Source organism: Micromonospora sp. NPDC005299, from assembly GCF_042872345.1.
Classification (GTDB): Bacteria; Actinomycetota; Actinomycetes; order Mycobacteriales; family Micromonosporaceae; genus Micromonospora.
On sequence record NZ_JBIAKG010000004.1, the window covers coordinates 534,806 to 590,803 of the forward strand.

The following is a 55,998-nucleotide window of genomic DNA, read 5'->3' on the forward strand; positions in this document are numbered from 1 at the left end:
GGAGTGGCTCCGCTTCGGACTGGTGGGCTGCGCGATCGTCGCGGAGTACGGCGGGGCGCTCCTGCTCGGGGCGAACCTGTGGCGGATCGGCTCGATCCCGTACTGGGCGGAGGGGCACGCGCTGATCATCCTGATCGGGTTCGGGGAGACGATCATCTCGGTGGGGCTGAGCCAGGGGGTGGCGGCGACCCAGCCGCTGACCCTGGAGGTGCTGGTCGGGGCGCTGCTCGGGGTGACGCTGGCCGGCGCGCTGTGGTGGACGTACTTCGACGTGGCCCGGTTCGCGGCCGAGCAGGCGATGGAGCGGGCCGCCGGCAAACGGCGCGCGCTGCTCGGCCGGGACGCGTACAGCTTCCTGCACCTGCCGATGATGGCCGGGCTGATCCTGGTGGCGCTCGGCCTGAAGAAGGTGCTCGGCGAGCTGCGCGCGGACAGCCACGAGGCGACCCCGATCCTCACGCTGCTGGTGCTCCACGGCGGGGTGGTGCTCTACCTGCTGGGGCTGGTGCTGTTCGAGGTGCGGACGCTGCGCATCCTGGGCCGGTCCCCGGTGCTCGGCATCCTGCTGGTGGCCGGGCTGGCGCCCGTCGCCCCGCACCTGCCGGCGCTGGCCGAGCTGGCCCTGCTGGCCGCGGCGGTGGGCGCGACCGCGCTGGCCGACGTGACCGTGTTCCGGCGCCGGCACCGCCGGCTGCACGCGATGATCGGCCCGACCCAGGAGCACGCCGGGGTCACCCCGAAGGAGCTCTTCTTCGATCTGGTCTTCGTCTACGCCTTCCTCCAGGTGGCCGCGCTGATGGCCGACGACCCGACGTGGTCCGGCCTGGCGCGCGGGCTGCTGGTGCTCGCCGTGCTCTGGCAGGCCTGGTGCGCGTACGCCTGGCTGTCGGCCGAGGTCCGCTCGGAGAGCCCGGTGGTCCGCCTCGTCATGGTGCTCGTGGTGGCGCTCACCGCGCTGATCACGCTGGCCAGCCCGCAGGCGATCGACGACTCGCGGGGTGGCCTGCCCGGGCCGCTGGTCTTCGTCGCCTGCTACGCGGCCATCCGGCTGCTGCACCTGGCCTCGTTCGGGCTGGTGGCGCGGCAGGACCCGGCGTGGCCGACGCCGTCGCTGCGGGCCGCCGCGCCGACCCTCGTCTCGCTCGGGCTCATGCTGGTCGCCGCGCTGCTGCCGCTGCCGGTCGGCGACGTCCGCCAGTTCTCCCCGCCGCGGGTCGGGCTGTGGCTGCTCGCCATCGCGGTCGACCTGGCCGGGAACGCCCGGGTGGGCCTGCGCCACCTCAGCGTGCGCTCGGCGGAGCACTGGGCCGACCGGCACAGCCTGATCATCATCATCGGGCTCGGTGAGGCGGTGATCTCGATGGGCAGCGCCGTGGTGTACACGCCGGTCTCGGCCCGGATCGTGGTGGCGGTGTTCCTCGGCACCGCCCTGCTGGCCGCCCTGTGGTGGGCCTACTTCGGCTGGGACAGCACCGAGGGGGAACGGGCGCTGGCCGCCGCCGACCTGCGCACCCGGACCCGGCTGGCCCGCGACGCGTACACGTGGCTGCACCTGCCGATGGTGGCGGGGATCGTGCTGGTCTCGCTGGGCCTGCGCAAGACCATGTCGGTGCTGGGCAGCCGGGGGTTCTTCGAGCTCGGTCCGCCGCCGTATCCACTGGCGCACGCCGCGCTCTTCGGCGGGGTGCTGCTCTACCTGTCGGGCGTCCAGGCGTTCCGGTGGCGGACGACCGGGCGCTGGCGTCCGGCCCGGCTGGTGCAGGCCCTGGTGGTGGCGGCGCTGCTGCCGCTGACGGCCGGGCTGTCGGCGCTGCTCGCGCTGGCCCTGCTGGCCGCGGTCTGCCTGGCCCTCACCGCGTTCGAGGTGCTCGGCGACCACGAGCGGGCCGCCACCGGGCCGGTGCGGTCGCGCTGACCCGCGGGTCCGTCAGTCGCCGTCCACCCGGCGGTCGCGCTTGCGCTGGGACTGCCGCTTCTTGTCGGCGAGCCGGCGCTCCTTGGCCCCCCGCGAGGGGCGGGTGGGGCGGCGCGGCTTCGGCGGCGGCGCCACCGCCTCGCGCAGCAGGGCGGCCATCCGTTCGCGGGCCGCCTCCCGGTTGGCCAGCTGCGCCCGGTGCTCGCTGGCCGCCACCGTCAGCACCCCGTCGACCAGCCGGCCGGCGAGCCGGTCCAGGGCGCGGGCGCGCAGCGACTCGGGCACGCTCGGCGAGCCGGCCAGGTCGAAGCTCAGCTCCACCCGCGAGTCGGTCGTGTTGACGCCCTGACCACCCGGGCCGGACGAGCGGGAGAAGCGTTCCCGCAGCTCGGCGTCGGGCACCACGAGCCGGTCGGTCACCCGCAGTCCGTCGTCCACGCCCCGAGGTTAGCGCCCGGCGCGGTGGCCCGGGGTGGCGGTCACGGTCGGGGTCGGCGCCGGGCCGGCCCGTTCGTGGTCCGACCCGGCCGCCGCGTACGCCGCCGCCCCGACCAGCAGCAGCGCGATCACGCCGATCTTGGTGATCACCGCACGGGTCGCCATCCACGCGGTGCGCCGGGCGCCCGGAACGGTGGTCCGGATGGTCTTGTAGTCCTTCCAACCCCGCTGCGCACGGGCGTACGACGCGCCGACACCGGCGCCGATGACCAGGCCCACCAGGAGGAGGGCCGCGATGACAGCTTGCTCCACCCACGCCAGTATCCATACTCAGCGTAATATTTCCATGGCCCGATGGTCCCACGCCGGATATCCGACAGTTCCCGGTCCGGCACGACGGCGCAGGTCAGGGGCCGCCGGGCCGGTCAGCCGCCGCGGCCGATGATGGTGTCGGCGGTCTGCTGGACCTGATCGATCGGGATGGCGAACCCGATGCCGATCGAGCCGTTGCCGTCGATGGTGGCGATCGCCGTGTTCACCCCGACCACCTCGCCGCGCGCGTTGACCAGCGGCCCACCGGAGTTGCCCGGGTTGATGGAGGCGTCGGTCTGCACGGCGGTGTGCCGGCCGTTGCCGATGCGGACCTGCCGGTTGAGCGCGCTGACGATACCGGCGGTGACGGTGCCGGCCAGGCCCAGCGGGGAGCCCACGGCGAGCACCGGCTCCCCCACCCGGGTGGAGTTCGGCTTGGCCAGCGGCAGCGCCGGCAGCCGGGCCGACGCCGGGACCCTCAGCACCGCCAGGTCGCTGCCCGGCTCCCGTCCGACCACCTCCGCGGTGAACCGGCGCCCGTCGGAGGTCTCCACCGTCACCGGCCCGGACCCGCCCCGGGACAGGATGTGGTCGTTGGTCACGATGTGCTGCTCGTTGTCGATGGCGAAGCCGGAGCCGCTGGCCGACGCGCCGGACGACCCGCCGACCATCACCGAGACCACCCCGGGGACCGTCTTCTCCGCGGCGGTCACCAGCTCCGCCGGCACCGGCGCGGCCGAGGCCGCCGACGGGCCGGGCGCGTCCCGGTCGGCGGCCCAGGTGCCGGCCGCCGCCCCGGAGACGGTGGAGAGGGCCACCACCGCCGCCGCGCTCAGCAACCGGCGACGCCAGCCGCGCCGCGCGGCCTCCCGCTCGGAACCGGGTACGTCCCAGCGCCCGCGGCCGTCCGGGTCCAGCTCCGGCGAGACGAACCACGGGCCCCGCGGTTCGCCGAGTCCGGTCTGCACTGCCATACCTGGGCTCCTCACGTGTGTGCGTCGTCCGGTCCGTGCGCGGTCAGGGCAGTCGGGAGAACCACCGCAGCGATCCGGCGGCGGCCCCCATGGCGAAGACCAGCCCGAGGCCGATGAAGCGGGCCGAGATGTCCTGCCGTTCGTTGCGGTAACCCACCGACGTGCCGATGTCCTCGTAGACGGCGCGCAGCTCGGCGCTGGTGGACGCCTCGTGGAAACCGCCCCCGGTCTCCTCGGCGACCGCCTTGAGGGTCTGCCCGTCGACCGGCACCTGGATCGCCCGCCCACCCCGGTCGACCGAGCCGGTCGGCGTGCCGAACGAGATGGTGTGCACCGGCACCTTGGCCGCCACGGCCTGCCCGGCCGCCTCCAGCGGATCCATGCCGGACGTGTTCGCCCCGTCGGAGAGGATGATGATCCGCGCCGGCGGCGGGTCCTTGGCGGCCTTGGCGTCCAGGCTCTTGACCGCGCCCAGCGAGGTGCTGATGGCCTCACCGATGGCGGTGCCCTGCACCCCGGTGATCCCCTCGGCGAGCCGCTCGACCCCCTCGTCCAGGGCGTCCCGGTCGGTGCTCGGCGGCACCACCACCGCCGCGCTGCCGGCGAACGCGACGAGTCCCACGTTGAACTCGTCCGGCAGCCCGTCGACGAACCGGCGGGCGGCCTCCTTGGCGGCGGTCAGCCGGTCCGGATCGACGTCGCCGGCCAGCATCGAGGTGGAGACGTCCACCGCCACCATCACGGTGGCCCGTTCCCGGGGCACCCGCACCTCGGCGTTGGGCCGGGCGAAGCCGACCACCAGCAGCGCGAGCATGGCGAGGAAGAGCCCCGCCGGGACGTGCCGGCGCCAGGCCGGCCGCTGCGGGGCGACCCGGTCCAGCAGCCGCAGGTTGGTGAACCGCACCGCGTACCGGCTCTGCCGGCGCTGCATGGCCAGGTAGCCGACGACCAGCGCGGCGACGCCCAGCAGGAGCCAGAGGCGGGCGGGCGACTGCCAGGTCACGCCACACCTCCCCGGGGCGCGGCCGGCCTGGCCGCGAGCCGGCGCTGGGCGTGTACGTGCCGGACGATGTCCGCGCTCCAGTCCCGGTCGGTGCGCAACGCCAGGTGCGTCGCGCCGGACCGGCGCAGCGCGTCCCGCACCTGGTCGCGCTGGGCGGCGGCGGCCCGGGCGTACCGCTCGCGCAGGCCCCGGTCACCGGTCCACACCTCGCGGCGGCGGCCGGTCTCCGGGTCGACCAGGGTGACCAGCCCGACGTCGGGCAGCTCCAGCTCGCGCGGGTCGGTCACCTCGACCGCCAGCACCTGGTGCCGGACGGCCAGCCGGCGCAGCACGGCCTCCCAGGCCGGGGCGGCGTCCGGGTCGTCGGGCAGCCCGTCGAGGAAGTCGGAGACGACCACCACGAGGCCGCGCCGGGTGGCCATCCGCTGGAGCCCGTCCAGCCCGTCGTGCAGGCCCGGCGTCTCCGGATGCCCGTCCGTGCGTGGCGCGCCGAGCAGGGCGCGGAGCAGCCCGAGCAGATGGGTACGCCCGCCGCGGGCCGGGAACCGGCGGATGCCGTCCGGCGCGAGCACCTGGCCGCCGAGGCGGTTGCCGACGCCGGCGGTGAGGAAGCCGACCGCGGCCACGGCGGCCACCGCCAGCTCCCGCTTGTCCAGTGTGGCCGTGCCGTACTCCATGCTGGGGCTGGCGTCGACCAGCAGCCAGGTGGTCAGCTCGCGGTCGGCGTCGACCACGCGTACGTGCGGGACGGTGGTCCGCGCGGTCACCGCCCAGTCCATCCGGCGGACCTCGTCCTCGCCGGGGCGGTACTCCCGGCTGCCGGCCGCCTCGCTGCCGGGCCCGGGCAGCAGGCCGCGGTACTGGCCGTGCAGCAGCCCGTCGAGCCGCCGGGTGACGGTCAGTTCCAGCCGGCGCAGCCGCTGGTCGGGAGCCAGGTCGGCCAGTCCGGGGTCGGGCATGGTGGGTGCGTCCCGGCGTCTCATGCCGCCGCCAGATCGGCCGCCGCCTCCGGGTGCCCGGTGACCACCCGGGGTGGCGGCACCGCCTCGACCAGCCGGCGGACCAGCGACTCGGCGGACACCCCGTCGGCCACCGCGTCGAAGGAGAGCACCAGCCGGTGGGACAGCACGTCCACCGCGAGGTCCCGGACGTCCTCCGGGAGCACGTGGTCGCGGCCGTGGATCAGCGCCTGCGCCCTCGCCGCGGCAACCAGGCCGAGGGTGGCCCGCGGGCTCGCCCCGTACGCCAGCAGCGGCGCGATCTCGGGCAGCCCGAACCGCCCCGGGTCGCGGGTGGCGAGGATGAGCCGGACCACGTACTCGGCGAGGGCGTGGTGGACGAAGATGTCGGCGGCCCGGCGCTGGAGTGCGCGCAGCCGGACGGGGTCGAGGACCGGGCGGGCGGTCGGCCGCTCGGTGCTCATCCGGTAGAGGATGGCCAGCTCGTCGGCGTCGCTCGGGTAGTCGACGACGACCTTCATGAGGAAGCGGTCGCGCTGTGCCTCGGGGAGCTGGTAGACCCCCTCCGACTCGATCGGGTTCTGGGTGGCCAGCACCAGGAACGGGTCGGGGACCGGCCAGCTCCGGCCGCCGATGGAGACCTGCCGCTCGGCCATGGCCTCGAGCAGCGCCGACTGCACCTTGGCCGGGGCGCGGTTGATTTCGTCGGCGAGCACCAGGTTCCCCATGATCGGGCCCAGCTCCACGTCGAACGACTCGGTGGAGGCCCGGTAGATGCGGGTGCCGACGATGTCGGAGGGGACCAGGTCGGGGGTGAACTGGATGCGGGAGAAGGTGCCGCCGACCACGGTGGCGAGGGTCTGCGCCGCGAGGGTCTTGGCCACCCCCGGCACGCCCTCCAGCAGGCAGTGACCGTCGGCGATCAGGGCGGTGAGCAGTCGATCGACGAGCCGATCCTGCCCGACGATCACGCGTTTGACCTCGAAGAGGGTCTGTTCCAGCTCGACGCCGCTCGCGTCGGCATCGACCGGGCTGGGCACGCTGGCCAGGGTGTCCGAGATGTCCGTCACGGTGCTTGCTTCCCGTGCCGGCGTGCGGACAAACGTCGGATTATCGGCCCCTGGACGGCCCTTCCGGGCCCGGACCGGGACGACTCCCCCGGGCGGTCGGCAACGGCGCGAGCGGGGGTGGGAAGGGGCAGACGGGTCAGGCGGCCACGACAGGCGGCCCCCGCCCGGGGGCGAGGGCCGGCTGCCGGCGGGGTCAGTTGGCGATGAGCAGGTGGAACGGCCGATCCGCGTACCCGCCGCTGGAGCTGCGGGTCTGGACGAAGACCGCGTTCGCGATCAGGTAGCGGGGCGCCACCGAGACCTCGCCCGCGGGCGGGACGTTCGCCGCGTCGTTGGTGCCGATCGTGGCGTGCAGCCCCTTGAGGTTGACGGCGTAGTCGAGCGTCACCTGGTACTGGCCGGCGAACTGTCCCGGCAGCGACGGGGCGAACCTGCTGGCGCTCACGACGTTGGCCGAGTGCTGGAGCAGCGTCCCGTTGCTGCTGACGACCGCCCAGGCGACCAGCCCGGGTGCCGGCGCGGCGAGGGTGGCCCGCATCGCGGCCTTCGCGGACCGGGTCTCGGCGGCGGTCACCGGCGGCTGCTGGCCGGCCTGGCGCGCGCCGGGCTGCCCGACCTCGGCCGGAGCCTTCGCCGCCGGGTGGGCGGCGGCCGCGATACCGCCGCCGGCCAGGGTGAGGGACAGCGCGGCGAGGGCCACCACCGTCGCCTTGCGCTTGAGGAATGTGGCCATGACAGATCTCCCTTTTGTGACCGTGGTGATACGGCCGGCCCGCACGCTGTGCGGGACGGATGGATGCGGCACAAAAGCCAGGCGCAGAACAATTGCGAACCATCGAGGGTCCACGTTGAGGCGCACCGTGTGTCGAGCTACACCTGGCCTTGAACTGGGCTAACTACGGAGAGTCGCGACGTCTCGACCAGGTGGAAACTAGCATCGGAAAATGCAGCCGGTCAATAGCTCACATTTACTCGGTCGCGCCTGAGAAATGCTTTCAATAATTGCGAGAAGTGAGCGTCGGCCCATTCATGAAAACGCGACGCCCCGCCGGACGGTAGCGTGACGGCCATGATCGCGAAGGGACGGCTCGCCACGATCGCCTGCTGGCTGGCGGTCGCGCCCGTGGTTGCCTGGGCGGCGCTCCGGCTGGCCGGGCTGGAACGGGGGCCGCTGGTGCAGGCCGTCGCCTTCACGCCGTACGTCGCCGCCGCCGCGCTCGCCCCGGTGGTGCTGGCGCTCGCCCTGCGGCGCCGCGTGCCCGCGGTGGTGGCGGCCCTCGCCGCGCTGGCGCTGGTCGCCGCGGTGGCGCCGCGGGTCGTCCGCGACGACCGGCCCGCGGCGGACGGTCCGGTGCTCCGGCTGCTGACCGCCAACCTGCTCAAGGGGGGCGCCGACCCGGCGCGGCTGGTCGAGCTGGTCCGGGCGCACCGGGTGGACGTGCTGACCGTGCAGGAGTTCACCCCGGAGGCGGCCGCCGAGCTGGACCGGCTCGGGCTGGCCACCCTGCTGCCCTACCGGGTGCTGAACCCGGAGGTCGGCACCACCGGATCCGGGCTGTACGCGCGCCACCCGCTCAGCGGGACGGGCTGGCGGCGCAACGAGGGCTTCCACTTCACCCAGGCGTACGGGACGGTGGCCGTGCCGGGTGCGCCACCGCTGCGGGTGGAGTCGGCGCACCCGGCCGCCCCGTACGCCGTCGACGTGGTGCCGGACTGGTGGACCGACCTGCGGGCCCAACCGCGAGCCACCCCGCGGGGCGGGTTGAGCATCCTGGCCGGCGACTTCAACGCCACCCTCGACCACGCGCCGCTGCGCGACCTGATCGACACGGGCTACGTGGACGCCGCCGACGCGGCCGGCGCCGGACTCTCCGGCACCTGGGGCCCCTACGACGGTGACCCGATCCCGCCGGTCACCATCGACCACGTGCTGGTCGACCGGCGCATCGAGGTACGCGCGGTCAGCGTGCACGGCGTGCCGGGCAGCGACCACCGGGCCGTGCTGGCCGAGCTGCGGCTGCCTGCCGGGTGAGCGTCAGACCCGGGCCCGGTCCAGGCCGTAGGTGAGGGCGTCGACCAGGGCGTGCCAGCTCGCCTCGACCACGTTGGGGTGCACGCCGACCGTGGTCCAGTCGCGGCCGGCCCCGGCGGTCTCCACGAGCACCCGGGTCACCGCGCCGGTGCCGTGGCTGCCCTCCAGGATGCGGACCTTGTAGTCGGCCAGCTCGAACTCGCGCAGCTCCGGGTAGTGCCGGGCGAGCGCCACCCGCAGCGCCTCGTCCAGGGCGTTGACCGGGCCGTTCCCCTCGGCGGTGGCGATGACGCGCTCGCCGCGTACCCGGATCTTGACGGTGGCCTCGGAGACCACCGCGCCGTCCTCGCGGTGCTCGACCAGCACCCGGTAGGACTCCAGGGCGAAGGGCCGGGCCGGCGCGGCGTCCGGCAGCTCGGAGCGGACCAGCAGCTCGAACGAGGCGTCCGCGGCCTCGAACGACCAGCCGCCGGCCTCCAGCTCCTTGACCCGGTTGGTGACCCGGGACAGGGTGTCCGGATGGCCGGCCAGGTCCAGGCCCAGCTCGCGGCTCTTGAGCTCGACGCTGGCCCGGCCGGCCATCTCGGTCACCAGGATCCGCATGTCGTTGCCCACCACCGAGGGATCCACGTGGTTGTAGAGCAACGGGTCGACCTTGATCGCGCTCGCGTGCAGCCCCGCCTTGTGGGCGAAGGCGGCGGCCCCGACGTAGGCCTGGTGGGTGTCGGGGGCGATGTTGGCGATCTCGGCGATGGCGTGCGAGACCCGCACCATCTGTTCCAGGCAGCCCTCCGGTAGGACGGGCATGCCTAGCTTGAGTTGGAGGTTGGCCACGATCGCGAAGAGGTCGGCGTTGCCGGGGCGCTCGCCGTACCCGTTCGCCGTGCCCTGGACGTGCCGGACGCCGGCCTCGACCGCCGCGATCGTGTTGGCCACGGCGCAGGCGGTGTCGTTCTGGGCGTGCATGCCGAGCAGCTCCGGGGCGATCCCGGTCCGCGCGGTCAGGTCGGTGATCGCGGCGGTGACCTGGGAGGGCAGCATTCCGCCGTTGGTGTCGCAGAGGACGAACCGCTCGGCACCGGCGGCGAGCGCGGTCTCCGCCACCGCGGCCGTGTACGCCGGGTCCTGCCGGTAGCCGTCGTAGAAGTGCTCCCCGTCGACGAAGACCCGCCGGCCCTGCGCCACCAGGTACGCGACCGTGTCCCGGATCATCGCCAGGTTCTCCTCGGCGGTGGTGCGCAGGGCCCGCTCGACGTGCCGCAGGTCCGCCTTGGCCACCAGCGCCACGGCCGGGGTCGCCGCGTCGAGCAGCCCGCGCACCTGCGGGTCGTCCTCGACCGCGACGCCCGCCTTCCGGGTGGCCCCGAACGCGACCAGGATCGCGTGCCGCAGCTTCAGCTCGGTGCGGGCCCGGCGGAAGAACTCGGTGTCCTTCGGCACGGCGCCCGGCCAGCCGCCCTCGATGAAGCCGACCCCGAGGTCGTCGAGCAGGCGGGCCACTGCCAGCTTGTCGACCACCGAGTAGGTGAGCCCCTCGCGCTGGGCGCCGTCGCGCAGCGTCGTGTCGTACACCTGGAAGGTCATGGGAGTCCTCTTCTCGAACCTGCGGGGAGCAACAAAAAGACCCCCCGCGGATGCGGGAGGTCTGCGCGCTCGGCGAGGGGGAAGGCCGGCGCGCTAGCTGCCAATAATCAGGACGGAGCTGGTCACGGTCCGTACTCTGCCACTCCGATCCGGCTTGTGGGAGGAGAAACCCACATCGCGGGACGGGCCCGTGATCGACTTAACAAGGCGCCCTGCCCAGGCTCCGGCGGTGACCGGGCTGCGGAAGTATCTGGAACAGATCCAGTTACCGGCCTGGCGTCGTCGCCAGGCCGCCGTCAAGGAGGACCCGTGCTCACTGTCGGTGACCACTTCCCCGAGTACGAACTCACCGCGTGCGTCTCGCTCGACGCCGACAAGGCGTTCGAGACGATCAACCACAAGACCTACGAGGGCAAGTGGCGCGTCGTCTTCTTCTGGCCGAAGGACTTCACCTTCATCTGCCCGACGGAGATCGCCGAATTCGGCCGCCTCAACGGCGAGTTCGCCGACCGGGACGCCCAGGTTCTCGGCGTCTCGGTGGACAACGAGTTCGTGCACTACGCCTGGCGCAAGGACCACCCGGACCTGCGCGACCTGCCCTTCCCGATGCTCAGCGACATCAAGCGTGAGCTGACCGCCGACTGCGGCGTGCTCGGCGAGGACGGCGTCGCCCAGCGGGCCACCTTCATCGTCGACCCGGACAACGAGATCCAGTTCGCCATGGTGACCGCCGGCTCGGTCGGCCGGAACGTCTCCGAGGTGCTGCGGGTGCTCGACGCCCTGCAGACCGACGAGCTCTGCCCGTGCAACTGGAACAAGGGCGGCGCCACCCTGGACGCCAACGCGCTGCTCGCCGGGGCCGGGGCCTGAGCATGGGTCTGGACGCGGTCAAGGCGGCCCTGCCCGAGTACGCCAGGGACATCAAGCTCAACCTCGGCTCCACCATCGCCACCTCGACGCTGAAGCCGGAGCAGGCCTGGGGCACCGCCCTGGCCTGCGCGGTGGCGGCCCGCAACCCCGTGGTGCTGCGGGAGATCGCCGCCGAGGCGGCCGGGCACCTCACGCCCGAGGCGGTCGAGGCGGCCAAGGGCGCGGCCACCATCATGGCGATGAACAACGTCTACTACCGGGCCAAGCACCTCATCGGCGACGAGCAGTACGCCTCGCTGCCGGCCCGGCTGCGGATGCAGATCATCGCCCGGCCCGGGGTGGAGAAGGCCGACTTCGAGCTCTGGTGCCTCGCCGTCTCGGCGATCACCGGCTGCGGCGTCTGCCTGGAGTCGCACGAGAAGACCCTGCGGGCCGCCGGGTTCAGCCGCGACCAGGTGCACGAGGGGCTGCGGATCGCGGCGGTCGTGCACGCCGCGGCGGTGGCCCTGGACGCGGAGGCCGCCCTGGCCTGAGCCGGTCGGTGTATCGATCTCCGCAACCGGGTAGGCAGGGATTCGACAGGCAAATCCCCCGAGAAAGTCGAGAAAGGGAGTGTTGACGCCATGGAGCGGCTCGACCCTCGAACGACCCACGGGACGCCGGATCCGCTGACCCAGGGTGGTCAGGGCGCCTTCGCGGGCGGCACGCCCGCCGGGCGTTTCGATCCGTGGAGCTACCGGGACGACGCCGGGGTGACCGGCGTGGACCTGGTGGGCTACAAGGTGGAGGCGACGGACGGCGGTATCGGCAAGGTGGACCGGGCCAGCCACGAGGTGAACTCCAGTTTCCTCGTGGTGGACACCGGTCCGTGGATCTTCGGCAAGAAGGTCATGCTGCCGGCCGGCACCGTCAACCACGTCAACCACGACGAGCGGAAGGTCTACGTCGACCGGAGCAAGGACCAGATCAAGGCCGCGCCCGAGTACGACGAGACCACCGACACGGACCCGGCGTACCGGGACAAGCTCGGCGGCTACTACGACGACACCTACTCGTCGATCCCGCCGGGCACGGCCCGGTAACGGAGACACCTGCAACCAGCGGCCGGCGGGGCACATCGTGGCCCCGCCGGCCGTTACCGTGTCAGGGGTGGATGCTCCGGAGACCCCCTTCCCCGCGCTCTTCAACTTCCGCGACGTCGGCGGCTACCGCACCCCCGAGGGGCGCACCGTCCGGCACCGCCGGCTCTACCGCTCCGACTCCCTGCACCGGATCGACGAGACCGACCGGGCGGCGTTCACCGCGCTCGGCATCCGCACCGTCATCGACCTGCGCCGCCCCACCGAGGTGGCCCGCGACGGCCGGGTGCCCGCCTACGACGGGCTGGCCTACCGGCACATCCACCCGGAGCACCAGGACTGGGCCGAGCGGACGTACGAGCCCGGCAGCGACCTGGCCCGCTACCTCGCCGACCGGTACGCCGACCTGGCCCGCACCGGCACCGCCGGGCTGGCCGAGGCGGTCGGCCTGATCGCCGACAGCGCCAACGCGCCGGTGGTGGTGCACTGCGTCGCCGGCAAGGACCGCACCGGCATCGTGTGCGGGCTCACCCTGGCCGTGCTCGGCGTCCCCGACGACGACGTCGCCGCCGACTACGCGCTCAGCACCGCCGCGTCCGAGCGGTTCAGCGCCTGGGTCCGGACCACCCTGCCGGGCGCCGTGGAGCCCCCGCCGCCGTTCCTGGCCTCCCCCGCCGAGGCGATGATGCTCTTCCTCACCGAGCTGCGCGAGGGCTACGGCTCCGTCGAGGGCTACCTCCGCCACGCCGGCGTGACCGACGAGCAGGTCAAGGCCCTCCGCGCCCACCTCCTGGACTGACCGGGGGCGGGAAGCGCGCACGGCCGGCGCCGTCGAGGACGGGCCGGCCGTGCGGGACGCGCTGGTGGAGGGTCAGAGGACGCGGGAGACCCAGCCGTGCCGGTCCTCGGCGCGGCCCCGCTGGATGTCGACCAGCTTCTGCCGCAGCGCCATGGTGGAGCGGCCCGGCTCGCCGCCGCCGATCAGGAACTCCCCGTCGGGGAAGCGCACCCCGCCGATCGGGGTGATCACCGCGGCGGTGCCGCAGGCGAACACCTCGCGCAGCCGCCCGCTGGCCGCGTCGGCCTGCCAGTCGGCGAAGCTGACCGGCCGCTCCTGTACCCGGTGCCCCGACTCGGCGGCCAGGGTGAGGATCGCGTCGCGGGTGATGCCCGGCAGGATGGTGCCGGTCAGCGGCGGCGTGACCAGGGTGTCGTCGTCGTAGACGAAGAAGACGTTCATGCCGCCCAGCTCGTCGACGAACCGCCGCTCCACGGCGTCCAGGAAGACCACCTGGTCGCAGCCGGCCTCGATGGCCTCGGCCTGCGCGGCCAGCGAGGCGGCGTAGTTGCCGCCGCACTTGGCCGCGCCGGTGCCGCCGGGCGCCGCCCGGGTGTAGTCCGGCGAGACCCAGACCGTCACGGGCTTGACCCCACCGGCGAAGTACGCACCGGCCGGCGAGGCGATCACGCAGTAGAGGTACTCGTTGGCCGGGCGGACGCCGAGGAAGACCTCACTGGCGAACATGAACGGGCGCAGGTAGAGGCTGGAGTCCTCGTGCTCCGGGATCCAGTCCTGGTCGATCTCCACCAGTTGGCGCAGCGACTCGACGAACGTCTCCGCCGGCAACTCCGGCATGGCGAGCCGGTGAGCGGAGGCGGCGAAGCGGGCCGCGTTGGCCTCCGGGCGGAACATGGTCACCGACCCGTCCCCGGTCCGGTACGCCTTCAGCCCCTCGAAGATCTCCTGCGCGTAGTGCAGGACGGCGGCGGCCGGGTCCATCGGGATCGGCGCCCGCGCCTCCACCCGCGCGTCGTACCAGCCCTTGCCCTCGGCGTACCGGATGATCACCATGTGGTCGGTGAACACCCGGCCGAAGCCCGGGTTCGCCAGCAGGGCGGCCCGGTCGGCGGCGGATACCGGCGCGGGATTCGGACGGATCTCGAAGTCGAGCTTGTCACCACCGCTCATCGCGCTGACCTCCCTGCGGGTCCACGGCATGCCGGATCGCACGCCGACGTCACTGGTGCCAGAAACTTACCCCGAACGGTCGTTCAGCGGATAGCTCCGCCCCGGCACATCGGGCGCACCCGGACGGGCGGCCCGGCCGGGGCTGGAAGGAGCGGGCCCGGGTGCGGGTCTGGCGGCCCGTATCCGGGCCGATGTGACGGCCCGGTCAGGCTACGGCGTAGCCGGCGAGGCGGTCGCCGACCTCCTCGGTGCGCAGCGGCGCGCCCGGCGTACGCCCGGCCAGCTCGGTGGCGACGGCGGCGGTGACCCGCGCGGCGGCGTCGGCATGGCCGAGCTGGTCGAGCAGAAGCGCGGCGGAGAGCACGGCGGCCACCGGGTCGGCGACCCCCCGGCCGGCGATGTCCGGCGCGGAGCCGTGCACCGGCTCGAACATCGACGGGTACTGCCCCTCTGGGTTGATGCAGCCGCTGGCCGCCAGCCCGATGCCGCCGGTCACGGCCGCGGCGATGTCGGTGAGGATGTCGCCGAAGAGGTTGTCGGTGACCACCACGTCGTAGCGCGACGGGTTGGTCACCAGGAACATCGCGGCGGCGTCGACGTGCTGGTACTCGGTGGTCACGTCGGGGTGCTCGGCGGCGACGGCCGCGAAGGCGCGTGCCCAGAGCGAGCCGGCGTGGGTGAGCACGTTGGTCTTGTGCACCAGGGTGACCTTGCGCCGCTCCCGGCGGCCGGCCCGGGCGAACGCGTCGCGGATCACCCGCTCGACGCCGTGCCGGGTGTTCAGGCTCTCCTCGGTGGCCACCTCGGCCGGGGTGTCCCGGTGCAGCGAGCCGCCGGCCCCCGCGTAGAGGCCCTCGGTGCCCTCGCGGACCACCACCAGGTCGACCTCGCCGGGCTTCACGGCGGCCAGCGGGCCGGCGACGCCGGGCCAGAGCCGGGACGGGCGGAGGTTGACGTACTGGTCGAAGGCGAAGCGGAGCTTGAGCAGCAGGCCCCGCTCCAGGACGCCCGGCGGCACGGTCGGGTCGCCGACCGCGCCGAGCAGGATGGCGTCGTGCCCGGCCAGCTCGTCGAGGACCGAGTCGGGCAGCACCTCGCCGGTGCGGTGGTAGCGGGCCGCGCCGAGGTCGTACCCGGTGGCCTCGACCCCGGGGAGCACCGCGTCGATGACCTTGCGGGCCTGCGCGACCACCTCGGGTCCGATGCCGTCCCCGGCCACCACCGCAATGCGTGCCACCTGGCGCTCCTCACCTCGTCGTCCTGCGCCACCGTACGTCGCCGTCCCGGCTCCCGGTACGCGTCTTCCAGTATTCGGGATACGCCGATGCACAGGAGTCTCCCAGGTGGCATTCATGGTCCGGTCATGTCCACTGCCTAGGGTCGGTGGGGACAGGGTCGACGGGGGCCCGGGACCGGCTTTCGCCGCGGCGCTGCGGCGTGGTCAGCGAGGGAGCAGTGTCATGCGGATCGAGGGGCAGCGGCGGGCCCGCTGGACGGACGAGCAGCCCCGCACCCGGTGGATCGACCAGTCCGCCTTCCGCCACCGCCGCCCCGACCTGCGCCTCGGCACCCGCAGCCACCGCCTGGAGCGGTCCGGCGGCACCGCCGGGGACCGGATCAGCGTCCGGCACACCGTCCGCACCTCCACCGCGGAATACTCGCTGCTGCTCAACGCACCCGAGTGGCTGGGCCGCCGGGGCGTCGGGGAGGCGCTCCGGGACGCGGTCGCCGAGCTGCGCGCCATCGACCTCACCTACGGGCCGAACCAGCCCGACAGCCTCGTGTCGAAGCTGCGCCGGGGCGAGATCGGCCCCGAGTCGTACCCGCCGCTGGCCGACCTGGTGGACCGCTGCGCCGCGATGCGGGCGGCCACCGACGGGTGGTTCGACGCGTGGGCGGTGCCGGGCGGCTTCGACCCGGGCGGCCTGCTGGGTGGCTGGGCGGTGGAGCGTGCCGCCGCCCGGCTGCGCGCCGCGGGCGTCCACGACTACGCCGTGCTCGCCGGCGCGGACCTGACCGTCCGGGGCCACGCCGCGCACGGCGGCCCGTGGCGGGTCGCGGTGCACCACCCGACCGACGGGCAGCAGGCGCCGCTGGTGCTGGAGATGACCGCCGGCGCCGTGGGCACCTCCGGGGTGACGGGGCGGCGGGGGCACGTGGTGGACCCGCACACCGGCGAGCCGGCCGACCAGCTGGTCGCCGCGACGGTGGTGGGCCCGGACCTCGCGGTGGCCGACGCCTACGCCACCGCCCTGTACGCCGCCGGCCCGGCCGGGCTGGCCTGGTTCCGCAACGGCTCGGACTACCGGGCGCTCTTCGCCCACCGCCGGCGCTGACCGGGGAGCGTCGCCCCGCCTTCGCATCCGGGACGCGAACCGCGATCGGCCCCCACGGTCTCGGCAACGACCGTGAGGGCCGGTCAGCGACGAGTGCGCGTGGCTCGCGCAATCGAGGGGTGCGGGCCGGTGGGCCGGACGGCCGACCACGCCACCCGAAGACGGGCCGGAGTATCGACTCAGCCAGTGACCGCACGGGTACGCTAGCGAATCGATTCAACTCGACGCAAGAGTCTCCACAGCGGACCGTCCGGTGCCCTGTCGGTAAGCAGCGAGTTAACCTGCGGCGGGGCAGGGGTGACGTCGCGCAGCCGGGATGGCACGCTGTCCGCCGTGAGTTTCGACTTGAGCGTGTGGGCCCTGCCGGCCGGGGCCACACCGGACGAGGTGCGGGCGGCGGTGCAGCGGTGCCGCGAGGGACGGCACGGCGAGCGCTACCCCGACCCGCGGGTGGTCGCCTTCTACCGGGCCATCACGGCCAACTATCCCGACCGCCCGGCCGGCCCGGGCACGCCGTGGGAGGTCACCCCGCTGCATGCGGCCGGCGACCACGTGGAGATGAACCTCTTCCCCACCTGCGCGGACGAGGTGCTGCTGGACATCGAGCGGCTGGCCGGAGAGCACGACCTGATGCTCTTCGACGCCCAGGACGGCTCGGTCTACCCGCCGCCGGCCCGCGTCGAGCCCTGACCCCCGGGGTACGACGAGGGGCCCGGCCGTCCGGCCGGGCCCCCGATCCGTCGTGGCCGGACTACTCGTCGCGCAGGTCGGCGGCGCTGGCCGCGACCGCGCCGATCGAGTCGGCCGCCGAGGTGAGCAGGTCCGCGCCGAGGGCCTGGTCGACGGTGAGCGTCATGAGCGTCTCGCCACCGGCCTCGCGGCGGGCCACCTGCATGGCGGCGATGTTCACGCCGGCCTCGCCGAGCAGCGTGCCGACGGTGCCGACCACACCGGGCCGGTCGACGTAGCGCAGGAAGACCAGGATGCCCTCCGCGCCGATCTCCACGTCGAAACCGTCCACCTCGGTCAGCTTGAGGACGTCCCGGGTGCCGGTGTGGGTGACCGTGCCGGAGACGCTGACCGTCCGGCCGTCCGGCAGCGCGCCGCGGACGGTGACCAGGTTGGGGTGGTCCACGGTCTCGGTCTGCGTGGCGAGGGTGACCTCGACGCCCCGCTCGGCGGCCAGGTGCGGCGCGTTGACGTAGGTGACCTGCTCCTCCACCACCGAGCTGAACAGCCCCTTGGTGGCGGCGAGCTTGAGCACCGACACGTCGTTGGCGACGATCTCGCCGCGCACGTCGACGGTGACGCTGGCGGCCACCCCGCCGGCCAGGGCGGTGAAGGCCCGGCCCAGCTTCTCGGCCAGCGGCAGCAGCGGCCGGACGTCCTCGGCGACCACGCCGCCGGCCTGCACGTTCACGGCGTCCGGCACGAACTCGCCCTGGAGCGCGAGCTTGACGCTCTTCGCCACGGCCAGGCCGGCCTTGTCCTGCGCCTCGTGGGTGGAGGCGCCCAGGTGCGGGGTGGCCACCACGTTGTCGAAGGCGAACAGCGGTGAGGAGGTGCAGGGCTCCTTGGCGTAGACGTCGACGCCGGCGCCGGCGACACGGCCCTCGGCGATCGCGTTCGCGAGCGCCTGCTCGTCGACCAGGCCGCCGCGGGCGGCGTTGACGATCCGCACACCCGGCTTGACGATCGCCAGTTCCTTCTCGCCGATGAGGCCCACCGTCTCCGGCGTCTTCGGCAGGTGGATCGAGATGAAGTCGCTCTCCCGGAGCAGCTCCTCCAGGCCGACCAGCCGGACGCCGAGCTGCGCGGCGCGGGCCGGCTGGATGTACGGGTCGTACGCGATCAGGCGGGTGCCGAAGGCGGCGATGCGCTGCGCGAAGAGCACGCCGATGCGACCGAGGCCGACCACGCCGACGGTCTTGCCCTGGATCTCCACGCCGGTGTACTTCGACCGCTTCCACTCCCCGGCCTTCAGGGCGGCGCTGGCGCTGGCGGTGTTGCGGGCCACGGCGAGCAGCAGCGCCACCGCCTGCTCGGCGGCGGAGACGATGTTGGAGGTGGGTGCGTTGACGACCATGACGCCCCGCGCGGTGGCGGCCGGGACCTCGACGTTGTCCAGCCCGACGCCGGCCCGGGCGACCACCTTCAGTCGCGGCGCCGCCGCGATCGCCTCGGCGTCGATCTGGGTGGCGCTGCGTACGATCACCGCGTCGGCCTCGGAGAGCGCGGAGAGCAGGGCCGGGCGGTCGGTGCCGTCCACGTGACGCACGTCGAAGTCGTGCGCGAGCACCTCGATGGCGGCGGGAGCGAGTTCTTCGGCGATCAGTACGACAGGATTCATCGGTCCTCGTAGACGCTCGGTTTGGTGGTCGGCCTGGGGCGTCGGGACGCCGCTCTGCGCCCTGCGCCGACCCGTGCCATGGCCGTCGGGTGCCGGCTGGAGCACCTCACCAAGGATGGTAGGGGGCGGTCCGTGCTCCGGGTCCCGGACTGCGGGGTGAGCGCCCTCACACAGGTTCGTCGCACGTCGGTCACCCCCCGTTCACCCGCTGCCGGGTCGGGCCGCGGCCGGCCGAGGCGTTGCTCACCCGGTCCCACCAGGTGAACGACCACCGGCGTGCCTCGCGGTGGCGCGCGAATGACGGCGGCCCGCCGCCCGACGCCGGGGAGAGCGTCGGGCCGCGGGCCGCGTCGGAGCTGCGCGAGGCGGGGTCAGGCGGTCTCGGTGATGGGCCGGTCGACCCAGCTCATCATGGCGCGCAGCTTCTGCCCGGTCTCCTCGATCGGGTGCGCCGCGCCCTCGGCCCGCCACTTGGCGAAGTTCGGCCGGCCGGCCTCGTCCTCGGCCACCCACTCGCGGGCGAACTCGCCGGACTGGATCTCGCCGAGGATCTTGCGCATCTCCTCCTTGACCCGGGAGTCGATGACCCGCGGGCCGCGGGAGAGGTCGCCGTACTCGGCGGTGTCGGAGATGCTGTACCGCATCCGGGCGATGCCGCCCTCGTACATGAGGTCGACGATGAGCTTCAGCTCGTGCAGGCACTCGAAGTAGGCCACCTCGGGGGCGTAGCCGGCCTCGGTGAGCACCTCGAAGCCGGTCTGCACCAGCGCCGCCGCGCCACCGCAGAGCACCGCCTGCTCGCCGAAGAGGTCGGTCTCGGTCTCCTCGGTGAAGGTGGTCCGGATCGCGCCGGCCCGGGTGCCGCCGATCGCCTTCGCGTAGGCCAGGGCCAGGCCGAAGGCGGTGCCGCTGGCGTCCTGCTCGACGGCGACCAGGCAGGGCACGCCCTTGCCGTCGACGTACTGGCGGCGGACCAGGTGACCGGGCCCCTTCGGGGCGACCATCGCCACGTCCACATCGGCCGGGGGCTTGATCAGGCCGTACCGGATGTTGAAGCCGTGGCCGAAGAAGAGCGCCTTGCCGGGGGCGAGGTTGGGGGCGATCGCCTCGGCGTACAGGCCGCGCTGGGCGGTGTCCGGCGCCAGGATCATGATCACGTCGGCCTCGGCCGCCGCCTCGGCCGGCGTGAGCACGCGCAGGCCCTGCTCCTCGGCCTTCGGCCGGCTCTTCGAACCGGCGGGCAGGCCGATCACCACGTCGACGCCGGAGTCACGCAGCGACAGCGCGTGGGCGTGGCCCTGGCTGCCGTAGCCGATCACGGCGACCGTGCGGCCCTGGATCAGGCCCAGGTCGGCGTCGTCGTCGTAGAACACCTCAACGCTCATTGACTTCCCTTTCGTACGGCGGTGCCCGTCGGCCCGTCGAAAATCTGGTGGGTGCGAATCAGGCGGCGCGCAGCGCCGGGCCGGCGGTGATCGAGCGGGAGCCCCGCCCGATGGCCACCGTGCCGGACTGGACCATCTCCTTGATGCCGAACGGCTCCAGGTCACGCAGCAGCGCGTCGAGCTTGTCGGGGGTGCCGGTGGCCTCGATGGTCAGCGTGTCCGGCGCGACGTCGACCACCCGGGCGCGGAAGAGGGTGACCGTCTCCAGCACCTGCGCCCGGGCGCTGCGGTCCGCGCGGACCTTGACCAGCAGCAGCTCCCGGGCCACCGAGACCTGCGGGTCCAGCTCGACGATCTTGAGTACGTTGACCAGCTTGTTGAGCTGCTTGGTGACCTGCTCCAGCGGGGACGACTCGGCGTTGACCACAATGGTGATCCGGGAGACGTCGGGGTTCTCGGTCTCTCCCACCGCGAGGCTGTCGATGTTGAACCCGCGCCGGGAGAACAGCCCGGACACCCGGGCCAGCACACCGGGCTTGTTCTCCACCAGCACGGACAGCGTGTGCATCGTCATTACAGCTCGTCCTCGTCGAAGGCGGGGCGGACACCCCGGGCGAACATGATCTCGTCGTTGCTGGTGCCGGCGGCGACCATCGGCCACACCATGGCGTCCTTGCCGACCACGAAGTCGATGACCACCGGGGCGTCGTCGATCGCCATGGCCGCCTCGATGGTCTTGTCCACGTCGGCGGCGTTCTCGCAGCGCAGGCCCACGCAGCCGAGCGCCTCGGCGAGCTTCACGAAATCCGGGATGCGGTGCTTGTGGGTGCCCAGCTCGGTGTTGGAGTAGCGCTCCCCGTAGAACAGGGTCTGCCACTGGCGGACCATGCCCAGGTTGCCGTTGTTGATGACGGCGACCTTGATCGGGATGCCCTCCAGGGCGCAGGTGGCCAGCTCCTGGTTGGTCATCTGGAAGCAGCCGTCGCCGTCGACCGCCCAGACCGTGGTGTCCGGCTTGCCGACCTTGGCGCCCATCGCCGCCGGGACGGCGTAGCCCATGGTGCCGAGGCCGCCGGAGTTGAGCCAGGTGTACGGCTTCTCGTACGAGATGAACTGGCTGGCCCACATCTGGTGCTGGCCGACGCCCGCCACGTAGACGGTGTCCGGGCCGGCGATCTCGCCCAGCCGCTTGATGACGTACTGCGGGGAGAGCGTGCCGTCGGCCGACTCCTCGTAGCCCAGCGGGTAGCGCCCGCGCAGGTCGTCGAGCTGGTTCCACCAGTCGGCGAGGTCGGCGGCCGGCCGGGCCGCCTGCTCGGCGGTGACGGCCGCGATCAGCTCGTCGATGACGTGCCGGGCGTCGCCCACGATCGGGACGTCGGCGTGCCGGTTCTTCCCGATCTCGGCCGGGTCGATGTCGGCGTGCACCACGGTGGCGTCCGGCGCGAACGAGTCCAGCTTGCCGGTGACCCGGTCGTCGAAGCGGGCGCCCAGCGCCACGATGAGGTCGGACTTCTGCAGGCCGTAGACCGCGGCGACGGTGCCGTGCATGCCGGGCATGCCCAGGTGCTGCCGGTGCGAGTCGGGGAACGCGCCGAGCGCCATCAGGGTGGTGACCACCGGGATGCCGGTCAGCTCGGCGAGCCGGCGCAGCCCCTCGGTGGCGCCGGCCTTGAGCACACCGCCGCCGACGTAGAGCACCGGGCGGCGGGCGCTGGTCATCAGCCGGGCCGCCTCGCGGATCTGCTTGCCGTGCGGGTGCAGGGTCGGCCGGTAGCCGGGCAGGTCCAGGGTGGGCGGCCAGGTGAAGGTGGTCGGCGCCTGGAGGACGTCCTTGGGGATGTCGACTAGGACCGGGCCGGGACGGCCGGTCGAGGCCAGGTGGAACGCCTCGGCGAGCACCTGCGGGATCTCGTCGGCCGTCTGCACCAGGAAGTTGTGCTTGGTGATCGGCAGGGTGATGCCCTGGATGTCCGCCTCCTGGAAGGCGTCCGTGCCGATCGACGGGCGGGCGACCTGGCCGGTGATCGCCACCATCGGCACCGAGTCCATGTAGGCGTCGGCGATCGGCGTGACGAGGTTGGTCGCGCCCGGGCCGGAGGTGGCCATGCAGACGCCGACCTTGCCGGTGGCCTGGGCGTAGCCGGTGGCGGCGTGCCCGGCGCCCTGCTCGTGCCGGACCAGGATGTGCCGGACGGTCGAGTCGTAGAGCGGGTCGTACGCGGGCAGGATCGCGCCGCCCGGGATGCCGAAGACGACGTCGACGCCGAGCGCCTCGAGCGACCGCACCAGCGAGCCGGCGCCGGAGACCTGCGCCGTGGCCGGCTGCGGTACGGCCGGGGCGGCGCCGGTGCGGGGGGCGGGGGCGTGGTCGGCGTCACCGGCCGGCTCGGTGGCCGGGCGGGCTCGCCGGACGGAGTGGGCGAGGGTCTCTGGCGTGGGTTTCGTCATGGCGGTTCAGGCCTTCGGCTGGAGTGGGTGGTGCGCTTCTCAGGGTGGGACGCGGGCGTCCCGGCGATGTTCCGACGGCAACAAAAACGGCCCACGTGCAGATGCACGGGGCCAGCGCACTCTCGGTGGGAGAGTGCGCTCAGGTAAGTACTCGCAGCGACCGGTTCGACGACATGCGGCTAAGCCTGACGCATCTCACGCGATGAGTCAACTGATCCCACATTTTGGTTCACGGACGTGGGCGTGTCGCCTCCCGGAGCGCCCTCCACGGCCGGCACGACCTGCGAAGATCCCTCGTTCGAGGTACGCGGCGCGGGCACCTGGGCGGGCGGGTTCGACCGGAGCCGGGGCAGCAGCGGCGACGGCCCGGTCCGGGCCGGCGGGACCGGTGGGGCGGGCGGCACCGAGGTCGGGCGGTTGCCGGGCGAGGTGGCCGCCTCCAGCATCGCCTCCAGGTGTTCGGCGGGCACCCCCCAGCCGAAGGCCGCGCCCTGCCCGAAGCGGCAGCCGGCGGCCACCACGGCGGCCAGCTCGGTGGGGGTGGTGACGCCCTCGGCGATCACCTCCAGCCCGAGCTGGTGGCCGAGGCGCATGACGATGTCGACCATGGGGGCGAACGCCGGGCCGTCCCGGCCGACCGGCCGCACCGGCTCGTGCTCGGCCACCAGGCTGTGATCGATCTTGAGGATGTCGATCGGGAGCCGGCGGAGCTGCCCCAGCGAGGAGTAACCGGCGCCGAAGTCGTCCAGCGCGATGCGCACGCCGGTGAGGCGCAGCGCGGTGAGCCGCCGGATCAGCTCGTCCAGGTCGGTGGCGACGGCGTGCTCGGTGACCTCCAGCACCAGCCGCTGCGGCGGCACGTGGTGGGCGCGCAGCGCGTCGGCGACCTGGACCACGTACTCCGGGGCGTGCAGCTCCCGGGGCGAGACGTTCACCGACACCCAGACGTCGTGCCCGTCGGCCAGCCAGCGGGAGAGCTGGTAGCAGGCCTGGTGCAGCACCCAGGCGCCGAGCTTGGAGATCATCCCGCACTCCTCGGCGAGCGGGATGAACTCGTCGGGCCGGACGTTGCCCAGCTCCGGGTGGTGCCAGCGGAGCAGCGCCTCGGCGCCGACCGGGCGGACCGAGGGCAGCGAGGCCACCGGCTGGAAGGCCAGCCGCAGCTCGTCGCGCTCGATCGCGCCGCGCAGCTCGTGCTCCAGCATGGTGCGCCGGCGCAGCAGCTGGTCGTAGGTGGCGTCGTAGCGCTCGATCCGGTTCTTGCCGCGCTGCTTGGCGTAGCGCAGCGCCAGGTCGGCGTTGCGCAGCAGCAGCTCGACGTCGGTCTCCCCGCAGGCGCCGGCCACCCCGATGCTGACCGAGAGGAAGACCGGCCCGTCCGCCTCCTCGTAGGGGCGGCCGAGCACCCCGAGCAGCCGTTCGGCGACCGGCCCGGGCTCGGTCGTGCCGTGCATGAGCACCGCGAACTCGTCGCCGCCGAGCCGGGCGGCCAGGTCGCCGGGGCGCAGGTTGCCGCGCAGCCGCCGGCCCACCTCGGCCAGCACCGCGTCGCCGACGTCGTGCCCGCGCATGTCGTTGACGTTCTTGAAGCCGTCCAGGTCGAGCCCGAGCAGCACGCAGGGGACGCCGGCCTCGGCGCAGCGGTGCAGCGCGCGCAGCAGGCCCCGCCGGTTGGCCAGGCCGGTGAGCGGGTCGGTGTGCGCCAGCTCGCGGAAGTGCGCCTCCCGCTCGGCCAGCCGGCTGGCGTAGCCGCGGACGTCGTTGAGGGCGAGGTACTGCCGGGCCACCAGGGCGAAGCCCTCGACGCTGCCCGCCGCGATGCCGAACACGTCGAACCGGCCGCCCTGCACTAGGTGGTACATGGCGGAGGCGGCCATCGCGAACATCGGCACGAAGGCGTACTCGCCGTCGCGGCGGATCAGGTCGACGTCGACCTGCGGCAGGTCGACCCGGTGCGCGGCCAGGGCGGTGGCCAGCAGGCCGGCGGCGATCACCGCGGCGCCGGCGAACGCCAGGCCCGGGCCGGCCTGGCAGAGCCCGGCCGACAGGCCGAGGCCGCCGCAGGTCACCCCGGTGGCGCCGGCGCCGAGCAGGACCAGCCGGCCGCGCGGCGGGGCCGCCCGCAACACCATGATCAGGGTCAGCCCGGCGGTGAGCGCCGCGCTGACCGTGGCCAGCAGGATGGGTACGCAGGCGACCGGCGTCGCCTCGCCGAGCAGCCGGGTCGGCGGGCTGAACAGCGCCCAGCCGACGAACCACAGCGCGCCCGCCATGATCAGGCCGTCGAGCAGCAGCCGGGCGGTGGCCGCCCGGGCCGCGGCCGTGCCGGGCAGCCGGAGCAGGGTGACGCCGAGGCCGAGCCCGGCGAGCGTGGTGCCGACCGAGACGAGGGTGGCCCAGCCGGTGCGCTGCCCCTGCCGGTGCGCCCAGTGGTCGCCGGCGGCCAGCGTGCCGGCCAGCCCGAGGAGCAGGCTGAGCAGGGCGACCCCGGCGGCGGCCGCGAGCAGGACGTGGGCCTGCCGGTGCGGCCCGCCCCGGCGGCGCGCCGACACGGCGAGCAGGGCGGCGGCGCCGGCCGCGGCGAGCCCGCTCAGCACCGCGACGATGACCATGCCCGGGGACGACTGCACGACCTCAACTGTGCCGGATCGGTGCCCCCCGTGGGGCACCGGGTGTGCAACTGTTGGGACACGGCGCGTGTGCCCGGGGGGCACCGCGCCGGCGGTGTCAGACTGGTAGGCATGCCTGAGCTGCGGTCAAGGACCTCCACCCACGGTCGGACGATGGCCGGTGCCCGGGCCCTGTGGCGGGCCACCGGGATGACCGACGACGACTTCGGCAAGCCGATCGTCGCCATCGCGAACAGTTTCACCCAGTTCGTCCCCGGCCACGTACACCTCAAGGATCTCGGCGGCCTGGTCGCCGACGCGGTGGCCGAGGCCGGCGGGGTGGGCCGGGAGTTCAACACCATCGCGGTGGACGACGGCATCGCCATGGGCCACGGCGGCATGCTCTACTCGCTGCCCAGCCGGGAGCTGATCGCCGACGCGGTGGAATACATGGTCAACGCGCACTGCGCGGACGCCCTGGTCTGCATCTCCAACTGCGACAAGATCACCCCCGGCATGCTGCTGGCCGCGCTGCGGCTCAACATCCCGACTGTCTTCGTCTCCGGCGGGCCCATGGAGGCCGGCAAGACGATGGCGATCGAGGGCGTCGTCCACTCCAAGATCGACCTGATCGACGCCATGATCGCCTCTTCCAACGAGGCGGTCACCGACGACCAGCTCGGCGAGATCGAGCGCTCCGCCTGCCCCACCTGCGGCTCCTGCTCCGGCATGTTCACCGCCAACTCGATGAACTGCCTCACCGAGGCCATCGGCCTGGCGCTGCCGGGCAACGGCTCGACGCTGGCCACCCACGCCGCCCGCCGGTCGCTCTTCGTCGAGGCCGGCCGCACCGCCGTGGAGATCGCCAAGCGCTGGTACGACTCCGACGACGCCTCCGTGCTGCCCCGGACGATCGCCAACCGGGCCGCCTTCGAGAACGCGGTGGCGCTCGACGTGGCCATGGGCGGCTCGACCAACACGGTGCTGCACCTGCTGGCCGCCGCCCGCGAGGCGGAGCTGGACTTCGGGGTGGCCGACATCGACGCCATCTCCCGGCGGGTGCCCTGCCTGGCCAAGGTCGCGCCGAACTCGCCGCAGTACCACATGGAGGACGTGCACCGGGCCGGCGGCATCCCGGCCATCCTCGGCGAACTGGACCGCGCCGGCCTGCTCCACCGCGACGTCCACGCGGTGCACTCGCCGAGCCTGGCGCAGTGGCTCGCCGACTGGGACGTGCGCGGCGGCTCGGCCACCCCGGAGGCGGCCGAGCTGTTCCACGCCGCCCCGGGCGGGGTGCGCACCACCGAGCCGTTCTCCACCACCAACCGCTGGTCCTCGCTGGACACCGACGCGGCCGGCGGCTGCATCCGGGACCGGGAGCACGCCTACAGCGCCGACGGCGGGCTGGCCATCCTGCACGGCAACCTGGCGCCGGACGGCTGCGTGGTGAAGACCGCCGGCGTGCCCGAGGAGTGCCTGACCTTCCGCGGGCCGGCCAAGGTCTACGAGTCGCAGGACGACGCGGTCACGGCGATCCTGGCCAAGGAGGTCGTGGCCGGGGACGTGGTGGTGATCCGCTACGAGGGCCCGAAGGGCGGCCCCGGCATGCAGGAGATGCTCTACCCCACCTCGTTCCTCAAGGGCCGCGGGCTGGGCCGCTCCTGCGCGCTGCTCACCGACGGCCGGTTCTCCGGCGGCACCTCCGGCCTGTCCATCGGGCACGTCTCCCCCGAGGCGGCCTCGGGCGGGCTGATCGCGCTGGTCCGGGAGGGCGACGAGATCGTCATCGACATCCCGGGCCGGTCGATCCGGCTCGACGTGCCCGACGACGTGCTCCAGGCCCGCCGGGTGGCCGAGGAGAAGCGGGACCGCCCGTACACCCCGCTCGACCGGGTCCGGCCGGTGTCCGCGGCGCTGCGCGCGTACGCCTCGATGGCCACCTCGGCCAGCGACGGCGCGTACCGCCGAGTGCCCGAGTAGCCGCCCCCACGGGTCGCCACGCCGCCGGTAGGGTCCGGCGGCGTGGAGACGACCGTGAGCTACGCCCGCCTGATCCGACCGGCCATCGACCGGGTGTACGTGGGTGCCCGCTGGGCGGCCCGGGCCCGGATGGAGAAGTTCTACGCCGAGCGCGGCGCCGACCTCGGCTACGAGAACTCCTTCTTCTCCGGGGTGCTGGCCCGGCCGACGCCCGCCGAGGCGCTCGCCGACGGGCTGGCCTACACCGACGGCGACATGAGCCGGGAGCTGGCCCAGGGTGTGACCACGGTGGACGCCGAGGGCACCTGGCACCTCACCGAACTGGGCCGGGAGCTGGCGCTGTTCGCGCAGCGGGCCACCGCCGAGGCGGCCGAGGAGCTGTGGTCGGCCATGCCGGGAATGCTGCCCGGCCTGAGCATCGTGCCCCGGCTGGCCGACCTCGTGGGCCGGGTGCTGGCGCACGGTCAGGCCTCCGGCGGGCCGGCGTTCCGCGCCATGTCCCCGCCGTACGAGCCGGACGACGCCTCGCCGGCGCTGCTGCTGGTCACCCGGCTCGGGTCGCTGCGCCACCACCGCGCCGACGCGCATCGGGCGGCGTGGCGGGCCGCCGGGCTGACCGCCGACGGGATCCGGGCGCTGCCGGACGGGCCGGAACGCGCGGCCGTCGAGGCGGAGACCGACCGCCGCGACGAGCCCGCGTACGCGGTGCTCACCGACGCCGAGAAGTGGGAGTTGCTGGCCGGCCTGGCCGCCCTGCCGGGTTAGGCCCCGACGGAGAGATCTTGGAAAGTTGCCGTTCGCCGTGAACGACAACCCTCCAGGATCCGAGAGCGGCTACCGGGTGAGGTCGTTGACGCAGCGGAGGACCGGGCGGGCGGTGAGCGCCGCCGGGTCGAGCGGGGCGTCCGCGGTGACGGTGAAGGTGGCCGACTCCCCCGGTAGCAGGGTGACGAGAGCCTGGTCGACCTCACCTGACGGGTGCAGCCGGTCCGGGAAGAGGGTCAGGTCGCGCAGCACCGTCCGCGCGGTCACCCGGACCCGCTGGGCGTCGCCCGCCGGCTCGACCGTCGCGTCCAGCTCCGCCGCCGGCCACTCGACCTCCCGGTCGGTGGCGAAGAACCACAGCGCCCGCTCCGCGGTCTCGCCCGCCTCCGCGACCAGCAGCTCCCGCCGGGCCTCGTCCGGCCGCGCCACCTCCACGGGCAGCGCCAGCACCACCGAGGAGTACGCGGGGACGTCGAGGTCCACCGAGGTCTTCGCCCTCGGCTCCCCGGTGAGGGTGAGCCGGGTGACCGTGGTCGGCGTGTGCCACGCCTCGCCGGTCTCGTTCACCGCCACCAGCGCGAGCCCGCCGTCGCGCGGTTGCACGGTGAGCAGCCGGGGGGCGTAGGCGCGGCGGAGCGCGTGCCAAAGGGGCTTGCGCCGGCCGTCGCCGTCGACGGCCGCCCAGGAGGTGACCGGCCAGCAGTCGTTGAGCTGCCAGACGATCGTGCCCATGCAGATCGGCCGGTGCGAGCGGAAGTGCTCGACGCCGAGCTGGATGGCCCGGGCCTGGTTGAGCTGGGTGAGGTAGTGCCAGTCGTCGAAGTCGGCGGGTGCCGGCAGGTGGGCGTCGAGGCCGCGCTGGAGTTTCCGGTCCCCGTCGGCCGCCTTCTGGTGGTGCGCCATTCCGGGCGAGTCGTGGGCGAGCGGTTCGTCGGAGAGGGCCCGGCGCAGCGTCGCGTACGCGGGGGGCGCCTGGTAGCCGAACTCGGCGACGAAGCGGGGCACGTACTCCCGGTACTTCGTGTAGTCGTCGGTGTTCCACACGTCCCAGATGTGCGTGGTGCCGTGCGCCGGGTCGTTGGGGTGCACGTCCTCGCTGCCCGACCAGGGGCTGCCCGGCCAGTACGCCCGGGTCGGGTCCAGCTCGGCGACGATCGCGGGCAGCAGCTCCAGGTAGTAGCCGCGCCCCCAGGTGCGGCCGGCGAGCGGCTCCCGCCAGTCCCAGTCGTGCCAGCCCCAGATGTTCTCGTTGTTGCCGGTCCAGAGCACCAGCGACGGATGGCTCGCCAGCCGGGTGACCTGCTCCCGCGCCTCCGCCTCGACCTCGGTGCGGAACGGTTCCTCCTCGGGGTAGGCGGCGCAGGCGAAGAGGAAGTCCTGCTGCACCAGCAGGCCCAGTTCGTCGGCCAACTCGTAGAAGTCTTCCGACTCGTACCGGCCGCCGCCCCAGACCCGCAGCAGGTTGACGTTCGCGCCGACCGCCTGCCCGAAGCGCTCGGCGAGGCGGGCCCGGGTGACCCGGTTCGGGAAGGCGTCGTCGGGGATCCAGTTGACCCCCTTGACGAAGACCGGCACCTCGTTGACGTGCAGGGTGAACGCGGAGCCGTGCGCGTCGGGGGCGGTGTCCAGGCGCACCGAGCGGAAGCCGATCCGGCGGGACCAGGAGTCGAGCGCCCGGCCGTCCGCCGCGCGGAGCGTCACGTCGAGGTCGTGCAGGGGCTGGTCGCCGTACCCGACGGGCCACCAGAGCGCCGGGTCGCGGACGGTGAGGGTCGCGACGGCGTGGCGCTCCCCCGCCGGGACGGTGACCTCGACGGCGGCGCCCGCGACGGTGGCGTGCACGGTGAGTGGGTCGTCCTGCGCCCGCTCGACCTCGACGTGCAGCTCGACCCGGCCGGCGCCGCCCTCGACCGTGACCAGTGGCCGGACGGTCGCCAGCCGGGCGACCGACCAGGCGTGCAGCCCGATCTCCTGCCAGATGCCGGCGGTGACCACCGTCGGTCCCCAGTCCCAGCCGAAGTTGCAGGCGGTCTTGCGGATGAAGTGGAACGGCTCCGGGTACGCGTTCGGCCGGTCGCCGAGCCGGTCCCGCTGTGCCTCGGCGTAGCGGTACGGCGAGTCGAAGCGCACGGTGAGGGTGTTGGCGCCCGGTCGCAGCAGTGGACCGATCGGGAACCGGTAGCCGCGGTGCTGGTTCTCGGTGCGGCCGACCTCGGTGCCGTTGACGGTGACCGCGGCAACCGTGTCCAGGCCGGCGCAGACCAGGTCGACCCGCTCGTCGTCGCCGGGCCGCCGGTCGACGGTGGTCTCGTAGACCCAGTCGGTGCGGCCGATCCAGCCCAGGCGGTTCTCGTTGTCGTCGAGGTACGGGTCGGGGATGAGGCCGGCCGCCAGCAGGTCGGTGTGCACGCAACCGGGCACGGTCGCCGGCACCGCCCGCCCGGTGACCTCCGGCGGCACCTGCGGACCGGCCACGGCCCGCAGCACCCAGCCCTCGTGCAACGTCTGACGGCTCACGACTTCACCGCGCCTTCCATGATTCCGCGGACGATCTGACGTCCACCGATGACCAGCATGACCAGCAGGGGCACGGTGGCGATGAACGCCCCCGCCAGCACCCGCCGGTAGATCACGTAGTTGCCGCTGGCCAGGTCGGAGACCGCGACCATCGAGGTCGGGAAGTCGGTGCCGCTCAGCGTGATGAGCGGCCACTGGAAATCGTTCCAGGTGGCCACGAAGGTGAGCAGCCCGAGCACGGCCAGGGCCGGACGGATCGCCGGGAGCACGATGGCGGCGTACACCCGCATGGTGGTGGCGCCGTCCATCCGGGCCGACTCGACCAGCTCGTCGGGGACGGTGTTGACGATGAACTGCCGCATGTAGAACACCCCGAACGCGGTGACCAGCCCGGGAGCGATGACCGCGAGCAGGGTGCCGTTCCAGCCGAGCTTGCCCATCACGATGTAGAGCGCCACGATGCCGAGCTGGTTGGGCACGGTCAGGGTGAGCACCACGAAGAGCATCAGGGCGTTGCTGCCCGTGAAGCGCAGCTTGGCGAAGGCGAACCCGGCCAGCGAGCAGAAGAACAGCACCGAGGCGGTCACCACGGTGGCGACGATGACGCTGTTGACCAGCGAGGCGGCGAAGTAGACGTCCTGGAGGGAGAAGACCTCGTCGACGTTGGTCAGGAACCGGTCGCCGGGAACGATCGCCGGCGGCAGCTTCGCGAGCGCCTCGTCGTCGCTGGTCGCGATGACGAACATCCAGTAGAGCGGGAACGCGGCGAACAGCATGGTCAGCGCGAGGAACAGGTAGGTCCAGAGCCCGGCGGCGGTCTCCTGCGGGGCGCGGGCCACCAGCCGCGGCCGACGGCGCGGGGGTGCGGCGGTCGTCACTGTGCTCTCCTTCCGTTCGCGACTGCGGTACTCCGCTTCGCTGCGTTCCTCGCGCTCACCGACGCCCTCCGGACAGTCGGTTCGTCACCACGTAGTTGACGCCGGCGACGACCAGGATGATCAGGAAGAGGGCCCAGGACATGGCCGCGGCGTAGCCGAGGTTGAGGTCCTTCCAGCCGACCTTGTAGATGAGCTGGGCGATGGTCTGCCACTCGCCGTTCGGCCCGCCGGTGGCGGCCTGGGCGTTCGGGTCGAAGAGCATCGGCTCGGTGAAGAGCTGGAGGCCGCCGATGGTGGAGAGGATGACGGTGAAGAGCACCACCGGCTGGATCATCGGCGCGGTGATCCGCCAGAGCTGCTTCCACGGCCCGGCGCCGTCGATGGCCGCCGCCTCGTAGACGTCGCGCGGGATGGACTGCATCGCGGCCAGGTAGAGCAGCGCGTTGTAGCCGATCCACTTCCAGTTGACCATCGTGGCGATGGCGATCCAGGAGTGCAGCTTGTCGGCCCGCCAGTCGATCGGGTCGTCCGGGCCGCCGAGGCCGAACAGGCCGAGCACCCAGTTGGCCATGCCGAAGTCGCGGGAGAAGAAGACGCTGAACACCATGGTCGAGGCGACGATCGGGGTGACGTACGGCAGCAGCACCCCCACCCGCCACCAGGTCTGCGCCCGCAGCTTGCGGTTGAGCAGCGCGGCGACCACCAGCGCGAGCAGCAGCTGGGGCACCGAGGAGAGCAGGAAGATGCCGAAGGTGTTGTAGAGGGCGTTCCAGAAGTCCTCGTCGCCGAAGAGCCGGCTGAAGTTCTCGAAGCCCGCCCAGTAGGGCAGCGTCGGGTCGTCGAGCCGGTAGTTGCGCAGCGAGACCACCGCGTTGAAGAGCAGCGGGAAGAGCCCGAACACGATGAAGAGCAGGAAGAACGGCGCGATCATGAGGTACGGCATGTAGCGCATGTCGAAGCGGTACAGCCGGTTGCGCCAGGTCAGCCGCTGGTCGTCGCCCCCGGAGCGGTCGCGCTCCGGCGCGGCTCGGCGGCTCGACGGCGCGGCACGGGTGGTGGACATCGGATCACTCCAGGGCCGAGGTGGGTGACGGGTGAGGCGTCGACGGGGCGGGCCGCGGCCCGCCCCGTCACCGGTGTCCGGTCAGGACCTGGCGGCCTTGTCGGCCTCCTTGACCGCCTCGCCCCAGGCGGCGTCCGGCTTGAGGCTCTTGTTCTCAACCCGCCGGATCACGTTCTCCACGGCGACCCGGGTCGGGCCGTTCTTCTTGCCCAGGTACTGCGGGGTGAGGCCCTGCGCCATCTTCGGGAAGATCTGGCCGACCGGGGCGTCGTTGAAGAACGGGTTCTTGAAGTCGGCGATCGCCGGGTCGGCGTAGAGCGCCGGCTGCGAGGGCAGGTTGCCGACCTTCTTGAAGATCTCGATCTGCTGCTCGGGCGCGACCAGCCACTCCAGCAGCTTGTACGCCTCGTCGACGTGCTTGCCCTGCTTGGGGATGGTCAGGAACGAGCCGCCCCAGTTGCCGCCGCCGCCGGGCACCGCGGCGATGTCCCACTTGCCCTGGGTGCCGGGGGCGGTGTCCTTGATGTGGCCGAGCATCCACGCCGGGCAGGCGAGCACGGCGAAGGCGCCGCTCGTGAAGCCCTTGTCCCAGTCGGCCTGGAAGCTGACCAGGTTGGCCGACAGCCCGGCCTGAACGGCCTTGACGGTGTAGTCGAAGGCGACCTTCGGGCCGCCGTCCATCTGGAGCTGCTCCTGGTCGGTGTAGAAGCCGACCTGCTGCTGCCCGAGGATCGGGTTGAACAGGTTGGTGCCGGCGTCGATGAACTTCTTGTTGGTCTTCGCGGTGTACTGCTGGCCCACCTCGATGAACCGGTCCCAGTTGGGCCAGAGGGCGGAGACCCGGTCCCGCTCGGTCGGCAGCCCGGCGGCCTTGAACAGGTCGGTCCGGTAGCACATGGCCAGGCCGCCGACGTCGGTGCCGAGGCCGATCTGGGTCTTGCCGTCGGCGGAGAGCGACTGCTTCCACTTCCAGGGCAGGTACTTGCTCTCGTAGGAGCCGGCGCCCTTGTCCAGCAGGTTGACGAACTTGTCGGACTGGCTGCGGAACTGGACCATGAAGCCCTCATCGATCGCCGCGATGTCCGGCGCGCCGTTGCCGGCGACGAGCTTCTTCTGCAGGTCCTCGTGCTGCGCGTTGTACTCGCCGGAGTTCAGCTGGATCTTGACGTTGGGGTGCGCGGCCTCGTATCTGACCTTGAGGTCCTGGAGGCCGAAGTCGCCCCAGAAGTTGATCTTCAGGGTGACCTGGCCGTCGGCGGCGTCGGAACCGCCGGTGGTGCTCTTGCCGCTGCAGGCCGCGACCATGACCAGGCTGACGGCACCCACGGTGGCCGCCCGGGCCCAGTGCGTCCAGGACCGTTTCATGTCATCCTCCGCGCCGAACATGGGAACGCTCCCGAGATCGAGAGACGTTGACTGAACCGGATAAGTGAGGCCACCGTACGAGGGACCCCATGGACTGTCAACGGCCGGTTACGAGCGGGACGGTCCGGTAACCTGAATCGCCGCCCCGTGCGCGGGTTCGAGCGCTCCCGGCACCCGAAGGACCGACGGGCCGAGTCGTACGCTTAACCGCGCAAGTGACCGGCGGGCCGTGCCGCACCGACCGCGCCGCGGTGCAGTAGCGTGACAGCGCCGGTCACCCCGGCGGTGGAAACGGGCCCGCGAGGGCCGGACCAGTGGAGGAGCGCGCCGGTGAAGCGGCCGACCATCGCCGATGTCGCCCGGCGGGCCGGGGTCTCCAAGGGCGCGGTGTCGTACGCGCTGAACGGCCAGCCCGGTGTGTCCGAGGCGACCCGCCAGCGGATCCTGGCCATCGCCGCCGAGATCGGGTTCAGCCCGAGCAGCGCCGCCCGGGCGCTCTCCGGCGCCACCGCCAAGGCGGTCGGCCTGGCCCTGTGCCGGCCCGCCCGGATACTGGGCATCGAGCCGTTCTTCATGGAGCTGATCAGCGGCGTGGAGGCCGAACTGTCGGCCCGCTCCTACGCGCTCACCCTCCAGGTGGTCGCCGACCAGGAGGCCGAGATCGCGGTCTACCGCCGCTGGTGGGCCGAGCGCCGGGTGGACGGCGTGTTCGTCTGCGACCTGCGCACCGACGACCGGCGGGTGCCGGCGCTGGAGGAGCTGCAACTGCCGGCCGTGGTGATCGGCGGCCCCGGCCACACCGGCAGCCTGGCCAGCGTCTGGTCCGACGACGCGGCGGCCCTGGTCGAGACGGTGGAGTACCTGGTCGCGCTCGGGCACCGGCGGATCGCCCGGGTCGGCGGGCTGCCCGCACTGCTGCACACCGAGATCCGCACCGACGCCTTCACCGAGGTCTGCCGGCGGCTCGGGCTGGACGAGGCCACCACGGTCTGGTCCGACTACACCGGCGAGGAGGGGGCGCGGGCCACCCGCCGCCTGCTCAGCTCCGCCGCCCGGCCCACCGCGGTCATCTACGACAACGACGTGATGGCGATCGCCGGGCTCTCCGTGGCCCAGGAGATGGGGCTGGCCGTGCCCGGCGACCTGTCCATCGTGGCCTGGGACGACTCCCCGCTCTGCCGGCTCGTGCACCCGCCGCTGACCGCGCTGGGTCGGGACATCCCCGCGTACGGGGCGCACGCCGCGCGGCAGCTCCTGGCCGTGATCGCCGGCGAGCCGGTGACCGGCCTGCAGGACGAGACCGCGCACCTCACCCCGCGCGGCAGCACCGCACCGCCCCGCCTTCGGTGAACCGGTTCAGCGATCCGGCTGGACGACCAGGTCAGCGGGGCGTCGAGGGGAACTCCTCGAACCACGCCTCCACCCGCTCCGCCGGGGCCGGGCGGGCCAGCGCGAAGCCCTGCCCGTAGCGGCAGCCGGCCCGGCGTGCCCCCGCCACCTGGGCGTCGGACTCCAGCCCCTCGACCACCACCTCCAGGCCGAGCCGGTCACCCAGGTTGGCCACCACGTCGATCAGCGGCCGCTGCACGTCGGCGCCCGGCCCGACCAGGTGCGGGCCCACCTTGAGCAGGTCGATCGGGAGCCGGCGGAGCTGGGCGAGGGAGGCGTGTTCGGCGCGGAAATCATCCAGCGCGGTGCGGACACCGAGCGAGCGGAGGCCGGCGAGCCGGGCCACCACGGTCGACAGCTCGGGGGCCACCGCCGGCTCGGCCACCTCCACCACCAGGCGCTCCGGCGGCACGTCGTACGCGGCCAGTGCCGTCGCCGTGCGGGACACGAAGTCGGGCGCGGCCAGTTCCCGGGGCGTGACGTTGACCGCCATCCACAGCTCCCGGCCGCCCCCCGACCAGTCGGCGAGCTGCCGGCAGGCCCGGTCCAGCACCCACCGCCCGACCTCCCCGAGCAGGTCGAGGTCGGCCGCCACGGGCAGCAGCTCCGCCGGCAGCACCGTGCCCAGCACGGGACTGCGCCAGCGCAGCAACGCCTCGGTGCCCACCGGCTGCCGGTCGGCCAGCGCCAGCACCGGCTGGTAGACCAGGTCCAGCTCGCCCCGGGCGACCGCGCCCGGCAGCTCCCGTTCCAGGTCCAGCCGGCGGACCAGCTGCTCCTCCAGGTAGGCGTCGTACCACTCGACCCGGTCGCGGCCGAGCTGCACCGCGCGCCGCCGGGCCAGGTCGGCCTGGCGCAGCACGTCCCCCGGCTCGCCGCCGGTGGTCTCGGCCAGCCCGATGCTGGCCCGGATCCGGCTCGCCCCGCCGGGCCGCGGACACGGCTCGGCGAGCGCGGCCAGCAGGCGGATGCCCAGCGCGAATGCGGGCACCGGCCCGAGGTCGGTGAGCACGGCGAACTCGGAGTCGGTGAGCCGGGCCACCAGGTCGTGCGGGCCGGAGCCGGACCGGAGCCGGTGGACCACCTCCGCCAGCACCGGCTCGTCCAGCACCGCCGTCTCGTCGGCACCGTGCAGGTCGACCACGAGCAGCGCGCCACCGGCACGCCGGGCGAGGGCGCGGACCAGCTCGACCCGGTCGGCCGGCGGGGCGTCGGCGGGCCACTCCCCGCCGCCGGCCAGGAGCCGCAGCCGCGCCTCGCTGGCGGCCAGCCGCTCGGCCCGGCGCCGGTGGTCGGCGGCGGCGAGCACCTCCCGGACCACCATGGGCGGGATGACGGACAACCCCAGGGCGATCGCCGGGGCGGTGAACTGTCCCACCGTCCACAGGTGGTGACCGGCGGCCAGCGCCGCGATGCCGGCCGGCGCGGTCAGCCCGGGCCAGGCGGCCGGCGCCGCGCCCGTGCGGGGTCGCTCCCCGTCCGCGGTACGCCGGGCGCCGGCCGCCGTGAGCAGCACGCCGGCCAGCAGCGGCGGCGCGACGGTCAGCACGGCCCGGTCCGGGGCGGTGTAGGCGAGCAGCACCACGAGCAGGGCCAGCCCGCCCAGCGTGGTGCCCGCGCCGGCGTGGCAGCGGGCCGCACCCGGTCGCCGGCGCCGTTCGGCGAACGCGGCCACCAGCAGGACGGCCAGCGCCAGGGCGCCGCCGATGCTGGCGGCCCGCGCGGCCGGCGGCACCGGGCCGGTCGGCAGCAGTACCCAGCCGGCGAAGGCCAGGCTGACGCCGAGGCCGACCACGTCCACGCCGCGGCGCAGCCGTTCCGCGCCGGAGAGCCGGGAGCGGCCGGGCAGCCGGAACAGGGCGACGGCGTACAGCGGGGCGGTGATCGCCAGGCCGGCCAGGGCGACCGGCAGCCGGTGCGCGGGTTCGCTCAGCGGCAGCACCGCGACGGTGAGCCCGGCGGCCAGCACGGCGGCGTCGAGGATCCCGGCGACCCGGCGGGACAGCGCCACCCGGCGGGCCCGTCGCCCGGTCGGCCGGGCGGCGACCGGCTCGGGCGGGACGCCCGGGTCCGGCGGCGGGGTACCGCCGGGCCGCTGACCGGCCGGCGTGGCGGCGGGCGGCGCGGGCGGGGCGCCGGCCAGCCGGGCGAGCCGGACACAGGCCAGGGCGGAACCACCGGCCACGGCGAGCGCCACGGCGGCCGGGCCGGGGACCAGGCCGGCGGCGCCGGCGAGGACGAACAGCGCGCCGGCGAGCGACACGACGAGATCGGGCAGCGGTGGCCGGCGGCGGGGACCGGCGGAAGGGCGGGTGACAGGCACGGCGGTCGCCTTCGTGAGGGGGCACGGGGCGGTGCGGTTGCGGTACGACGTGCGGGGTCAGCGGGTCGGGCCGGGCGCGACCGACGCCGGACGGGGACCGGCGCGGCCACGCCCATAAACGATCCCGGACACCCAGGGTTACGCGACACATCACGTGACGCCCGTCACACCCGGACTCCGGCCCGCGCCGGCCGCCCGCCGGGAGCGCCGCCGGCCCGAGGTGGGATCATCGGGGGGTGAGCCGCGCCGACACCGTTCGTTTCCGCTACAACCAGGCGATCCTGGTCGCCGCGCTCGTCGCGCTCATCGGCGCCCTGCCGCTGGCCACCGCGCGCTGGTGGCTGCTCTGGGTGCTGCTGATCCCGCTGGCGATCGCCGCCTGGGCGTGGCGGGCCGGCACCGACGCGGACGCCCGCGAGCTGCGGCTGCGGGCCCTCGTCGGCCAGCGTCGGGTGCCCTGGACGCGGGTCGCCGAGCTGGCCGCCGACCCGCGCGGCCGGGCGGTCGCCCGGCTCGACGACGGCCAGACGCTGCTGCTCCCCGCGGTCCGCGCCGCCGACCTGCCCCGGCTGATCTCCGCCACCGGGCAGGAACTGCCCGAATCCGCCGGCTGACGGCGTCAGTAGCCGTCGACCACCCGGTTCGTCAGCGGTTCCCCGGCGGCGAACCGGCGCAACTGCTCCCCCACCAGCCGGTACGCCCGCGGCAGCAGACCGCGCACCGAGCCGGCGACGTGCGGGGTGAGCAGCACGTTCGGCAGCGCCCACAGGGGATGCTCGGCCGGCAGCGGCTCCGGGTCGGTCACGTCGAGCGCGGCCCGTAGCCGCCCGGACGCCAGCTCGGCGATCAGCGCCGAGGTGCGGGCCACCGGGCCGCGGGCGGCGTTGACCAGCAGCGCGCCGTCCGGCATCGCGGCGAGGAACTTCTCGTCGACCAGTCCCCGGGTCTGCTCGGTCAGCGGCACCAGCAACACCACCACGTCCGCCTCGGGCAGCAGGGCCGGCAGCTCGTCGACACCGTGCACCCCCTCGGCCGGACGCGGCGTCCGGGCGACCAGGGTGAAACTCACCTCGAAGGGGGCCAGCCGGGCCCGGACGGCCGCGCCGATCGAGCCCGCGCCGACGATCAGCACCCGCTTGCCGGCCAGCTCGTCGGTCGGGGCCACCTCGTCGTACGCCCACTCGCGGCGGCCCTGCGCGCGGGCCAGCGGACCGAAGCCGCGCAGCGCGGACAGGATCGCGGCGACCACCCACTCGGCGGTGGCCGAGTCGTGCACGCCCCGGGCGTCGCAGAGCGTCACACCCTCGGGAACCCGCCCCACCCAGGCGTCCGCTCCGGCGGAGAGGAGCTGCACCACCTTCAGGTCCGGCAGCTCGGCCAGGAGCGCGCCGGCGTCCGGGCCGGCGAGGAAGGGCGGCACCCAGAACCGCACACCGGTCGGGGACGACGGCGGCCGGGCCGGGTCCTCCAGCAGCTCCACGGTGACGCCCGGGGGCAGCTCGCCGAGGAGGCGCCGGCCGGCCGGGTGCGGAATCCATACCTTCACGACCGCCGACGATAGCCGTCCCGGACGGGGCACGTGGGCGGGGTCGTGACGACCACCGCTGAGACGATTGGCGGCCGACAGCGCGAGGTATTACGAGGCCGAGCGTCGGCTGGCGTTCCCGACTCCGGAGACAGGTGGCGATGAGCGAGGACACTCCCGGGCGCCCGGCCGTGCCGATTCCGGCGCTGCTCGACCCCGAGCGGCTCCGATCCCTCACGGAGACCCGGCTCGACGCGGCACCCGACGAGGCGTTCGACCGGTTCGCTCGACTGGTCAGCGACCTGCTCGACGTGCCGGTCGCGCTGGTCTCCCTGGTCACCGCCGACCGCCAGTTCTTTCCCGGCGCGGCCGGGCTGCCCCAGCCGTGGGCCGACCGGCGGGAGACCCCGCTGAGCCACTCGTTCTGCCAGCACGTGGTCGACGTCGAGGTGCCGATGGTGCTGCCCGACGCCCGCCTCCACCCGCGGGTGCGCGGGAACCTGGCCATCCAGGACCTCGGGGTGGTGGCGTACGCCGGGATGCCGCTGACCGACCTGGACGGCCGGGTGCTCGGCTCGCTCTGCGCCATCGACAGCAAGCCCCGGGCCTGGACGGCCGAGCAGCTGCGTACCCTCGCCGACCTGGCCGCCGCCTGCTCCTCCGAGCTGCGCCTGCGGATCGCCGTGCGGAGCGCCGAGCAGGCCCGCCGCCTCGCCGAGGAGGCGCACGACCGGCTCGCCGTGCTGGCCGACATGAGCGAGACGCTGGGCGGCACGCTCGACGTGGCCACGGCGGTCGACCGGCTCGGGCACGCCATGGTCCCGCTGCTGGCCGACTGGTGCCTCATCACCCTGGTCGATCCGGCGGGCCGGCCGCGTTCCCTCTCGGGCACGCACCGGGACCCGGACCGGTCGGGCGACCTGGCCCGGTTCGCCGCGCTGCTGGCCACCGGCCTCGGTCCGGACTCGTTCATCCGGTCGGTGCTGCGGACCGGGCGGCCGGTCATGCGCGAGGCGACCGTCCTGGCCGAGGTCGAGCGGGGGACCAGCCACCCGGAGCTGGCGCCGCTCGCCGGCCGGCTGGGCTTCGGCTCCCACCTCAGCGTGCCGATCACCGGCGCCGGGGTCCGGGTCATCGGCGCCGTCACGCTGGTCAACGGGCCGTCCCGGCGCGGGTTCGACGAGACCGACCTGCGGACCGCGCTGGACATCGGCCGCCGCGCCAGCCAGGCCCTGGGCAACAGCCGGCTCTACGGCGAGCAGCGGCACGTCGCCGAGGTGCTGCAGCACAGCATGCTGCCCACCCTGCCCGAGGTGCCCGGCGTGGAGTTGGCCGCCCGCTACCAGCCGGCGGCGGACCGGGTGGAGGTGGGCGGCGACTGGTACGACGCCTTCGTCCAGCCCGACGGCGACCTGGTCGCCGCGATCGGCGACGTCGCCGGGCACGACATCGAGGCCGCCGCGACCATGGGGCAGCTGCGCAACCTGGTTCGCGGCGACGCGTACGGGCGGGACGACCCGGTCGACGAGTTGATGACCCACCTCGACCGGGCGATCCGGGGGCTGCCCATCCCGACCGTGGCCTCCGCCGTGCTGGCCCGGGTCCGCCCGACCGCGCCCGGGCTCCGGGTCTCCTGGTGCAATGCGGGCCACCCGCCGCCGCTGCTGGTGCGCGCCGACGGGCCGGTGCGGGTGCTGGACGGGATCCGGGGCCCGCTGCTCGGCCTGACCCACCCGCCGCGGCGCGCGCGCCGCGAGCTGACCCTCGCCGCCGGCGACACCCTGCTGCTGTACACCGACGGGCTGATCGAGCGCCGGGACCGGCCGATCGACGAGGGGCAGGCAGAGCTGATCGCGCAGCTCGCCGACACCGCCACGCTCCCCCTCGCGGCCCTCTGCGACCGGCTGCTCGCCGCGACCCAGCGGCGGGAGGACGACGTCGCCCTGCTCGCCCTGCGCGCGCGTTGAGCCGCGACTCGGTTCGTCGGGCCCGCTTCGCCACCCGGCCCGGCTACGCTGGGCCGGGTGAGGCCGCGTCCCCCGTACCCCCGCATCGGCCGCCTCCGGGCGGCGCTGGCGGCGTCCTGCGCGACGCTGCTGCTGGGCACCGCCGGTTGCGCCTTCGGCGACCCGGACCCCGACCCGGCCGGCGAGCCGCCCAACCTCCCGTCGCCGTCCACCTCGGCCAGCCCCGGCGGGGCCGGCCAGCAGGTGGTCGCCACGGTGCTGGCGAAGGGGTTGGCGGTGCCCTGGGCCATCGCCTTCCTGCCCGACGGCGCCGCGCTGGTCACCGAACGGGACAGCGGGCGGATCCTCCAGGTCGGCCCGGAGTCGGGACCGGAGGGGATGAACGTCCGGGTGGTGCAGACCGTGCCGGACGTGGCGGCCGCCGGCGAGGGCGGCCTGCTCGGCATCGCGGTCTCCCCCGCGTACGCCCGGGACCGCACGGTCTTCGTCTACTACACCAGCGCCGAGGACAACCGGATCGCGAAGCTGGAGCTGGGCCGGCCGCCGACCCCGATCGTCACCGGCATCCCCAAGGCCGGCAACCACAACGGCGGCGGGCTGGGCTTCGGCCCGGACGGCTTCCTCTACGCCAGCACCGGCGACGCCGGGCGCACCGCGAACGCGCAGGACCCGAAGAGCCTCGGCGGCAAGGTCCTGCGGATCACCCGGGAGGGCAAGCCCGCCCCCGGCAACCCCGCCGCCGGCTCCCCGGTCTGGTCCACGGGGCACCGCAACGTGCAGGGGTTCGCCTGGACGCCGGACAAGCGGATGTACGCCGTGGAGTTCGGCCAGAACACCTGGGACGAGATCAACCAGATCAACAAGGGCGGCAACTACGGCTGGCCGCAGGTCGAGGGGCGCGGCGACGACAAGCGCTACGTCAACCCGATCGTGCAGTGGCGCACCGGCGACGCCTCCTGCTCCGGCCTGGCGGCCGTGGAGCGGCTGCTGATCACCGCCTGCCTGCGCGGGCAGCGACTCTGGCTGGTCGAGCTGGCCGGCAACGGCACGGTCCTCGGCCAACCGCGCGAGCTGCTCACCGGCAGGTACGGCCGGCTGCGGGCCGCCGCCGTGGCGCCGGACGGTTCGGTGTGGGTGAGCACGTCCAACCGGGACGGGCGGGGCAAGCCGGCGGGCGACGACGACCGGATCCTGCGGCTGGTCTTCGCCGACGGCGGCGCCGGGCGCAGTTGATCCCGCTTCCCCCGGGTTTGCCAAGATCCTTCAACGGGCAGGTCAGAATCTCAGCATGGACGGCCACGAGAACGAGCAGCACAGCACCGGGGACGGGACGGGCCCGGAGGAGGGGCGCGCCCGCCGCCGGTGGCGCCCCGGCACCGGCCTGCGCCGACTCGGCGTCGTGCTGGCCGTGCTCGTGGTCACCTTCACGGGGGTGGTGGCCGGCACGTACGCGGGCGGGCACGTGGGCACCGACATCGGGCCGTTCCGCGCGCAGCTCAACCTCAGCCCGTCGCTGAGCGGCGGCACCACCGTCGACATCCCGCCGCTGGGCGCGTTGCTGCTGGACAGCCACGACGGGCCGGCCTATTTGACCGTCGAGCTGGGCGCGCTCGACCAGCGGCGGACCGAGGCGCTCATCGACGACCCGGCGAGCATCAGCCGGGCCAGCCAGTCGGCGGTGGAGGACGTCCGGGCCGGCGTCATGCGGCTCGGCCTGAAGACCCTGGCCTCGGCGGTGCTGGCCACCCTGCTGCTGGCCGGGCTGGTCTTCCGCGACGCTCGCCGCACCGCGTGGGCCGGCGGGCTGGCCCTGGCGGTCACCGCCGGCAGCCTCGGCCTGGCCGCCGCCACCATCCGGCCCCAGGCCATCGAGGAGCCGCGCTACGAGGGGCTGCTGGTCAACGCACCGGCGATCGTCGGTGACGCGCGGCGGATCGCCAACGACTACACCAAGTACGCCGAGCAGCTGCAACGGCTGGTCGGCAACGTCAGCAAGCTCTACACCACGGTCTCCGCCCTGCCGGTGGTCCAGCCGTCGCCCGGCACCACGCGGGTGCTGCACGTCTCCGACATGCACCTCAACCCCACCGGCTGGCAGCTCATCCGCACGGTGGTGGAGCAGTTCAACATCGACGTGGTGATCGACACCGGCGACATCACCGACTGGGGCAGCGAGCCCGAGGCGTCCTTCGTCGGCTCGATCGGCCTGCTCAAGAAGCCGTACGTCTACATCCGCGGCAACCACGACTCGGCGCGGACCGCCGCTGCCGTGGCCGCCCAGCCGAACGCCGTCGTGCTGAACAACTCCACGACCACGGTCGCCGGGCTGACCATCGCCGGCATCGGCGACCCCCGGTTCACCCCGGACAAGGAGACCTCGCCGGCCGGCAGCGGGCTCACCAAGGTGGTCGCCGACCAGGTGATCGGGGCCGGCGAGCAGCTCGCCGCGACGGTGAACAGCTCGCCGAAGCCGGTGAACATCGCGCTGGTGCACGACCCTGCCTCGGCCGGGTCGCTCTCCGGCACCTGCCCGCTGGTGCTGGCCGGGCACACCCACGCCCGCCAGGTGTCGAAGCTGCCGCAGGTGCCGGGCAAGCAGCCGACCCAGCTCTTCGTCGAGGGCTCCACCGGCGGCGCCGGGCTGCGCGGCCTGGAGGGCGAGAAGCCCACCCCGCTGTCGATGTCGGTGCTCTACTTCGACCAGCAGAAGCTGCTCCAGGCCTACGACGACATCACCGTGGGGGGGACCGGGCAGTCGCAGGTCAACCTGGAACGGCACGTGATCCAGGACCCGAAGAAGGGCGACCAGGTGCCGGTCACCCCGACCCCGACCCGGGGCGGGCCTGTCTCGCCCGCCCCGAACGGCAGCCCGACCGCGACGCCCAGCCCCACGGGCTGAGGCTCAGCGCAGCGACAGGGCGGCCAGCGCGGCGTTGACGATGCTGCCGGGCAGCAGGTCGTGCAGCTCGTACAGCTCCCCCACGCTGCCGGACTGGCCGAACTCGTCCACCCCGAGCGGCACGGCCGGGGCGCCGAGCGCCGAGCCGAGCCAGGCCATCGCGTGCGAGGCGGCGTCGTGCACGGTCACCACCGGGACCCGGTCGGCGAAGGCGGACCGCAGCGCGCCGGGCACGCTCGGCACGGTCGCCGTCCGCACGCCCTGGCGCAGGGTCCGCTGCCAGGCCCGGTAGAGCCGGTCCAGGCTCGTCACGTCGACCACGTGCGCCGCGACGCCCTCCTCCGCCAGCTCCGCGGCGGCCGCGAGGACCTCCGGCAGCACCGCGCCGGAGGCGGCGAGCTGCACGACCGGGGCGTCCGCCAGGTGGGGGTACGCCTCGTGCGCGTCGACGAGCCGGTACGCGCCCGCCACCACCTGCCGGCGCAGCACCGCGTCGCCGATCCGCGCCCGGGCCGCCTCGAACGGCGCCTGGTCGATCGGGCGGGTGCTGAGGCGGAAGTAGTAGGCCCCGTCCTCGGCCGGCGCGGCCGTGGTGGCCGGGGCCGCTCCCCCGGCGATCTGGCCGAGCGCGTCGCAGAGCAGCCAGTCGAGGCTGCCGGCGTACGCGGGTTCGCAGAAGGTGACCCCGGGCAGCTCCAGGCCGACGGAGGCCGTGATGGTCGACTGGTGGGCGCCGCCCTCGGGGGCGAGGGTGATGCCGGACGGGGTGCCGGCCACCACGAACCGGGAGCCGGAGTAGGTGCCGTAGAGGAATGCGTCCAGGCCGCGCAGCACGAACGGGTCGTAGACCGTGCCCACCGGCAGCAGCGGCTGCCCGGACAGGTCCCACGACAGGCCGAGCTGGCCGAGCAGCAGGAACAGGTTCATCTCGGAGATGCCCAGCTCGATGTGCTGCCCGGTCGGGGTCTCCGTCCAGCGCAGCATCCGGTCCTCGGTCCAGGAACGCTGTTCGGTGGGGGCGAACACGCCGGTCTTGTTGATGAACCCGGCCAGGTTGGTGGAGGTGGCCACGTCCGGCGCGGTGGTGACCAGGTAGGGCGCGACCTTCGGGTCGCGGGCCAGGTCGACCAGCACCCGGCCGAAGACCTCCTGGGTGGAGACGGGCTTGTTCACCCGTACCTTCGTGGTCTCCGGGACGGTGACCCCCAGCGCCCGCTCGCGCGGCGCGCGGGACAGCGCCTCCCGGCGCTCGCCGGCCCGGATGCCCGCCGGGGACGCCGGGTCGAGGCGGTCCCACTCGGTGTCGGGGGTCAGGCCGTGCGCGGCACGCAGCGCGTCGACCTGCTCGGTGGTGAGCAGCGCCGAGTGGTTGCGCGGGTTGCCGGCGATCGGCAGGCCCCACCCCTTGACCGTGTAGGCGAAGACCACGCTGGGCCGGTCGGTGACCGCGTCGCACTGGGCGTACGCGTCGAGCATCGCCGCAAGGTCGTGCCCGCCCAGGTCGGTGACGAGCGGACCAAGCTCGTCGTCGGGGATGTCGGCCACGAAGGCCGCCACCTCGGCCGGGGCGCCGTCCAGGAACTGCTTGCGCAGGGCCGGGCCGGCCAGCCCGAACAGCGACTGGTACTGCTCGTTGGGCATCAGGTCGATCCAGTCGCGCAGCACCGCGCCACCCGGCCGCTCGTACGCCTCGGCGAGCCTGCGGCCGTACTTGACCTCGACCACGTGCCAGCCGGCGGCCTCGAACTGCCCCCGCCACTGGTTGATCCGCACCCCGGGGACGACCCGGTCCAGCGACTGGCGGTTGAAGTCGACCAGCCACATCACGTTGCCCAGCCCGGTGGTGGCCGGGTCGGCCACGGCCTCCCAGATGTTGCCCTCGTCCAGCTCGGCGTCGCCGATGAGGGCGATGAACCGGGAGTGCGGCCGCTCGCCGAAGTGCGCGTCGACGTAGCGGCGGGTGACCGCGGCGAACAGCGGCGCGGCCGCGCCCAAGCCGACGGAGCCGGTGGAGAAGTCCACCCCGTCCGGGTCCTTGGTCCGGGACGGGTACGACTGCAGCCCGCCGCGCGCCCGCAGCTTCGGCAGGTAGGACCGGTCCAGGTTGCCGAGGAGGTACTGGACGGCGTGGAAGACCGGCGAGGCGTGCGGCTTGACGGCCACCCGGTCCTCGGCGTCCAGGTGGGCGAACCAGAGCGCGGTCATCGCGGTGACCAGCGAGGCGCTGGACGCCTGGTGACCGCCGACCTTCACCCCGTCGCCGGTGTCCCGGTCGTGGTTGGCCGCGTCCACGATGCGGGTGGCGAGCCAGAGCACCCGCCGCTGGATCTCGTCGAGGACGTCGAGGTCGTGCTGGTTCACGGTGACTCCATCCGGGCGTCGCCGATGACGCCCACGCGCGGGGGGTGCGGGGTGGCCGCGTACTCGGAACAGACCGGGGGCCGCCGCCGGGTCACGACGGCGGCCCTCGGGACGGAACTCAGCCCTGGACGCCGAGGCGGGCCAGGATCAGCTCGCGGACGGTCTTGGCGTCGGCCTGGCCGCGGGTGGTCTTCATGACCGCGCCGACCAGCGCGCCGGCCGCCGCCACCTTGCCGCTGCGGATCTTGTCGGCGACGCCGGGGTTGGCGGCGATCGCCTCGTCCACGGCGGCGGTGAGCGCGCCGGTGTCGGAGACCACCTCAAGGTTGCGGTTGGTCATGATCTCGGTCGGCGAGCCCTCGCCGCCCACCACGCCCTCCAGCACGGTGCGGGCCAGCTTGTCGTTGAGCTTGCCGGCGTCGACCAGGCCCTGCAGCTCGGCGACCTGCGCCGGGGTGGCCCCGATGTCGGCCAGCTCCACGCCGCTCTCGTTGGCCCGGCGGGACAGCTCGCCCAGCCACCACTTGCGGGCGCCGGCCGGGGTGGCGCCGGCGGCCACGGTCGCTTCGATCAGCTCGACCGCGCCGGCGTTGACCACCGACTGCATGTCCAGGTCGGACAGGCCCCAGTCCTGCTGGATCCGCTTGCGGCGCAGCCGCGGCAGCTCCGGCAGGGCGGCCTTCAGCTCGGCCACCCAGGCGGTGTCCGGCGCGAGCGGGACCAGGTCCGGCTCCGGGAAGTACCGGTAGTCGGTGGCGGTCTCCTTGGACCGGCCGGGGGTGGTGTCCCCGGTGTCCTCGTGGAAGTGCCGGGTCTCCTGCGTAATGCTGCCACCGGCGTCGAGCACCGACGCCTGGCGCAGCATCTCCGAGCGGACCGCCCGCTCGACCGAGCGCAGCGAGTTGACGTTCTTGGTCTCGGTGCGGGTGCCCCACTCCTCGCCCGGCTTGTTCAGCGACGTGTTGACGTCGCAGCGCAGCGAGCCCTCCTCCATCCGGACGTCGGAGACGCCCAGCGAGCGGATCACGTCACGCAGTTCGGTGACGTATGCCCGGGCCACCTCGGGAGCGAGCGCGCCGGTGCCGGGGATCGGCTTCGTGACGATCTCGACGAGCGGGATGCCGGCCCGGTTGTAGTCGACCAGCGACTCGGTGGCGCCGTGGATCCGGCCGGTGGCGCCGCCGACGTGCAGCGTCTTGCCGGTGTCCTCCTCCAGGTGCACCCGCTCGATGCCGATCCGCACGGTCTCGCCGTTGACGTCGACGTCCAGGTAGCCCTCGACGCAGAGCGGCTCGTCGTACTGGCTGATCTGGAAGTTCTTCGGCATGTCCGGGTAGAAGTAGTTCTTCCGGGCGAACCGGCACCACTCGGCGATCGAGCAGTTGAGCGCGAGGCCGATCCGGATGGTCGCCTCGATGGCCGCCTTGTTGGCCACCGGCAGCGAGCCGGGCAGGCCCAGGCAGACCGGGCAGACCCGGGTGTTCGGCTCGCCGCCGAAGTCGGTCGGGCAACCGCACCACATCTTGGTGTTCGTGCCCAGCTCGACGTGGGTCTCCAGGCCGATCACCGGTTCCCAGCGCGCCACGACCTCGTCGTACGCCGGCAGTGTCGTCGTCATCGGTGCTCCTGCCTCACAGTGCCGGTGGGGTGAACGTGCCGACCGTGGACTCCAGCGCGGCGGCGACCCGGTACATCCGGTCGTCGGCCATGGTCGGAGCCATGATCTGGAAACCGACCGGGAGCCCCTCGGAGAGGCCGCACGGGACCGAGATGGCCGGTCCGCCGTACAGGTTGGTCGGGATGGTGAACAGGTCGGCCAGGTACATCTGGTAGGGATCGGCGGTGCGCGCCCCGATCGGGAAGGCCACGAACGGGGTGGTCGGCGAGATCAGCGCGTCCACCCGCTCGAAGGCGGCGGTGAAGTCCCGGGTGATCAGGGTGCGGACCTTCTGCGCCTGCCCGTAGTAGGCGTCGTAGTAGCCGGACGAGAGCGCGTAGGTGCCGATCATGATCCGCCGCTTGACCTCCGGGCCGAAGCCGGCCTCCCGGGTCAGCGACATGACCTCCTCCAGCGACCGGTTGCCGTCGTCGCCGACCCGCAGGCCGAACCGGACGCCGTCGAACCGGGCCAGGTTGGAGGAACACTCGCTCGGCGCGATCAGGTAGTAGGCCGGCAGCGCGTACTTGAAGTGCGGGCAGGAGATGTCGACGATCTCGGCGCCCAGCTTCGCGAGGGCCTCCACCGACTCGCGGAACGCGGCCATCACGCCCGGCTCGGCGCCCTCGCCGGTGAACTCGGTGACCACACCGAGCCTCACCCCGGTCAGGTCGCCGGACGCGCCGAGCTTCGCCGCGCCGACCACGTCCGGCACCGGGGCCGGGATCGAGGTGGAGTCGCGCGGGTCGTGACCGCCGACCACCTGGTGCAGCAGCGCGGCGTCCAGCACGTTGCGCGCGCACGGGCCGGGGGTGTCCAGCGAGGAGGAGAACGCCACCAGGCCGTAGCGGGACGTGCCGCCGTAGGTGGGCTTCGCCCCGACGGTGCCGGTGACCGCGCCGGGCTGGCGGATCGAGCCGCCGGTGTCCGAGCCGATCGACAGCGGCGCCTCGTACGCGGCCAGCGCCGCGGCGCTGCCACCACCGGAACCGCCCGGGATCCGCTCCAGGTCCCACGGGTTGCGGGTCGGGCCGTACGCCGAGTATTCCGTGGAGGAGCCCATGGCGAACTCGTCCATGTTGGTCTTGCCGAGCATCACCGTGCCGGCGGCGCGCAGCCGCTCGACGATCGTCGAGTCGTACGGCGGGCGCCAGCCCTCAAGGATCTTCGAGCCGACGGTCGTCGGCACGCCCTTCGTGGTGAGCACGTCCTTCACGGCGACCGGCACGCCCGCCAGCGGCCCCAGCTCCTCGCCGGCGGCCCGGCGCTCGTCCACGCTCCGGGCGGCGGCCAGCGCGCCCTCGGTGTCGACGTGCAGGAAGGCGTGGACCTGGTCGTCGACGGCGGTGATCCGGTCCAGGTGGGCCCGCGTGACCTCCACGGCGGAGGTCTCGCCCGTCGCCACCAGGCCGGCGATCTCGGCGGCGGTGAGCCGGGTCAGGTCAGTCATGAAGCCACATCCTCGTCCAGGATCCGCGGGACGCGGAACCGCTGCTCCTCGGCGTCGGGCGCACCCGACAGCGCCTCCTGGGGGGTCAGGCACGGCGTCACCACGTCCTCGCGGAGGACGTTGGTCAGCGGCACCGAGTGGGACGTCGGCGGGATGTCCGCCGCGGCGACCTCGCCCACCTGGGCGACCGACTGGAGGATCACGTCCAGCTGGCCGGCGAAGGTGTCCAACTCCTCCTCGGTGACGGCGAGCCGCGACAGTCGCGCGAGATGCGCGACCTCCTCGCGGGAGATGGCGGCCATCGGGTGCCCCCTTCGTGGCTGTCCTGCTGCGTCTGCGGTGTGCCGGCCGCGCGCTCGCCGGGGACGATGACGCGCGGTGACCGGAGCGAGTCTATTGCCCTCCGGTCGGGTCGACGCCTCCGACTCCCGGTGCCGGCCCGCCGGGACGCCGGTCAGCGGGGCGGGCGGCGTGGCCCCTCGCCGTCCGCCGACACGGCGGGGTGGACCGGCCGGTACCGGGACAGCCAGGTGACCAGCTCCTCGGCCGGCATCGGTCGGGCGTAGAACCAGCCCTGCGCCACGTCGCAGCCGGCCGCGTGCAGCAGCCGCCAGGTGCGCTCGTCCTCGACGCCCTCGGCGACCACCCGCAGCCCGAGCGCACCGGCCAGCTCGATCATCGAGCGGACGATCGCCGCGTCGTCCGGGTCGTCGGCCATCCCGAGCACGAACGACCGGTCCACCTTCACCTCCGACAGCGGCAGCCGGCGCAGGTGCTGCAACGACGAGTAGCCGGTGCCGAAGTCGTCCAGCGCGATGCCGACGCCGATCCGGTGCAGCTGGGTGATGCTGGCCAGCACCCGCCGCGGGTCGGCCATCAGCGCACCCTCGGTGATCTCCACCTGGAGCCGGTCCGGGGGGACGCCGTACCGGGCCAGCCGGTCGGCGATCTGCTCGGCGATCTCGCCGGTGTGCAGGTCCCGGACGCTGACGTTGAGCGCGGCGCGCAGCGTGACACCGGCCGCGGACCACTTGGCGACCTGCTCCACCACGTCGTCCACCACCCGGCGGGTGAGCAGCCGCATCACCGCGCTCTGCTCGGCGACCTGGATCAGCTCCCCGGGGTCGACCATGCCCCGGCGCGGGTGCCGCCAGCGCAGCAGCGCCTCGACCCCGACCACCTCGCCGGTCGCGATGGCGATCTGCGGCTGGTAGTACATGGTGATCTCGCCCGGGTCCCCGGCCGGGTCGTCGAGGCCGGCGGAACCGGTGCCGCCGCGCTGCTCCGCCGTCCGGATCGGGGCGGGCGCGGCGGCGCCGGCACCGCCCGCCCGGCCGTCCGGGAGGTCGGAACCGCCGCGCTCCGGGCGGCCGGCGGACACCGTTCCGGTCCGGCCACCGAGCACCGCGCCGGGCTGATCGGGCATCACCTCGGGCCGGCCGTCGGGGACCGCCCCGGGCTCGCCGCCGAAGGCCGGGGTCAGCCGGTCGCCGTCGCCGGGCGCGGGGTTCTCCGGTGGGGCCGTGTGGGTGGCCCGCCGCCGGATCGGGTCGGCGCCGGTCACGATCCGGTTGATCAGCTCGTCGTCGTGCCGCGCCTCGACCCGCTCGCGCCGCCGCAGCCGCCACCGCGCCGGCGGCTCCGCATCCCGACGCGGCATCAGGCGCGCCCCGCTGGCCCGGCCGCCGTTGCGGCGCGGGCCGTCGCCGTGGGCCGGCCGCGCCGCCGGGGCGGGCAGACCGGGCGCCGGGGCGAGGGCCGCGCCGTCGCCGCCGCGTACGCCGGTCGGCTCCTCGGTCCGGGCGGGCGGCCCGGACTCCAGCACCCGGCGCAGGTCGGCGAGGAGGCTCAGCCGCTCGGCGGAGTTGTGGTCGGACTCGGGCGCGTAGACGGCGACGGTGTCGTTGCGGTGCTTCGCGTCGTACATGGCCACGTCGGCGTGGCGCATCAGGGTGGCGAAGTCCTCGCCGTGCTCGGGGAAGAGGGCGATGCCGATGGAGCCGCCCACGTCCAGCGGCAGGCCGTCCAGCGGCACCGGCTCGGCGAGCGCCGCCACCACCCGGTCGGCCCGCTCGCGGGCCTGGTCGGTGCCGGTGAGCCAGGGTACGACGATCGCGAACTCGTCGCCGCCGAGCCGCGCCACCAGATCCTCCCCGCCGACCACCTCGATCAGCCGGGCGCTCACCTCGACCAGCAGCCGGTCCCCCACCGCGTGCCCGAGCGCGTCGTTGACGTGCTTGAACCGGTCGAGGTCGAGCAGCAGCAGGGCCAGGTGGGCGTCCGGCTCACCGCGGGCGGCCCGCTCGGCGTGCAGGTGCACCTGCTCGGCCACCTCGGTGAGCAGGGCCTTGCGGTTGGGCAGCCCGGTGAGCGGGTCGAGGTCGGCGAGCTGCTCGCGCTCGTCGGAGAGCCGGGCCATCCGGTAGACCGCGAACAGCGGCACCAGCACCAACGGGATCAGCGCGGCGCTGGCCCGGGCGGCGGCCACCAGCACCGGGGCGAGCAGCAGCAGCGAGCCGGTGGAGAGCAGCTCGTAGGCCAGACCCTGCCGGACGCTGGGCCACCAGCGGTCACCGAAGCGCAGCCGGATCGCGCAGCTGACCAGGCCGTAGTTGACGACGAACCAGGTCGCTGTGGCGCCACCCACCGCCGCCACGTCGGTCCAGTGCAGCCGGCCGCCGCCGAAGAGCTCACCCGGGCCGAGCCGGGTGACCGCGTACGCGGCGGCCAGCGCGCACGCGTACTGGGCCCCGTTGAAGGCGGTGCGCCAGCCGGCGTAGCCGAGCCGCCAGCCGGAGACGGCCACCGCCACGGCCTGCACCGCGACGGCCGGGCCGAGCCCCCAGCCGAGCAGGATGGCGAAGGTGAAGCAGGTCGACGGGAAGACCGCCGAGGTCTGGCGTCGACCGGGCGGGACGAACGGGCGGGCGTCGCAGGCGACGGCGAGCGCCGCCATGGTCCAGAAGGCGGCCGGCAGGTGGGGCAGCTCGTCGGGGAGCGCGGCCAGCGGCCCGGCCGAGACGAGCAGGGCCAGGACGCCGACCACGGTGACGAAGCCGAAGAACGGCCCGGTCCGCCCGGGCGGGACGGAGTTTCGCGGGTCGCCGGTCTCCATCGCACCTCCCGGGGTCGGCCCTGGCGCGCCGTCACGCGCCGTACGCCAATGAAACGCCCTCGGTGCCGGTTTCCCCGACACGACAGTCACGAATCGGTCGTAGTCGTAATTAAGTTGGAATACGCGGCGGGGGTCGCCGCGGGGTCGGGTCAGCCCTCGGTGCGGGCCACCTCGCGGGCCGCGTCCGGGCCGGACTCCAGCAGCACCCGGAAGCCCTCCTCGTCGAGGATCGGCAGCTTGAGGTCGGCCGCCTTGTCGGCCTTGGACCCGGGGTTGTCGCCGACCACCACGAAGCCGGTCTTCTTGGAGACCGAGCCGGTGACCTTGCCGCCGCGACTCTGGATCGCCTCGGACGCCTGGTCGCGGCTGAACCCGGCCAGCGTGCCGGTGACCACGACGGTCACCCCTTCGAGCGGGCGCGGGCCCTCCTCGCCGGCCTCCTCGGCCATCCGCACGCCGGCCTCGGCCCACTTGCGCACCACCTCGCGGTGCCAGTCGACGGCGAACCACTCCTTGATGCTGGCCGCGATGGTCGGGCCGACCCCGTCCACCGAGGACAGCTCCTCCTCGCTCGCCGCGTCGATCGCCTCGACCGAGCGGAAGTGCCGGGCGAGCGCCTGCGCCGCGGTCGGGCCGACGTGCCGGACGGAGAGCGCGACCAGCACCCGCCACAGCTCCCGCTCCTTGGCCACGGCCAGGTTGTCGAGCAGCTTGGTGGCGTTGCTGCCGAGGGTGCCGTCCTTGTTGACGAAGAACGGCGAGCGGGAGAGCTGCTCGGCGTCGAGCGCGAACAGGTCGCCCTCGTCGTGGATGATCCCGGCGTCGAGCAGCGCGGCGGCGCCCTTGTAGCCGAGCACCTCGATGTCGAAGGCGCCCCGGCCGGCCAGGTGGAAGACCCGCTCCCGCAGCTGCGCCGGGCAGCTGCGCGAGTTGGGGCAGCGGATGTCGACGTCGCCCTCCTTGGCCGGAGCGAGCGGGGTGCCGCAGGCGGGGCAGGTGGTGGGCATGACGAACGGGCGGGCGTCGGCGGGGCGCAGGTCGACCACCGGGCCGAGCACCTCGGGGATGACGTCGCCGGCCTTGCGCAGCACCACCGTGTCGCCGATGAGCACGCCCTTGCGCTCCACCTCGCGGGCGTTGTGCAGGGTGGCCAGGGCGACCGTGGACCCGGCCACCCGGACCGGTTCGAGGACGGCGAACGGGGTGACCCGGCCGGTGCGCCCGACGTTGACGTCGATGTCGAGCAGCTTGGTGGTGACCTCTTCCGGCGGGTACTTGAAGGCGATGGCCCAGCGTGGCGCGCGGCTGGTCGAGCCGAGCCGCCCCTGGATGGAGACCGGGTCGACCTTGACCACCACGCCGTCGATCTCGTGCTCGACGTCGTGCCGGTGCTCGGCGTAGTAGGAGATGTATTCCGCCACCCCGGCCAGGTCGGGCACCACCCGCCAGCGGTCGCTGGTCGGCAGCCCCCACGCCCTGAGCGCCGCGTAGGACTCGGACTGCGCGGCCGGCTGGAAGCCCCTGCGGGCGCCGATGCCGTGCACCACCAGGCGCAGCGGCCGGGAGGCCGTGATCCGCGGGTCCTTCTGCCGCAGGCTGCCGGCGGCCGCGTTGCGCGGGTTGGCGAACGGCGCCTTGCCCTGCTCGACCAGCCCTGCGTTGAGGTCGGCGAAGCCGGCCACCGGGAAGTAGATCTCGCCGCGCACCTCGAGGAACTCCGGCACGTCGGGGAAGTCGTCGGAGGGGGTAAGCCGGGCCGGCACGTCCCGGATGCTGCGGACGTTGGCGGTGACGTCCTCACCGGTGCGCCCGTCGCCCCGGGTGGCGGCCCGGACCAGCCGCCCCTTCTCGTAGGTCAGGTTGATGGCCAGGCCGTCGACCTTCAGCTCGCAGAGGTAGGGCACCGGGCCGCCGGCGTCCCGCTCGACCCGCTCGGCCCAGGCGGCCAGCTCCTCGTCGGCGAAGGCGTTGTCGAGCGAGAGCATCCGCTCGGCGTGCGTGACCGGGGTGAAGTCGGTGGAGAAGGTGCCGCCGACGCGCTGGGTCGGCGAGTCGGGGGTGCGCAGCGCCGGGTATTCCTCCTCCAGCGCCTCCAGCTCGCGGAGCTGCTTGTCGAACTCGGCGTCGGAGATGGTCGGCGCGTCCAGCACGTAGTAGCGGTACTGGTGCTCGGTGAGCTCCTGGCTCAGCGTGGCGTGCCGCTCCCGCGCCTCCGGGGTCGGCTCGGCGCCGGCCGCCGCCTCCTGCGCGGGGCTGACCGCCTGGGGAACCTCGTCCTCGGACCCGCTGCCGCTCTCGGACACCGCTGTCGACCTCCCGTGATCGTGCTACCCCCGCACGGTAGCGGGCGGGGGTGACAACCGCCGCCGGCAGACCGATCCGTTCTCCGCCGATCATGAGGTTGGCGGCGCCGAAGCGGACATCCCACCCCGTCACCCTCATGATCGCCGGACGGTCCGTGGGCCGCGGTCGGGGTCGTGGTGCGGGGCGATGAGGTGGTCGCCGTGCGACGATCGCCGGGCGGTTCTGGGCCGGCACGGGCGAGAGGCGGGGGTACGGATGCGCGACGGGCTGCTCTGGGCGGCGGTGATCGTGGCGTGTGTCGCGGCCGGCTGGCTGTGGGGCGAGTGGCGTCGCCGGGCCGCGCAGCGGTCCACGGCGGCGGCTCCGAGCGAGGGTCGCCGGGGCAGGCGGACCGACGCGGCGGACGACCGCTCCGGGACGGCGGCCCGTCAGGGCAGCGGCGCACAGGCCGGGCGCCGCGGTTCCCGGCCCGGCGGTCGCCCTGACGGCGCTCGGCCTAGCGGCGACCCGGCGCGCGGACGAATGGGCGGTGAGCCGACGCGCGGACGAACGGGCGGTGAGCCGGCGCGCGGGCGGACCGGCGCGGCGCCGCGGCCCCGGGACGCCGGGCGGGGGCCGGCGACCACGCCGCGCCCCGGGGAGGTCTGGTGGGCCGACGTGCCCTTCGCCGACGGGACCGGCTCGAAGGTGCGCCCCTGCCTGGTGCTGCGGATCGACGGCCGGGACGCCGACGTCCTGAAGATCACCAGCCAGGACAAGTCGGGCCGGGACGACCACCTGCCGATCCCCACCCGGAGCTGGGACCCGGACGCCGACCACGACAGCTTCCTGGACATCAGCGAGCCCATCCCGGTGCCCCTCACCGCCTTCGAGGACCGCGCCGGCGCCTGCGACCCCGACCTCTGGCACGGGATCCGCCGCCTCCCCCACCTGACGGCCTGACCCGGCACTGACCACCACCGCCCACGCCCGACCCGGTCGATCATGAAGTTGTTGCCCCGGCCACCGGGGCGGGGTCAAGGGGTCAGTGCAATCGCTAGGGCGCGATGAGTTGTGCGAGGCGTTGGGCCGGGGTGGCCCAGCCCAGCGTTTCGCGGGGTCGGG

43 protein-coding genes (1 of these 43 running past the window's edge) are annotated in these 55,998 nt (G+C 73.9%); 16 read left to right on the forward strand and 27 right to left on the reverse strand.

Annotation, left to right across the window (positions count from 1 at the left end; translation table 11 throughout):
• Positions 1-1,915, forward strand: partial view of a low temperature requirement protein A gene (locus tag ACFYPD_RS15620; RefSeq protein ID WP_387113299.1) — the 3' portion only. 518 nt of this gene lie to the left of the window's left edge; the window shows 1,915 of its 2,433 coding nt (coding positions 519-2,433); its start codon lies off the left edge, out of view; its stop codon occupies positions 1,913-1,915.
• Between the two features lie 12 nt (positions 1,916-1,927).
• On the opposite strand, the gene arfB is transcribed toward ACFYPD_RS15620, so the two are convergent.
• The 7 genes from arfB to ACFYPD_RS15655 form a co-directional block, all read right to left on the reverse strand.
• Positions 1,928-2,353, reverse strand: a complete 426-nt coding sequence (gene arfB, locus ACFYPD_RS15625; protein ID WP_262281475.1) for an alternative ribosome rescue aminoacyl-tRNA hydrolase ArfB — start codon at positions 2,351-2,353, stop codon at positions 1,928-1,930.
• Between the two features lie 9 nt (positions 2,354-2,362).
• A complete protein-coding gene (locus ACFYPD_RS15630) occupies positions 2,363-2,665 on the reverse strand; it encodes a hypothetical protein (protein ID WP_387113301.1) in 303 nt (100 codons plus the stop codon).
• A 113-nt stretch (positions 2,666-2,778) separates the two neighbouring features.
• On the reverse strand, positions 2,779-3,639 hold the full coding sequence (locus ACFYPD_RS15635) for a S1C family serine protease (RefSeq protein ID WP_387113303.1): 861 nt from the start codon (positions 3,637-3,639) through the stop codon (positions 2,779-2,781).
• A 43-nt stretch (positions 3,640-3,682) separates the two neighbouring features.
• Complete coding sequence (locus tag ACFYPD_RS15640; protein ID WP_262281478.1) at positions 3,683-4,642, reverse strand: VWA domain-containing protein; 960 nt, start codon at positions 4,640-4,642, stop codon at positions 3,683-3,685.
• Positions 4,639-5,601, reverse strand: a complete 963-nt coding sequence (locus ACFYPD_RS15645; RefSeq protein WP_387113305.1) for a DUF58 domain-containing protein — start codon at positions 5,599-5,601, stop codon at positions 4,639-4,641. The genes ACFYPD_RS15640 and ACFYPD_RS15645 overlap by 4 nt, the downstream gene beginning before the upstream one ends.
• 20 nt (positions 5,602-5,621) lie before the next feature.
• The gene (locus ACFYPD_RS15650; protein WP_387113307.1) at positions 5,622-6,671 is read right to left on the reverse strand and encodes an AAA family ATPase; all 1,050 of its coding nucleotides are present in this window, start codon (positions 6,669-6,671) and stop codon (positions 5,622-5,624) included.
• Between the two features lie 193 nt (positions 6,672-6,864).
• A complete protein-coding gene (locus ACFYPD_RS15655; RefSeq protein WP_387113309.1) occupies positions 6,865-7,404 on the reverse strand; it encodes a hypothetical protein in 540 nt (179 codons plus the stop codon).
• A gap of 336 nt (positions 7,405-7,740) precedes the next feature.
• Here ACFYPD_RS15655 and ACFYPD_RS15660 point away from each other — a divergent pair, with 336 nt between their 5' ends.
• Positions 7,741-8,703 carry an endonuclease/exonuclease/phosphatase family protein gene (locus tag ACFYPD_RS15660; protein WP_387113311.1) on the forward strand — a complete coding sequence of 321 codons (963 nt, stop codon included), beginning with the start codon at positions 7,741-7,743 and terminating at the stop codon, positions 8,701-8,703.
• 3 nt (positions 8,704-8,706) lie between these two features.
• On the opposite strand, the gene cimA is transcribed toward ACFYPD_RS15660, so the two are convergent.
• Positions 8,707-10,287 (reverse strand): citramalate synthase, encoded by a 1,581-nt coding sequence (cimA, locus tag ACFYPD_RS15665; RefSeq protein ID WP_387113313.1) that lies wholly within the window; start codon positions 10,285-10,287, stop codon positions 8,707-8,709.
• A 309-nt stretch (positions 10,288-10,596) separates the two neighbouring features.
• Here cimA and ACFYPD_RS15670 point away from each other — a divergent pair, with 309 nt between their 5' ends.
• From ACFYPD_RS15670 to ACFYPD_RS15685, 4 genes are all read left to right on the forward strand, one after another.
• Positions 10,597-11,157: a peroxiredoxin gene (locus ACFYPD_RS15670; protein ID WP_154225098.1), complete on the forward strand. Its 561-nt coding sequence runs from the start codon at positions 10,597-10,599 to the stop codon at positions 11,155-11,157.
• Positions 11,158-11,159: 2 nt separating this feature from the next.
• Positions 11,160-11,690 (forward strand): carboxymuconolactone decarboxylase family protein, encoded by a 531-nt coding sequence (locus tag ACFYPD_RS15675; RefSeq protein WP_387113315.1) that lies wholly within the window; start codon positions 11,160-11,162, stop codon positions 11,688-11,690.
• A 90-nt stretch (positions 11,691-11,780) separates the two neighbouring features.
• A complete protein-coding gene (locus ACFYPD_RS15680) occupies positions 11,781-12,239 on the forward strand; it encodes a PRC-barrel domain-containing protein (protein ID WP_387113317.1) in 459 nt (152 codons plus the stop codon).
• 67 nt (positions 12,240-12,306) lie between these two features.
• Positions 12,307-13,035: a tyrosine-protein phosphatase gene (locus ACFYPD_RS15685; RefSeq protein ID WP_387113319.1), complete on the forward strand. Its 729-nt coding sequence runs from the start codon at positions 12,307-12,309 to the stop codon at positions 13,033-13,035.
• A 72-nt stretch (positions 13,036-13,107) separates the two neighbouring features.
• On the opposite strand, the gene ACFYPD_RS15690 is transcribed toward ACFYPD_RS15685, so the two are convergent.
• Together ACFYPD_RS15690 and ACFYPD_RS15695 are read right to left on the reverse strand one after the other, a co-directional pair.
• Complete coding sequence (locus ACFYPD_RS15690; protein WP_387113321.1) at positions 13,108-14,205, reverse strand: branched-chain amino acid aminotransferase; 1,098 nt, start codon at positions 14,203-14,205, stop codon at positions 13,108-13,110.
• Positions 14,206-14,410: 205 nt separating this feature from the next.
• On the reverse strand, positions 14,411-15,442 hold the full coding sequence (locus tag ACFYPD_RS15695) for a 3-isopropylmalate dehydrogenase (RefSeq protein WP_387113323.1): 1,032 nt from the start codon (positions 15,440-15,442) through the stop codon (positions 14,411-14,413).
• A 223-nt stretch (positions 15,443-15,665) separates the two neighbouring features.
• Here ACFYPD_RS15695 and ACFYPD_RS15700 point away from each other — a divergent pair, with 223 nt between their 5' ends.
• Together ACFYPD_RS15700 and ACFYPD_RS15705 are read left to right on the forward strand one after the other, a co-directional pair.
• Positions 15,666-16,541, forward strand: coding sequence for an FAD:protein FMN transferase (locus tag ACFYPD_RS15700; protein ID WP_387113325.1), 876 nt, complete (start codon positions 15,666-15,668; stop codon positions 16,539-16,541).
• Positions 16,542-16,874: 333 nt separating this feature from the next.
• Complete coding sequence (locus ACFYPD_RS15705) at positions 16,875-17,231, forward strand: hypothetical protein (protein ID WP_387113327.1); 357 nt, start codon at positions 16,875-16,877, stop codon at positions 17,229-17,231.
• Positions 17,232-17,292: 61 nt separating this feature from the next.
• On the opposite strand, the gene serA is transcribed toward ACFYPD_RS15705, so the two are convergent.
• The 5 genes from serA to ACFYPD_RS15730 all read right to left on the reverse strand — a co-directional run bounded on the left by serA (position 17,293) and on the right by ACFYPD_RS15730 (position 25,357).
• Positions 17,293-18,891: a phosphoglycerate dehydrogenase gene (serA, locus tag ACFYPD_RS15710; protein WP_387113329.1), complete on the reverse strand. Its 1,599-nt coding sequence runs from the start codon at positions 18,889-18,891 to the stop codon at positions 17,293-17,295.
• 371 nt (positions 18,892-19,262) lie between these two features.
• Positions 19,263-20,276, reverse strand: coding sequence for a ketol-acid reductoisomerase (ilvC, locus tag ACFYPD_RS15715; protein ID WP_387113331.1), 1,014 nt, complete (start codon positions 20,274-20,276; stop codon positions 19,263-19,265).
• A 58-nt stretch (positions 20,277-20,334) separates the two neighbouring features.
• Positions 20,335-20,850, reverse strand: coding sequence for an acetolactate synthase small subunit (ilvN, locus tag ACFYPD_RS15720; protein WP_387113333.1), 516 nt, complete (start codon positions 20,848-20,850; stop codon positions 20,335-20,337).
• Positions 20,850-22,727 (reverse strand): acetolactate synthase large subunit, encoded by a 1,878-nt coding sequence (locus ACFYPD_RS15725; protein WP_387113335.1) that lies wholly within the window; start codon positions 22,725-22,727, stop codon positions 20,850-20,852. Before ACFYPD_RS15725 ends, ilvN begins: the two co-directional genes overlap by 1 nt.
• Before the next feature lie 179 nt (positions 22,728-22,906).
• Complete coding sequence (locus ACFYPD_RS15730; RefSeq protein ID WP_387113337.1) at positions 22,907-25,357, reverse strand: putative bifunctional diguanylate cyclase/phosphodiesterase; 2,451 nt, start codon at positions 25,355-25,357, stop codon at positions 22,907-22,909.
• A 111-nt stretch (positions 25,358-25,468) separates the two neighbouring features.
• Here ACFYPD_RS15730 and ilvD point away from each other — a divergent pair, with 111 nt between their 5' ends.
• Positions 25,469-27,316, forward strand: a complete 1,848-nt coding sequence (gene ilvD / locus ACFYPD_RS15735; RefSeq protein ID WP_387113339.1) for a dihydroxy-acid dehydratase — start codon at positions 25,469-25,471, stop codon at positions 27,314-27,316.
• Between the two features lie 42 nt (positions 27,317-27,358).
• Positions 27,359-28,081 carry a hypothetical protein gene (locus tag ACFYPD_RS15740; RefSeq protein WP_387113341.1) on the forward strand — a complete coding sequence of 241 codons (723 nt, stop codon included), beginning with the start codon at positions 27,359-27,361 and terminating at the stop codon, positions 28,079-28,081.
• Between the two features lie 69 nt (positions 28,082-28,150).
• On the opposite strand, the gene ACFYPD_RS15745 is transcribed toward ACFYPD_RS15740, so the two are convergent.
• The 4 genes from ACFYPD_RS15745 to ACFYPD_RS15760 all read right to left on the reverse strand — a co-directional run bounded on the left by ACFYPD_RS15745 (position 28,151) and on the right by ACFYPD_RS15760 (position 33,904).
• Positions 28,151-30,598 carry a glycoside hydrolase family 2 protein gene (locus ACFYPD_RS15745; RefSeq protein WP_387113343.1) on the reverse strand — a complete coding sequence of 816 codons (2,448 nt, stop codon included), beginning with the start codon at positions 30,596-30,598 and terminating at the stop codon, positions 28,151-28,153.
• Complete coding sequence (locus ACFYPD_RS15750; RefSeq protein WP_387113419.1) at positions 30,595-31,374, reverse strand: carbohydrate ABC transporter permease; 780 nt, start codon at positions 31,372-31,374, stop codon at positions 30,595-30,597. Before ACFYPD_RS15750 ends, ACFYPD_RS15745 begins: the two co-directional genes overlap by 4 nt.
• Before the next feature lie 157 nt (positions 31,375-31,531).
• Positions 31,532-32,539, reverse strand: coding sequence for a carbohydrate ABC transporter permease (locus ACFYPD_RS15755; protein ID WP_387113345.1), 1,008 nt, complete (start codon positions 32,537-32,539; stop codon positions 31,532-31,534).
• Positions 32,540-32,620: 81 nt separating this feature from the next.
• Entirely contained in the window at positions 32,621-33,904 is a 1,284-nt protein-coding gene (locus ACFYPD_RS15760; RefSeq protein ID WP_387113347.1) for an ABC transporter substrate-binding protein, read from the reverse strand.
• Positions 33,905-34,234: 330 nt separating this feature from the next.
• On the opposite strand from ACFYPD_RS15760, the gene ACFYPD_RS15765 reads away from it, so the two are divergent.
• Entirely contained in the window at positions 34,235-35,254 is a 1,020-nt protein-coding gene (locus ACFYPD_RS15765) for a LacI family DNA-binding transcriptional regulator (RefSeq protein ID WP_387113349.1), read from the forward strand.
• A gap of 31 nt (positions 35,255-35,285) precedes the next feature.
• Here the strand turns inward: ACFYPD_RS15765 and ACFYPD_RS15770 are convergent, their stop codons facing one another.
• Complete coding sequence (locus ACFYPD_RS15770) at positions 35,286-37,616, reverse strand: putative bifunctional diguanylate cyclase/phosphodiesterase (RefSeq protein ID WP_387113351.1); 2,331 nt, start codon at positions 37,614-37,616, stop codon at positions 35,286-35,288.
• A 236-nt stretch (positions 37,617-37,852) separates the two neighbouring features.
• Between ACFYPD_RS15770 and ACFYPD_RS15775 the strand changes: the two genes are divergently transcribed.
• Positions 37,853-38,230: a PH domain-containing protein gene (locus tag ACFYPD_RS15775; protein ID WP_387113353.1), complete on the forward strand. Its 378-nt coding sequence runs from the start codon at positions 37,853-37,855 to the stop codon at positions 38,228-38,230.
• 5 nt (positions 38,231-38,235) lie between these two features.
• Here ACFYPD_RS15775 and ACFYPD_RS15780 read toward each other — a convergent pair whose 3' ends face one another.
• Positions 38,236-39,162, reverse strand: coding sequence for a 2-hydroxyacid dehydrogenase (locus ACFYPD_RS15780; RefSeq protein WP_387113355.1), 927 nt, complete (start codon positions 39,160-39,162; stop codon positions 38,236-38,238).
• Positions 39,163-39,302: 140 nt separating this feature from the next.
• Here ACFYPD_RS15780 and ACFYPD_RS15785 point away from each other — a divergent pair, with 140 nt between their 5' ends.
• From ACFYPD_RS15785 to ACFYPD_RS15795, 3 genes are read left to right on the forward strand one after another with little or no spacing between them, the layout of a single operon-like run.
• Positions 39,303-41,108, forward strand: coding sequence for a SpoIIE family protein phosphatase (locus ACFYPD_RS15785; protein WP_387113357.1), 1,806 nt, complete (start codon positions 39,303-39,305; stop codon positions 41,106-41,108).
• Positions 41,109-41,165: 57 nt separating this feature from the next.
• Positions 41,166-42,341: a PQQ-dependent sugar dehydrogenase gene (locus ACFYPD_RS15790; protein WP_387113359.1), complete on the forward strand. Its 1,176-nt coding sequence runs from the start codon at positions 41,166-41,168 to the stop codon at positions 42,339-42,341.
• A gap of 55 nt (positions 42,342-42,396) precedes the next feature.
• Positions 42,397-44,007, forward strand: a complete 1,611-nt coding sequence (locus ACFYPD_RS15795; RefSeq protein WP_387113361.1) for a metallophosphoesterase — start codon at positions 42,397-42,399, stop codon at positions 44,005-44,007.
• 3 nt (positions 44,008-44,010) lie between these two features.
• On the opposite strand, the gene ACFYPD_RS15800 is transcribed toward ACFYPD_RS15795, so the two are convergent.
• The 6 genes from ACFYPD_RS15800 to ligA all read right to left on the reverse strand — a co-directional run bounded on the left by ACFYPD_RS15800 (position 44,011) and on the right by ligA (position 54,893).
• Positions 44,011-46,368, reverse strand: coding sequence for a pyruvate dehydrogenase (locus ACFYPD_RS15800; RefSeq protein ID WP_387113363.1), 2,358 nt, complete (start codon positions 46,366-46,368; stop codon positions 44,011-44,013).
• 118 nt (positions 46,369-46,486) lie between these two features.
• Positions 46,487-47,986 (reverse strand): Asp-tRNA(Asn)/Glu-tRNA(Gln) amidotransferase subunit GatB, encoded by a 1,500-nt coding sequence (gene gatB / locus ACFYPD_RS15805; protein ID WP_387113365.1) that lies wholly within the window; start codon positions 47,984-47,986, stop codon positions 46,487-46,489.
• Positions 47,987-47,999: 13 nt separating this feature from the next.
• Complete coding sequence (gene gatA, locus ACFYPD_RS15810) at positions 48,000-49,475, reverse strand: Asp-tRNA(Asn)/Glu-tRNA(Gln) amidotransferase subunit GatA (protein WP_387113367.1); 1,476 nt, start codon at positions 49,473-49,475, stop codon at positions 48,000-48,002.
• Positions 49,472-49,777 (reverse strand): Asp-tRNA(Asn)/Glu-tRNA(Gln) amidotransferase subunit GatC, encoded by a 306-nt coding sequence (gene gatC, locus ACFYPD_RS15815; RefSeq protein WP_091268917.1) that lies wholly within the window; start codon positions 49,775-49,777, stop codon positions 49,472-49,474. Before gatC ends, gatA begins: the two co-directional genes overlap by 4 nt.
• Before the next feature lie 152 nt (positions 49,778-49,929).
• Complete coding sequence (locus tag ACFYPD_RS15820) at positions 49,930-52,590, reverse strand: putative bifunctional diguanylate cyclase/phosphodiesterase (protein ID WP_387113369.1); 2,661 nt, start codon at positions 52,588-52,590, stop codon at positions 49,930-49,932.
• 149 nt (positions 52,591-52,739) lie between these two features.
• A complete protein-coding gene (gene ligA, locus ACFYPD_RS15825) occupies positions 52,740-54,893 on the reverse strand; it encodes an NAD-dependent DNA ligase LigA (protein ID WP_387113371.1) in 2,154 nt (717 codons plus the stop codon).
• Between the two features lie 256 nt (positions 54,894-55,149).
• Here ligA and ACFYPD_RS15830 point away from each other — a divergent pair, with 256 nt between their 5' ends.
• A complete protein-coding gene (locus ACFYPD_RS15830) occupies positions 55,150-55,836 on the forward strand; it encodes a type II toxin-antitoxin system PemK/MazF family toxin (RefSeq protein ID WP_387113373.1) in 687 nt (228 codons plus the stop codon).
• Positions 55,837-55,998: the final 162 nt, after the last annotated feature.

Excerpts from the sequence above, each read along its gene's own strand:
- ilvN (WP_387113333.1), bottom strand. The coding sequence starts at position 20,850 with ATGACGATGCACACGCTGTCCGTGCTGGTGGAGAACAAGCCCGGTGTG.
- gatA (WP_387113367.1), bottom strand. The coding sequence starts at position 49,475 with ATGACTGACCTGACCCGGCTCACCGCCGCCGAGATCGCCGGCCTGGTG.
- ACFYPD_RS15755 (WP_387113345.1), bottom strand. The coding sequence starts at position 32,539 with ATGTCCACCACCCGTGCCGCGCCGTCGAGCCGCCGAGCCGCGCCGGAG.
- ACFYPD_RS15830 (WP_387113373.1), top strand. The coding sequence starts at position 55,150 with ATGCGCGACGGGCTGCTCTGGGCGGCGGTGATCGTGGCGTGTGTCGCG.
- ilvD (WP_387113339.1), top strand. The coding sequence starts at position 25,469 with ATGCCTGAGCTGCGGTCAAGGACCTCCACCCACGGTCGGACGATGGCC.
- ACFYPD_RS15760 (WP_387113347.1), bottom strand. The coding sequence starts at position 33,904 with ATGAAACGGTCCTGGACGCACTGGGCCCGGGCGGCCACCGTGGGTGCC.
- gatC (WP_091268917.1), bottom strand. The coding sequence starts at position 49,777 with ATGGCCGCCATCTCCCGCGAGGAGGTCGCGCATCTCGCGCGACTGTCG.
- ACFYPD_RS15795 (WP_387113361.1), top strand. The coding sequence starts at position 42,397 with ATGGACGGCCACGAGAACGAGCAGCACAGCACCGGGGACGGGACGGGC.
- ACFYPD_RS15680 (WP_387113317.1), top strand. The coding sequence starts at position 11,781 with ATGGAGCGGCTCGACCCTCGAACGACCCACGGGACGCCGGATCCGCTG.
- ACFYPD_RS15635 (WP_387113303.1), bottom strand. The coding sequence starts at position 3,639 with ATGGCAGTGCAGACCGGACTCGGCGAACCGCGGGGCCCGTGGTTCGTC.
- ACFYPD_RS15785 (WP_387113357.1), top strand. The coding sequence starts at position 39,303 with ATGAGCGAGGACACTCCCGGGCGCCCGGCCGTGCCGATTCCGGCGCTG.
- ACFYPD_RS15645 (WP_387113305.1), bottom strand. The coding sequence starts at position 5,601 with ATGCCCGACCCCGGACTGGCCGACCTGGCTCCCGACCAGCGGCTGCGC.
- ACFYPD_RS15820 (WP_387113369.1), bottom strand. The coding sequence starts at position 52,590 with ATGGAGACCGGCGACCCGCGAAACTCCGTCCCGCCCGGGCGGACCGGG.
- gatB (WP_387113365.1), bottom strand. The coding sequence starts at position 47,986 with ATGACGACGACACTGCCGGCGTACGACGAGGTCGTGGCGCGCTGGGAA.
- ACFYPD_RS15750 (WP_387113419.1), bottom strand. The coding sequence starts at position 31,374 with ATGCTGTTCGCCGCGTTCCCGCTCTACTGGATGTTCGTCATCGCGACC.
- serA (WP_387113329.1), bottom strand. The coding sequence starts at position 18,891 with ATGAATCCTGTCGTACTGATCGCCGAAGAACTCGCTCCCGCCGCCATC.
- ACFYPD_RS15700 (WP_387113325.1), top strand. The coding sequence starts at position 15,666 with ATGCGGATCGAGGGGCAGCGGCGGGCCCGCTGGACGGACGAGCAGCCC.
- ACFYPD_RS15675 (WP_387113315.1), top strand. The coding sequence starts at position 11,160 with ATGGGTCTGGACGCGGTCAAGGCGGCCCTGCCCGAGTACGCCAGGGAC.
- ACFYPD_RS15655 (WP_387113309.1), bottom strand. The coding sequence starts at position 7,404 with ATGGCCACATTCCTCAAGCGCAAGGCGACGGTGGTGGCCCTCGCCGCG.
- ACFYPD_RS15690 (WP_387113321.1), bottom strand. The coding sequence starts at position 14,205 with ATGAGCGGTGGTGACAAGCTCGACTTCGAGATCCGTCCGAATCCCGCG.
- ilvC (WP_387113331.1), bottom strand. The coding sequence starts at position 20,276 with ATGAGCGTTGAGGTGTTCTACGACGACGACGCCGACCTGGGCCTGATC.
- ACFYPD_RS15660 (WP_387113311.1), top strand. The coding sequence starts at position 7,741 with ATGATCGCGAAGGGACGGCTCGCCACGATCGCCTGCTGGCTGGCGGTC.
- cimA (WP_387113313.1), bottom strand. The coding sequence starts at position 10,287 with ATGACCTTCCAGGTGTACGACACGACGCTGCGCGACGGCGCCCAGCGC.
- ACFYPD_RS15725 (WP_387113335.1), bottom strand. The coding sequence starts at position 22,727 with ATGACGAAACCCACGCCAGAGACCCTCGCCCACTCCGTCCGGCGAGCC.